58 protein-coding genes and 8 pseudogenes (1 of these 66 running past the window's edge) are annotated in these 54248 nt (G+C 72.1%); 26 read left to right on the top strand and 40 right to left on the bottom strand.

From position 1 onward, the window contains the following. Nucleotides 1-487 (bottom strand): annotated as a pseudogene (locus tag M878_RS54815) (proton-conducting transporter transmembrane domain-containing protein) (its annotated part extends 533 nt beyond the left edge of the window); the annotation flags it as partial. A gap of 244 nt (nt 488-731) precedes the next feature. On the opposite strand from M878_RS54815, the gene M878_RS54810 reads away from it, so the two are divergent. Further along, nucleotides 732-1421, top strand: coding sequence for an HhH-GDP family DNA glycosylase (locus tag M878_RS54810; protein ID WP_023544986.1), 690 nt, complete (start codon nt 732-734; stop codon nt 1419-1421). 282 nt (nt 1422-1703) lie between these two features. Here the strand turns inward: M878_RS54810 and M878_RS54805 are convergent, their stop codons facing one another. Both M878_RS54805 and M878_RS54800 read right to left on the bottom strand, forming a co-directional pair. Further along, nucleotides 1704-1931 carry a hypothetical protein gene (locus tag M878_RS54805; RefSeq protein WP_023544985.1) on the bottom strand — a complete coding sequence of 76 codons (228 nt, stop codon included), beginning with the start codon at nt 1929-1931 and terminating at the stop codon, nt 1704-1706. A 79-nt stretch (nt 1932-2010) separates the two neighbouring features. Continuing rightward, nucleotides 2011-2253, bottom strand: a complete 243-nt coding sequence (locus tag M878_RS54800) for a hypothetical protein (protein ID WP_245238030.1) — start codon at nt 2251-2253, stop codon at nt 2011-2013. A gap of 115 nt (nt 2254-2368) precedes the next feature. Between M878_RS54800 and M878_RS54795 the strand changes: the two genes are divergently transcribed. Continuing rightward, complete coding sequence (locus M878_RS54795; RefSeq protein ID WP_023544983.1) at nt 2369-2884, top strand: phosphatase domain-containing protein; 516 nt, start codon at nt 2369-2371, stop codon at nt 2882-2884. Between the two features lie 22 nt (nt 2885-2906). On the opposite strand, the gene M878_RS54790 is transcribed toward M878_RS54795, so the two are convergent. Then, nucleotides 2907-3122: a dodecin gene (locus M878_RS54790; protein ID WP_023544982.1), complete on the bottom strand. Its 216-nt coding sequence runs from the start codon at nt 3120-3122 to the stop codon at nt 2907-2909. A 180-nt stretch (nt 3123-3302) separates the two neighbouring features. Here M878_RS54790 and M878_RS54785 point away from each other — a divergent pair, with 180 nt between their 5' ends. After that, complete coding sequence (locus M878_RS54785; protein ID WP_031224109.1) at nt 3303-4556, top strand: extracellular solute-binding protein; 1254 nt, start codon at nt 3303-3305, stop codon at nt 4554-4556. A gap of 1 nt (nt 4557) precedes the next feature. Here the strand turns inward: M878_RS54785 and egtD are convergent, their stop codons facing one another. From egtD to egtA, 4 genes are read right to left on the bottom strand one after another with little or no spacing between them, the layout of a single operon-like run. Then, nucleotides 4558-5517 carry an L-histidine N(alpha)-methyltransferase gene (gene egtD / locus M878_RS54780; RefSeq protein WP_023544980.1) on the bottom strand — a complete coding sequence of 320 codons (960 nt, stop codon included), beginning with the start codon at nt 5515-5517 and terminating at the stop codon, nt 4558-4560. Further along, nucleotides 5514-6293: an ergothioneine biosynthesis protein EgtC gene (gene egtC, locus M878_RS54775; RefSeq protein ID WP_023544979.1), complete on the bottom strand. Its 780-nt coding sequence runs from the start codon at nt 6291-6293 to the stop codon at nt 5514-5516. Before egtC ends, egtD begins: the two co-directional genes overlap by 4 nt. Further along, a complete protein-coding gene (gene egtB, locus M878_RS54770; RefSeq protein WP_023544978.1) occupies nt 6293-7648 on the bottom strand; it encodes an ergothioneine biosynthesis protein EgtB in 1356 nt (451 codons plus the stop codon). The genes egtC and egtB overlap by 1 nt, the downstream gene beginning before the upstream one ends. Further along, on the bottom strand, nt 7645-9003 hold the full coding sequence (egtA, locus tag M878_RS54765; protein WP_023544977.1) for an ergothioneine biosynthesis glutamate--cysteine ligase EgtA: 1359 nt from the start codon (nt 9001-9003) through the stop codon (nt 7645-7647). The genes egtB and egtA overlap by 4 nt, the downstream gene beginning before the upstream one ends. A 278-nt stretch (nt 9004-9281) precedes the next feature. Between egtA and M878_RS54760 the strand changes: the two are divergent. Continuing rightward, nucleotides 9282-10153, top strand: a pseudogene (locus tag M878_RS54760) (TIGR02452 family protein). Here M878_RS54760 and M878_RS54755 read toward each other — a convergent pair. From M878_RS54755 to M878_RS54745, 3 genes are all read right to left on the bottom strand, one after another. Next, nucleotides 10138-10584 carry a type II toxin-antitoxin system PemK/MazF family toxin gene (locus tag M878_RS54755; protein ID WP_023544974.1) on the bottom strand — a complete coding sequence of 149 codons (447 nt, stop codon included), beginning with the start codon at nt 10582-10584 and terminating at the stop codon, nt 10138-10140. The pseudogene M878_RS54760 and the gene M878_RS54755 sit on opposite strands and share 16 nt — an antisense overlap. A 208-nt stretch (nt 10585-10792) precedes the next feature. Next, nucleotides 10793-12214 (bottom strand): amidase, encoded by a 1422-nt coding sequence (locus M878_RS54750; protein ID WP_023544973.1) that lies wholly within the window; start codon nt 12212-12214, stop codon nt 10793-10795. A gap of 371 nt (nt 12215-12585) precedes the next feature. Beyond that, the gene (locus M878_RS54745; protein WP_023544972.1) at nt 12586-13680 is read right to left on the bottom strand and encodes a Glu/Leu/Phe/Val dehydrogenase family protein; all 1095 of its coding nucleotides are present in this window, start codon (nt 13678-13680) and stop codon (nt 12586-12588) included. Between the two features lie 112 nt (nt 13681-13792). On the opposite strand from M878_RS54745, the gene M878_RS54740 reads away from it, so the two are divergent. Beyond that, nucleotides 13793-14251 (top strand): Lrp/AsnC family transcriptional regulator, encoded by a 459-nt coding sequence (locus tag M878_RS54740; RefSeq protein ID WP_023544971.1) that lies wholly within the window; start codon nt 13793-13795, stop codon nt 14249-14251. A 441-nt stretch (nt 14252-14692) separates the two neighbouring features. Here the strand turns inward: M878_RS54740 and M878_RS54735 are convergent, their stop codons facing one another. Further along, complete coding sequence (locus M878_RS54735; protein ID WP_023544970.1) at nt 14693-15256, bottom strand: NAD(P)H-dependent oxidoreductase; 564 nt, start codon at nt 15254-15256, stop codon at nt 14693-14695. A 99-nt stretch (nt 15257-15355) separates the two neighbouring features. On the opposite strand from M878_RS54735, the gene M878_RS54730 reads away from it, so the two are divergent. Together M878_RS54730 and M878_RS54725 are read left to right on the top strand one after the other, a co-directional pair. Continuing rightward, complete coding sequence (locus tag M878_RS54730; RefSeq protein ID WP_023544969.1) at nt 15356-16054, top strand: TetR/AcrR family transcriptional regulator; 699 nt, start codon at nt 15356-15358, stop codon at nt 16052-16054. Between the two features lie 269 nt (nt 16055-16323). Next, nucleotides 16324-17337 (top strand): LacI family DNA-binding transcriptional regulator, encoded by a 1014-nt coding sequence (locus M878_RS54725; RefSeq protein ID WP_031224099.1) that lies wholly within the window; start codon nt 16324-16326, stop codon nt 17335-17337. Between the two features lie 93 nt (nt 17338-17430). Here M878_RS54725 and trxA read toward each other — a convergent pair whose 3' ends face one another. After that, a complete protein-coding gene (trxA, locus tag M878_RS54720; RefSeq protein WP_023544967.1) occupies nt 17431-17814 on the bottom strand; it encodes a thioredoxin in 384 nt (127 codons plus the stop codon). Nucleotides 17815-17955: 141 nt separating this feature from the next. Between trxA and M878_RS54715 the strand changes: the two genes are divergently transcribed. After that, the gene (locus tag M878_RS54715; RefSeq protein ID WP_023544966.1) at nt 17956-19386 is read left to right on the top strand and encodes a dihydrolipoyl dehydrogenase family protein; all 1431 of its coding nucleotides are present in this window, start codon (nt 17956-17958) and stop codon (nt 19384-19386) included. Between the two features lie 17 nt (nt 19387-19403). Here M878_RS54715 and M878_RS54710 read toward each other — a convergent pair whose 3' ends face one another. Next, the gene (locus M878_RS54710; RefSeq protein WP_023544965.1) at nt 19404-20048 is read right to left on the bottom strand and encodes a peptide deformylase; all 645 of its coding nucleotides are present in this window, start codon (nt 20046-20048) and stop codon (nt 19404-19406) included. 173 nt (nt 20049-20221) lie between these two features. Here M878_RS54710 and M878_RS93665 point away from each other — a divergent pair. Next, nucleotides 20222-20410: pseudogene (locus M878_RS93665) on the top strand (PepSY domain-containing protein); the annotation flags it as partial. Nucleotides 20411-20568: 158 nt separating this feature from the next. Here M878_RS93665 and M878_RS54700 read toward each other — a convergent pair. Together M878_RS54700 and M878_RS000000101335 are read right to left on the bottom strand one after the other, a co-directional pair. Then, a complete protein-coding gene (locus M878_RS54700) occupies nt 20569-20940 on the bottom strand; it encodes a tetratricopeptide repeat protein (RefSeq protein WP_167345793.1) in 372 nt (123 codons plus the stop codon). Nucleotides 20941-21019: 79 nt separating this feature from the next. Then, nucleotides 21020-21187 (bottom strand): hypothetical protein, encoded by a 168-nt coding sequence (locus M878_RS000000101335; protein ID WP_342452710.1) that lies wholly within the window; start codon nt 21185-21187, stop codon nt 21020-21022. Nucleotides 21188-21225: 38 nt separating this feature from the next. Between M878_RS000000101335 and M878_RS54695 the strand changes: the two genes are divergently transcribed. Together M878_RS54695 and M878_RS54690 are read left to right on the top strand one after the other, a co-directional pair. Further along, entirely contained in the window at nt 21226-21813 is a 588-nt protein-coding gene (locus tag M878_RS54695) for an RNA polymerase sigma factor (RefSeq protein WP_023544961.1), read from the top strand. Continuing rightward, nucleotides 21810-22120 (top strand): annotated as a pseudogene (locus tag M878_RS54690) (hypothetical protein). The gene M878_RS54695 and the pseudogene M878_RS54690 overlap by 4 nt, the downstream one beginning before the upstream one ends. 116 nt (nt 22121-22236) lie before the next feature. On the opposite strand, the gene M878_RS54685 reads toward M878_RS54690, so the two are convergent. Further along, the gene (locus M878_RS54685; RefSeq protein ID WP_023544959.1) at nt 22237-22548 is read right to left on the bottom strand and encodes a Fe(II)-2OG oxygenase family protein; all 312 of its coding nucleotides are present in this window, start codon (nt 22546-22548) and stop codon (nt 22237-22239) included. Between the two features lie 81 nt (nt 22549-22629). Next, complete coding sequence (locus M878_RS54680) at nt 22630-23628, bottom strand: phenylalanine 4-monooxygenase (protein WP_078630575.1); 999 nt, start codon at nt 23626-23628, stop codon at nt 22630-22632. Nucleotides 23629-23736: 108 nt separating this feature from the next. Here M878_RS54680 and M878_RS54675 point away from each other — a divergent pair, with 108 nt between their 5' ends. From M878_RS54675 to M878_RS54665, 3 genes are all read left to right on the top strand, one after another. Then, nucleotides 23737-24195, top strand: coding sequence for a hypothetical protein (locus M878_RS54675; protein WP_023544957.1), 459 nt, complete (start codon nt 23737-23739; stop codon nt 24193-24195). A gap of 129 nt (nt 24196-24324) precedes the next feature. Beyond that, entirely contained in the window at nt 24325-25455 is a 1131-nt protein-coding gene (locus tag M878_RS54670; RefSeq protein WP_023544956.1) for a PLP-dependent cysteine synthase family protein, read from the top strand. Further along, the gene (locus M878_RS54665) at nt 25452-26732 is read left to right on the top strand and encodes an MDR family MFS transporter (protein WP_023544955.1); all 1281 of its coding nucleotides are present in this window, start codon (nt 25452-25454) and stop codon (nt 26730-26732) included. The genes M878_RS54670 and M878_RS54665 overlap by 4 nt, the downstream gene beginning before the upstream one ends. Before the next feature lie 123 nt (nt 26733-26855). Here the strand turns inward: M878_RS54665 and M878_RS96075 are convergent. From M878_RS96075 to M878_RS54620, 11 genes and pseudogenes are all read right to left on the bottom strand, one after another. Next, nucleotides 26856-26988: pseudogene (locus M878_RS96075) on the bottom strand (sugar ABC transporter permease); the annotation flags it as partial. Nucleotides 26989-27550: 562 nt separating this feature from the next. Beyond that, nucleotides 27551-27901: an ArsR/SmtB family transcription factor gene (locus M878_RS54660; protein WP_023544954.1), complete on the bottom strand. Its 351-nt coding sequence runs from the start codon at nt 27899-27901 to the stop codon at nt 27551-27553. Between the two features lie 333 nt (nt 27902-28234). Continuing rightward, nucleotides 28235-28585, bottom strand: coding sequence for a zinc ribbon domain-containing protein YjdM (locus M878_RS54655; RefSeq protein ID WP_031224094.1), 351 nt, complete (start codon nt 28583-28585; stop codon nt 28235-28237). 56 nt (nt 28586-28641) lie between these two features. After that, on the bottom strand, nt 28642-29040 hold the full coding sequence (locus tag M878_RS54650) for an STAS domain-containing protein (RefSeq protein ID WP_023544952.1): 399 nt from the start codon (nt 29038-29040) through the stop codon (nt 28642-28644). 57 nt (nt 29041-29097) lie between these two features. Then, nucleotides 29098-29523, bottom strand: coding sequence for an ATP-binding protein (locus M878_RS54645; protein WP_031224092.1), 426 nt, complete (start codon nt 29521-29523; stop codon nt 29098-29100). After that, entirely contained in the window at nt 29520-29933 is a 414-nt protein-coding gene (locus tag M878_RS54640; protein ID WP_023544950.1) for a pyridoxamine 5'-phosphate oxidase family protein, read from the bottom strand. The genes M878_RS54645 and M878_RS54640 overlap by 4 nt, the downstream gene beginning before the upstream one ends. Further along, nucleotides 29930-31657: a SulP family inorganic anion transporter gene (locus tag M878_RS54635; RefSeq protein WP_031224090.1), complete on the bottom strand. Its 1728-nt coding sequence runs from the start codon at nt 31655-31657 to the stop codon at nt 29930-29932. Before M878_RS54635 ends, M878_RS54640 begins: the two co-directional genes overlap by 4 nt. Nucleotides 31658-31662: 5 nt before the next feature. Next, the gene (locus tag M878_RS54630) at nt 31663-32004 is read right to left on the bottom strand and encodes an ArsR/SmtB family transcription factor (RefSeq protein WP_023544948.1); all 342 of its coding nucleotides are present in this window, start codon (nt 32002-32004) and stop codon (nt 31663-31665) included. Nucleotides 32005-32160: 156 nt separating this feature from the next. Next, nucleotides 32161-32379, bottom strand: coding sequence for a hypothetical protein (locus M878_RS47010; protein ID WP_031224088.1), 219 nt, complete (start codon nt 32377-32379; stop codon nt 32161-32163). A gap of 127 nt (nt 32380-32506) precedes the next feature. Next, nucleotides 32507-33472, bottom strand: a complete 966-nt coding sequence (locus M878_RS54625) for a pirin family protein (RefSeq protein WP_031224086.1) — start codon at nt 33470-33472, stop codon at nt 32507-32509. A 504-nt stretch (nt 33473-33976) separates the two neighbouring features. Further along, nucleotides 33977-34543 carry a GNAT family N-acetyltransferase gene (locus M878_RS54620; protein ID WP_031224084.1) on the bottom strand — a complete coding sequence of 189 codons (567 nt, stop codon included), beginning with the start codon at nt 34541-34543 and terminating at the stop codon, nt 33977-33979. Nucleotides 34544-34774: 231 nt separating this feature from the next. On the opposite strand from M878_RS54620, the gene M878_RS54615 reads away from it, so the two are divergent. Next, nucleotides 34775-35131, top strand: coding sequence for a cupin domain-containing protein (locus M878_RS54615; RefSeq protein WP_023544944.1), 357 nt, complete (start codon nt 34775-34777; stop codon nt 35129-35131). Nucleotides 35132-35219: 88 nt separating this feature from the next. On the opposite strand, the gene M878_RS54610 is transcribed toward M878_RS54615, so the two are convergent. The 3 genes from M878_RS54610 to M878_RS54600 form a co-directional block, all read right to left on the bottom strand. Beyond that, entirely contained in the window at nt 35220-36194 is a 975-nt protein-coding gene (locus M878_RS54610; RefSeq protein WP_023544943.1) for a pyridoxal-phosphate dependent enzyme, read from the bottom strand. A 93-nt stretch (nt 36195-36287) separates the two neighbouring features. After that, nucleotides 36288-37640: a vWA domain-containing protein gene (locus M878_RS54605; protein ID WP_023544942.1), complete on the bottom strand. Its 1353-nt coding sequence runs from the start codon at nt 37638-37640 to the stop codon at nt 36288-36290. Further along, complete coding sequence (locus M878_RS54600) at nt 37637-38494, bottom strand: AAA family ATPase (protein WP_023544941.1); 858 nt, start codon at nt 38492-38494, stop codon at nt 37637-37639. Before M878_RS54600 ends, M878_RS54605 begins: the two co-directional genes overlap by 4 nt. 155 nt (nt 38495-38649) lie before the next feature. Here M878_RS54600 and M878_RS54595 point away from each other — a divergent pair, with 155 nt between their 5' ends. The 3 genes from M878_RS54595 (at nt 38650) to M878_RS54590 (ending at nt 41575) form a co-directional block, all read left to right on the top strand. Further along, a complete protein-coding gene (locus M878_RS54595; RefSeq protein ID WP_023544940.1) occupies nt 38650-39222 on the top strand; it encodes a TetR/AcrR family transcriptional regulator in 573 nt (190 codons plus the stop codon). A gap of 70 nt (nt 39223-39292) precedes the next feature. Continuing rightward, nucleotides 39293-40186, top strand: coding sequence for a glycine betaine ABC transporter substrate-binding protein (locus M878_RS99455; protein ID WP_023544939.1), 894 nt, complete (start codon nt 39293-39295; stop codon nt 40184-40186). A 333-nt stretch (nt 40187-40519) separates the two neighbouring features. Further along, nucleotides 40520-41575, top strand: a complete 1056-nt coding sequence (locus tag M878_RS54590; RefSeq protein ID WP_031224081.1) for an alpha/beta hydrolase — start codon at nt 40520-40522, stop codon at nt 41573-41575. Nucleotides 41576-41577: 2 nt separating this feature from the next. Here M878_RS54590 and M878_RS99450 read toward each other — a convergent pair whose 3' ends face one another. The 6 genes and pseudogenes from M878_RS99450 to M878_RS93630 all read right to left on the bottom strand — a co-directional run. Further along, a complete protein-coding gene (locus M878_RS99450; RefSeq protein WP_023544937.1) occupies nt 41578-41937 on the bottom strand; it encodes a zinc-binding dehydrogenase in 360 nt (119 codons plus the stop codon). Next, nucleotides 41934-42347 (bottom strand): alcohol dehydrogenase catalytic domain-containing protein, encoded by a 414-nt coding sequence (locus M878_RS99445; RefSeq protein ID WP_023544936.1) that lies wholly within the window; start codon nt 42345-42347, stop codon nt 41934-41936. Before M878_RS99445 ends, M878_RS99450 begins: the two co-directional genes overlap by 4 nt. A gap of 315 nt (nt 42348-42662) precedes the next feature. After that, complete coding sequence (locus M878_RS54580) at nt 42663-43304, bottom strand: LutC/YkgG family protein (RefSeq protein WP_023544935.1); 642 nt, start codon at nt 43302-43304, stop codon at nt 42663-42665. An 8-nt stretch (nt 43305-43312) separates the two neighbouring features. Then, nucleotides 43313-44791: a LutB/LldF family L-lactate oxidation iron-sulfur protein gene (locus M878_RS54575; RefSeq protein WP_023544934.1), complete on the bottom strand. Its 1479-nt coding sequence runs from the start codon at nt 44789-44791 to the stop codon at nt 43313-43315. Then, nucleotides 44788-45543: a (Fe-S)-binding protein gene (locus M878_RS54570; RefSeq protein ID WP_023544933.1), complete on the bottom strand. Its 756-nt coding sequence runs from the start codon at nt 45541-45543 to the stop codon at nt 44788-44790. Before M878_RS54570 ends, M878_RS54575 begins: the two co-directional genes overlap by 4 nt. 103 nt (nt 45544-45646) lie before the next feature. Further along, nucleotides 45647-45951, bottom strand: a pseudogene (locus M878_RS93630) (FGGY-family carbohydrate kinase); the annotation flags it as partial. A 37-nt stretch (nt 45952-45988) separates the two neighbouring features. Here M878_RS93630 and M878_RS97290 point away from each other — a divergent pair. From M878_RS97290 to M878_RS54545, 6 genes and pseudogenes are all read left to right on the top strand, one after another. Beyond that, nucleotides 45989-46132 carry a hypothetical protein gene (locus tag M878_RS97290; RefSeq protein ID WP_023544931.1) on the top strand — a complete coding sequence of 48 codons (144 nt, stop codon included), beginning with the start codon at nt 45989-45991 and terminating at the stop codon, nt 46130-46132. Nucleotides 46133-46341: 209 nt separating this feature from the next. Further along, complete coding sequence (locus M878_RS54560) at nt 46342-47643, top strand: alpha/beta fold hydrolase (RefSeq protein ID WP_023544930.1); 1302 nt, start codon at nt 46342-46344, stop codon at nt 47641-47643. A 109-nt stretch (nt 47644-47752) separates the two neighbouring features. Further along, nucleotides 47753-48496, top strand: coding sequence for a PIG-L deacetylase family protein (locus M878_RS54555; protein WP_023544929.1), 744 nt, complete (start codon nt 47753-47755; stop codon nt 48494-48496). Nucleotides 48497-48573: 77 nt separating this feature from the next. Then, nucleotides 48574-48901, top strand: a pseudogene (locus M878_RS93625) (MerR family transcriptional regulator); the annotation flags it as partial. 10 nt (nt 48902-48911) lie between these two features. Beyond that, nucleotides 48912-49190, top strand: a pseudogene (locus M878_RS54550) (nucleotide disphospho-sugar-binding domain-containing protein); the annotation flags it as partial. Nucleotides 49191-49262: 72 nt separating this feature from the next. Then, on the top strand, nt 49263-50114 hold the full coding sequence (locus M878_RS54545; protein WP_023544927.1) for a pentapeptide repeat-containing protein: 852 nt from the start codon (nt 49263-49265) through the stop codon (nt 50112-50114). Here the strand turns inward: M878_RS54545 and M878_RS54540 are convergent. After that, a complete protein-coding gene (locus M878_RS54540; RefSeq protein WP_037730401.1) occupies nt 50076-51638 on the bottom strand; it encodes a cytochrome P450 in 1563 nt (520 codons plus the stop codon). The genes M878_RS54545 and M878_RS54540 overlap by 39 nt on opposite strands. Nucleotides 51639-51792: 154 nt before the next feature. Here M878_RS54540 and M878_RS54535 point away from each other — a divergent pair, with 154 nt between their 5' ends. Further along, nucleotides 51793-52398 carry a TetR/AcrR family transcriptional regulator gene (locus tag M878_RS54535; RefSeq protein ID WP_023544925.1) on the top strand — a complete coding sequence of 202 codons (606 nt, stop codon included), beginning with the start codon at nt 51793-51795 and terminating at the stop codon, nt 52396-52398. 81 nt (nt 52399-52479) lie between these two features. Beyond that, nucleotides 52480-53205 carry a DUF2470 domain-containing protein gene (locus tag M878_RS54530; RefSeq protein WP_023544924.1) on the top strand — a complete coding sequence of 242 codons (726 nt, stop codon included), beginning with the start codon at nt 52480-52482 and terminating at the stop codon, nt 53203-53205. Here M878_RS54530 and M878_RS54525 read toward each other — a convergent pair. Beyond that, a partial coding sequence (locus tag M878_RS54525) for a lactonase family protein (protein ID WP_023544923.1) occupies nt 53173-54248 on the bottom strand: 1076 nt, incomplete at its 5' end. The genes M878_RS54530 and M878_RS54525 overlap by 33 nt on opposite strands.

The raw sequence follows: 54248 nt of genomic DNA, 5'->3' as shown, positions 1-54248 counted from the left end.
GTTCGGTGACGGCCTTGCCCAGGGCGGTGCCGAACGGCGGCAGACCGGCGAGCGCCAGCCCGCCGAGGGCGAACAGCGCACCGGCGAGCGGCAGATCACGCCCTCGCCCGCGCAGCCCGTGTTCGTCGACGGAGCCGTGCCGGTCGAGAAGGACGCCCGTGGTGGCGAACAGAGCCGCCTTCACCCCGGCGTGCGCGGCGACGTAAAGGGCTACCCCGGCGGTTCCGGCAGGGCTGAGCAGCGCCACGCCGATGAGGAAGAGCCCGACGTGGCCGACGGTCGAGAAGGCCAGCATGCGTTTGAGGTGCCGCTGCTGCCAGCACATCACCGCGCCCACCAGTGCGGTCAGCACACCCGCGGCGACGAACACGGCCCGCAGGTGCGGCTGCGCGATGCCGTGCGGGCCGGAGAAGACCGTCCAGTACACGCGCACGGCGCCGTAGACGCCGAGCTCGACCATGACGCCGGACAGCAGCATGCACACCGGGGTCGGCGCGACGGTGGCCCGGCCGTCCGAGCATCACCGCGATGGAGCACGACCCGTCCCCATGCCGTCCTCCGCCCGCGGCTGGATCCACAACCGTGGGCTCCGGTGCGGCAGAGCCCGGCATCAATCGGACCGGGACGGGTACGCGGATGAGGCACCGGCGCGCGCAGTGATGTGCGCGCTGATTCCGGCGGAACCCACGAGTGGACGAAACCGATGAAACTGTTGAATCGGTGACCGGACGATGATCACGAAGACCACGAAGTCCGACAGGAAATCCAGCGGGAGAACGGCCGGCGCGACGGACAAGGCTGTCGTCCGCGCCCTGCTCGACCGACAGCAGCGCACCTATCCGGCGCAGGCCGGCATCCGGCTGCGCAACACTCCCGCGCCGCTGTACCAGACGCTCGTGCTCGCGGTACTGCTCAGCGCCCGGATCAGGGCTGACATCGCGGTGGCGGCGGCCAGGGCGCTGTTCGAGGCCGGAATGCGCGACCCGCGTGCGATGGCCGAGGCCTCCTGGCAGAAACGCGTCGACGCACTCGGAAAGGGCGGCTACCGCCGCTACGACGAGCGCACCTCCACCATGCTCGGCAAGGGAGCCGAGCTGCTGCTCGAACGATACGACGGTGATCTGCGCCGCCTGCGCGAGGAACCCGATCCGAAGAGGGCTCTGTTGGACATCCCCGGGATCGGGCCCACGGGGGCCGACATCTTCCTCCGCGATGTCCAAGGAGTGTGGCCGGAGTTCGCGCCGTACATCGACCGCAAGGCCCTGGACGGCGCCCGGCGCCTCGGACTTCCCGCCTCGCCCGAGAAACTCGGCGGCCTCGTCCCCGGCCGTGACATGACCCGCCTGGCCGACGGTCTGGTCCACGCGGCCCTCGACCGGCCGATGGCCGACGAGGTGCTCGCCGCCGCCGAGGCGCCATGACGGACCCGCCGGCCAGGAAACCCACGATCCACGGGACCGCTGTGATGTGCCTTCGCATGCTCATTCTCGACCACCCACGAATCCGTCTGTTCCTCTGGCGTCCCGTCCTGGCACTCGCGAGTGCGTCGGGAGGCGGTTCGGAAGAAACGGAACGCGCTGAGGGTGAGACAGAGGGAGAAGCACAGGAACCGCCGGACTAGCGGAGGAGGATGCCGCCGTCGTGTTCCGACCCGGCCACTCGGCGCTCGTGTGGCCCCTGTGCTGTACTCGGACGCTCGCGCGTCACGGTGTCCACGACGTCCCCCGCCACTCCTCCGGCCCACCCCCGTGCCACTCGATCACCGGCGACTCGGCGACATCCAGCTCGTCCACCCCCTCCAGCCCGGCCCGCTGCAAGAACGCCGCCAGATCGTGCAGGCCGAACGCCGTGCCGAGGGTCTCGCCGTCGACCTGGACACGGCGGCCACCGCGCTCGGACGGCGGGAACACGATCACGCGATGCTCGGCCATGACCCACCCCTCACCTGAACGAGCACGGGTACGGGCATGACACCAGCCTCACCCGGGTTGCTGGCGGGCGCACGTCCGGTTACTCCACGGCAGGGTCCTCCTGCGTGTGCCGCACCGCGGCCTTGACCGCCTGCCCGACCTCGTCCGGGCCGGCCTCGGTCGCTGCGGCGTACGCAGTGATCGCCGCCTGGACGGCCTCCATGGCCGCGCGCCAGCGGCGCCACTGCTCGTCATACTCGTCGCCGGTCAGACCCGCGAGCTTCGCCCGCTCCTCTTCGGCGGAACGCTCCAGCCTGATCAATTCGTCGGGGATGTCTGCCACGACCGGATCATAAGAGGACATCTCAGTCGGCGCACGAGCTGAGTAGCCGAGTACATGAACTCACGGGCACCACCAGCGAGCTACCGCCGATCAGGACACCGTCTAAGGTGACCGCGTGACCGACAGCGACAAGCGGCCGCTCGCCGTGTTCGATCTCGACAACACCCTGGCCGACACCGGCCATCGGCAGCACTTCCTGGAGGCCCGGCCGAGGAACTGGGCCGGTTTCTTCGCCGCCGCGCCCGCGGACCCGCCCCTCGCCGAGGGGGTCGCGTTGGCCGTGGAGAGCGCTCGGGAGTACGAGGTCGTCTATCTCACCGGCCGCCCCGAGCGGTGTCGGCGCGACACCCTGGACTGGCTCGCGGCCCACGGGCTGCCGGAGGGGCGGGTGTACATGCGGGGCGACGCAGGGCGGGCGGGTGGAGGAAGAGGGGACCGCAGGCCCGCTCGGTTCACCAAGCTGGAGATCCTGCGCCGGCTCGCCCAGGACCGCGAGATACGTTTCCTCGTGGACGACGACGAGCTGGTCTGCGACGACGCCGAGCGCGCCGGGTTCACCGTCGTACGGGCCCGCTGGGCCGCGCAGTCCGAGGCGCTTCAGGAGGCTCAGGAGCGGGAGGGCCGTACCTGAGGGGCGAACGCATCGGCCCGCATCAGGTCTCGTCCTCGATGCGGAAGCCCACCTTGAGTCCCACTTGGTAGTGCTCGATCCGCCCGTTCTCGATCTGGCCGCGCACTTCTGTCACCTCGAACCAGTCCAGGTTGCGCAGGGTCTGGTCGGCGCGCGCGATGCCGTTGCGAATGGCCTGGTCGATGCCTTCGTGCGAGGTGCCGACGATCTCGGTAACCCGGTAGGTGTGATTCGACATGAGGTGCTCCTCTCGTGTCACGCCACCCTCCACCGTGCCCCATCCCGGCCCTGCCCGCCCCTTGACCTCCGCATTGGTCCATACCAAAATCCAGCACACCCGTACGAGCCTCCCGCTCGTCCCCCCACGTCGGGCCCCCGCCCCTGTCCGCACCCTTTGCCAGACAGAACAGGACCCTTCGTGAGACGTCGTCTGCTCGCCCTCGTGTGTGTCACCGGTTCCCTCGTGAGCGCCTGCGGAATGCTCCCGGGCGAGCATGAGCGCAAGACGGTCACCGTATGGCTGATGAAGGACAGCGCTTCCAAGGACTTTCTCCAGCGCTTCACCGACGACTTCGAGCACACGCACGAGGATCTGCGCCTCGACATCCGCATCCAGGACTGGACCGGCATCGTCGGCAAGGTCCGCAGGGCGCTCACGGACGACTCCGGCGACGGACCCGACGTCATCGAGGTCGGCAACACCCAGGTGCCGCTGTACGCCGACGGCGGCCGGCTCGCCGACCTCACGCTGGAGTCGATGCGCGACTGGGGCAAGGACCAGTGGCTGCCCGGCCTCGCCGAGCCCGGCAAGGACGGCAACGCGCAGTACGGCATTCCCTGGTACGCGGCCAACCGCGTCGTCATCTACCGCAAGGACCTGTTCGAGGCCGCCGGCATCGCCCGTCCGCCGAAGACCCGCGAGGAGTGGCTCGCCGACACGGAAAGGCTCAACTCCGGCGGGAATCAAGGTATTTACCTAGCCGGACAGGACTGGTACACCCTCTCCGGGTTCATCTGGGACGAGGGCGGCGACCTCGCCCGGCAGAAGGACTACAAGTGGGAGGGCGCCCTCGACAGCCCGGCCGCGCTGCGCGGCATGGACTTCTACCGGCGGCTGCGGGCGCTGGGCCGGGGCCCGGCGGGCACCGACGAGGAACACCCGCCCCAGGCCGGGGTGTTCGCCGGCGGCAAGGTGGCGCAGATCGTCGCCGTACCGGGGCTCGCCCAGGCGATCGTGCGGCAGAACCCGGACCTGAAGGGCGAGCTGGGCTTCTTCCCGGTGCCCGGGAAGACCGCCGCACGGCCGGGCACCGTGTTCACCGGCGGCTCCGACCTCGTCATCCCGGACCACACCAAGGACCAGTTCGCCGCGACCGCCGTCGTCGGGGCGCTCACCGGCGCCAAGTGGGCCACCGAACTCGCCCGCACCATGAACTACGTGCCCAACAAGACCACGCTGGCGAGCGCCGTCGCGGGCGAGGAGGGGGTCGCCGCCATGGCCGCGGGCGCGGCGCACGGCCGGGCGACCCCCAGCACTCCTCAGTGGGCCGACGTCGAGGCCGACAACCCGATCAAGGAGTACATGACCCGGGTGCTGAACGGAGCGGACCCGGCTACGGAGGCCCGCCGGGCCTCCGCCGAGATCACCGAGAAGCTCACGCCGGACGTCTGACTCAGCGCACCACGCTCAGCGACAGTGCGAAGCGGCCCTCTGCGTCCGTCCACCAATGAGTCAACTCCAGCCCGGCGACGGCCAGTTCGGCGGACACGCCGTCGTTGCGGAACTTGGCCGACACCTCGGTGCGCAGTTCCTCGCCCGCCGCGAAGTCCACGGCGAGGTCCAGCGCGGGCACCTTGACGGTCTGCGCGACACGCGAGCGCAGCCGCATCTCGATCCACTCCTGCTCGGGGTCCCACAGCGCCACATGGTCGAAGGCGTCCGGGTCGAAGTCGGCGCCGAGTTCGCGGTCGACGACGGCCAGCACGTTCTTGTTGAACGCGGCCGTCACCCCGGCCGCGTCGTCGTACGCCCGGACCAGCACCCGCTCGTCCTTGACCAGGTCCGTGCCGAGGAGCAGTCCGTCGCCCGGCGCGAGCAGCGAGCGCACGGAGAACAGGAACTTCGCGCGCTCGTCGGGCAGCAGGTTGCCGATCGTGCCGCCGAGGAACGCCAGCAGCCGGGGTCCGGGGGTGGCGGGCAGGGTGAGCGGGGCGGTGAAGTCGGCGATGAGCGCATGGACTTCGAGGTCCGGGTGGTCCTCGACGAGGGCCTGCCCGGCCTGGGTGAGGGCGCTCTCGCTGACGTCCACCGGGACGTACGCCGAGGGCGCGAGCGCCTCGAGGAGATAGCGGGTCTTCTCCGAGGAGCCCGAGCCGAGTTCGATCAGCGTACGGGCGCCGCTCGCCGCGGCGATCTCGCCGGACCTGGTGGCCAGGATCTCCCGCTCGGCGCGGGTGGGGTAGTACTCGGGCAGTTCGGTGATCTGCTCGAACAGTTCGCTGCCGCGCGCGTCGTAGAACCACTTGGGCGGCAGCCACTTGGGCTGGACGGTGAGACCGCGCAGGACGTCGGCGCGCAGCGCGGCGTCCGTCGCGTCCTCGGGGAGGGTGCGGGTGACAAGAAGGGGGCTCACGTACAGGGCTCCTTGGATGGTGCGGACGCCGGTTCCTCCAGTGGGGCGAGCAGCACGCCGGCGCGGCTCGCGGTGAGCAGGGTGCGGTCGGGGACCTCCTGCCAGTGCGGATCGTCGTCGTACGGCTCGGAGGCCACGACCGTGCTCCGGCCGGGCTCCGTGCGGTACCAGAGGCTGTCGCCCCAGGCGGTGGCGGCGATCGTCGTGCCGTCGGTCAGCAGCAGGTTGAGCCGGGAGGCCGGGGCTGCCCCGGCCAGCTGAAGAACCGTTTCGCCGAGGGCTTGGTCCAGCTCGTCGCCGGAGCGCAGCCGGTGCAGGACCAGCGCCCAGACGAACGCCGAGTCGGTACGGGCCTCCAGCGACAGCAGCTCGACCGGGGGCAGCTCGGACACCAGCGGGGCCGCCGAGTCGGGCCAGCCCGCGACGGCGCCGTTGTGGCTGAACAGCCACCGCCCCGACGCGAAGGGCGCCGCGGCGGCCTCGCCGTCAGGGGTCGCGGCCGTCGCGTCCCGTACGGCGGCGAGCACCGCGCCGGAGCGCACCACCCGCGCCAGGTCGGTGAAGGACAGGTCGGCCCAGATCGGCCCGGCCCGCCGGTAGCGCGCCGGGACGGGGTCGCCGGGGGCGTACCAACCCACCCCGAAACCATCGGCGTTGACGGTCCCGGAGCGCTGTCGCTGCGGCTCCCACGACTGGCGCACCAGACTGTGCGGGGGCTCGACGAGAAGCCGGCCGAGCGGCTCCTCGGGCCCCAGATAGGCGAGATGACGGCACATCAGACGGCCTCCGAACGTGCGGTGCGGAACCCGGAGAAGATCTGCCGCCGGATCGGATAGTCCCAGTTGCGGAACGTGCCACGGCAGGCCACCGGGTCCACGGCGAACGAACCGCCGCGCAGCACCTTGTGCTCGGAGCCGAAGAACACCTCCGAGTACTCCTTGTACGGGAAGGGCCGGAACCCCGGATACGGCAGGAAGTCGCTCGCCGTCCACTCCCACACATCACCGATCAACTGCCGTACGCCGAGCGGGGATTCACCGGCGGGATAGCTGCCGGCGGGGGCGGGCCGAAGGTGCCGCTGGCCCAGGTTGGCGTGTTCCGGCGCCGGGTCCGCGTCGCCCCATGGGTAGCGCATCGAGCGGCCGGTGGCCGGGTCGTGCCGGGCGGCCTTCTCCCACTCCGTCTCGGTGGGCAGCCGGCGCCCGGCCCAGCGGGCGTAGGCGTCGGCCTCGTACCAGCACACATGCAGCACCGGCTCGTCGGGCGGCACCGCCTCGGTCACCCCGAAGCGGCGCCGCAGCCAGCGGTCGCCGTCCCGGCGCCAGAACTGCGGCGCCGTGATCGAGTGCCGCTTGATGTGCGTCCAGCCCTCCGGCGTCCACCAGCGCTCGGTGCCGTAGCCGCCGTCCGCGATGAACGCCTGGTACGCCGCGTTCGTCACCGGAGTCGTGTCGATCCAGAACGGCGCCACCTCCCGGATGTGCGCCGGGCGTTCGTTGTCCAGCGCCCACGGTTCGGCCGACGTGCCCATCGTGAACGGGCCGCCGGGGACCAGGACTTCGGCCGGGCCGGTGAACAGCGGGGCCGGCTCCGGGTCCGGGGCGGTCAGGGCCTGCGGGCCCTTTCTCAGCTGATGGGTGATCAGCATGGTTTCATCGTGCTGCTGTTCGTGCTGCGCGATCATCCCGAAGGCGAACCCGGCCTCGGTCAGCCGGGTGCCGTGGAACTCCGCGCCCGCGAGCAGGTCCATGACCCGGCCGCGCACCTCGGCCGCGTAGTGCCGGGCCTCGGCGGGCGGCAGCAGCGGCAGCGAGGGCCGCTCGGCCCGCGGATGCTCGAAGGCGTCGTAGAGGCCGTCGATCTCGGGCCGCATGGCGTCCCGGCCGCCGACCGCCCGGAGCAGCCACAGCTCCTCCTGGTTGCCGATGTGCGCGAGGTCCCACACCAGCGGGGACATCAGCGGCGAGTGCTGGGCGGTGAGGTCGGGATCCTCGACGCAGCTGGTCAGCAGCGTGGTGCGGGCACGGGCGGTGGTCAGCGAGGCGAGCGCGCGCTCGCGCAGCGCCTCGGTGGCCGCACCTTCCGGCTCTGTCGTCCGGGTCGTCGCGGTGTCGGTCTCGGGGGCGGTCATGTACGGATGTCCTTCCTCCCGCGGGCGGTGGGGGTGCCCCCGGCGCGGCCGGGCCGGGACGGCGGTGGTTCGCTGCCGTCCAGCCGGTCCAGGCGGTCCAGCAGGTCGTCGGCCGGGCAGCGGCCCCGGGCGACATAGCGGTCCCGGTACGCGGCCACCGCCTCGGTCACCTCGTCGGTGGCGCCGAGCCGGGGCAGGGCCTCCAGCGCCGCCGCGAAGCACACATCGGCGACCTCGCGCAGCTCCGGGTCGGCGAGCCCGGACCGGGCCGCGTCGGTCCACAGGGGGTTGTGCGGGGCGGGCAGGTTCAGGGCCCGCTCCGCGAGCGGTTTCACGCTCCGGTAGGCAGTCTCGGCGGCCTGCGGATCGTCGAACAGCGCCGCCGTCACCGCGAGCGGCACGACCCAGCCGTCATCGCCGGGCTGCGCGTCGATCATGCGCAGTTCCAGATGGCCCCGCGGCCGGACCGGCGGGAACAGGGTGGTGAGGTGATACTCCAGATCCGCTCGGGTGGGCGGCCGGGGCGACCGGGAACGGGTCCACTCCCGGAAGGTGAGCCCCTGCGGCACGTCCCACGGCCCGCTGTCCCGTCGTACACACATCACCGGCGAGTCCAGCACATGCCGGGCCCAGACGGCCCGTGGTTCACCGTCCAGCGGGGGAGCGCCCGCGCGGCCGGCGCCGATCTCCATCCACATCAGCTGCCGGGTGGACTTCCAGCCCGTGGGCTCGTGGCCCAGCAGCGGGGAGTTGGCGAACGCGGCCACCAGGACCGCCCCCAGCTGGTGGGCCAGCCACCAGCGGCGCGCGTGTCCGAGCGGACCGGGTTCCTCGTGGCCCGCGTCCACGCACACCTGCACGGAGGCGGAGGCGCACATCATGTGGCGGCCCGCCGGACCGGCGCGGTCCAGGCACGTCTCCATCGCGTCGTAGCGCGGCTCGCGCAGGAACCTGCGGGGTCTGTGCCAGGGGTCTTGTCCGATGCCGACCAGACCGAGACCCTCTGTGGCGAGGACGGTGCGGACGGTGTCCAGGTCGGCGGAGAGCGTGCCTACGCACTCCATCAGGGAGGCGGCGGGCGGCGAGCTCAACTCCAGCTGGCCGCCCGGTTCGACGCTGAGCGGCGACCGCAGGGGCACGGCCCGCAGTGCCGCGTAGACCGTTTCGAGTCGTTCGGGTGTCACGGGGAGCTGCGGCGTCCGCAACTCATGGATGAGCCACTCCAGTTCGACACCGAGCGCGCGGGGCGGTCCGGTCTTGAAGCAGATGCCCCGGACCAGGGCCTCCACCTCGGCTTCGGTGACAGCGGTGCGGTGGTCCGTACAGTCGCCACCGTCACTCTGTGAATCGGACATGTCGGGATCCTCCTGAGACTCCACCATGCCATCGGCCCGGTGTGATCGTTGGGCCGGGCAGGCATTGCGTTCCACCCAAGACCCTCGAGCCGATTCGCACAAGGGTGCCCCATGGGACGTTCCGGTTCGGTCACCTCCGTTTCCGTGCGTGTTTCCGGACCGTTCCGGGAGCGGGAAACTCCGTTGCACCGCATCACCAGCATCACCCAGGATGCGTGCATGAGCACGACGGGGGAGACCGCGCCGGCCGCGGACACGGAGCCCACGGGGGTGGCGCCGTGAGCGCGCGCCTGCGCGGGATCGCCGCGGAGACGGAAAAGATCGTCGCCGCGGGCCGCTATCGCACAGCGGACGGCCAGGAGGTGTCCCTCGCGGCCCGGATCGAGGCCGCCCGGGCCGGAACGCGGATCTTCGGCCCCGAGCCGGTGCCGGTGCCCACGGACGCGGACGTGGAGCCGTTCTTCGAGGTCACCGACGAGAGCAGCCTGGAGGCCGCCCGTCGGCTGGCCGCCGCTCCGGTCGCGGTCCTGAACTTCGCCTCGGCCCGGAATCCGGGCGGAGGCTATCTCAACGGCGCGCAGGCCCAGGAGGAGGCTCTGTGCCGCGCCTCCGCGCTGCACACCTGCCTGCTGACGGCCCACTCCTTCTACGACCACCACCGCGCCCACCGCGACCCGCTCTACACGGACCGGGTGATCCACTCACCGGCCGTCCCGGTCTTCCGTGACGACCGAGGCCGGCTGCTGGCCGAGCCGTACCTCGCGGGCTTCCTGACCGCGGCCGCCCCCAACGCGGGCGTCGTACGGCGTACGGAACCGGACCGCGCCGCCGAGCTGCCCGGCGCCCTCGCGGCACGGGCCGAACGGGTACTGGAGACGGCCGCCGCCCACGTCTACCGCCGGCTGGTGCTCGGCGCCTGGGCTGCGGAGTCTTCCAGAACGACCCGGCGCAGGTCGCGGACGCGTTCCGGGCGCTGCTCGGCCCCGGCGGCCGGTTCGCCCGCACCTTCGAGCACGTGGTGTTCGGGGTGCTGGACCGGACACCGGGCGCGGTCGTGCGGGAGGCGTTCGCCCGGGCGTTTCCTCAAGGCCCGGCCCGGTGTGTCAAGGCCCGGCCTGGTGCGTCGTACGCCCGTCAGGTCCAGCCGTAGCGCTCGTGCAGCCGCTGGCGGACCAGGTTGAACCGCATCCGGTCCAGCGCGCACGCCTCACGGCGCATGCCCTTCTCGTGCAGCCGCAGCACGCGGTCCACGTCCACCCACGAGTCCCGGTCCGACCGGTCCCACGGCCCGCTGCCGATCGCCACATAGTCCCGGTTGCCGTTATGCCGCTTGCTGGTCAGCTGCACAGCGAGCAGGGTTCCGGCCGCCTCCCGGGCGACGACCAGTACCGGGCGGTCCTTGCCCCGGCCGTCGTTCTCCTCGAACGGCACCCAGGTCCACACGATCTCGCCGGGGTCGGGGTCGCCGTCGTGGGCAGGGGAGTACTCGGTGCGCACCCGGCCGACCTCGCGCGGGTCGGCCTCGGTGGTCGCGTGGGGGCCGTACCGGCCGGGGACGTTCTCATCGGTAAACGTGGTCACGCAGGCACCCTAGTGGGTGGCTTCCCGGGAGCAAGGGACGCCTGACGGTCGAAGGCCGGTGTACCGGCTCCATGTGAGCCTGACGCAGGGCGCGTTGGTCCGGCCGGCCCGGTGACGGCCAAGACGCACGACAGCCCTGTCTGCCACTTACGTAAAGTCGACGACGGGGCCCGCAAGGGCAGTTTGGCAGTACGGGCGAAACGGGCCGTCAGGCGGCCCGCGTTGCCGAGGCGGGCTCCGGCGGCCACCGTTCCTGCCAGCGCAGCTCCGCCTCCAACTGGGCGGCGACGGACACCAGCAGCGGTTCGCTGTCGGCGGGGCCGAGCAGCTGCGCACCCACGGGCAGACCGTCACGGACGAACCCGGCGGGCACGTTCACCCCCGGCCAGCCCAGCACGTTCCACGGCCAGGCGTACGGACAGGCGGCGATCATCGCGCGGTCCGTGGCCAGCCCGCGCAGCCGGTACAGGGCGCCGATCGGGGGCGGGGGAGCGGCCGTCGTAGGCGCGAGGATCACGTCGTAACGCCCGAAGAACCCGCCGATGCGCCGGTGCAGCACCGCCTCGGCGCGCCGGGCCGCCCGCAGCGGGGCCCCGCCGAGCAGCCGGCCGAGCCGGGCCGCGTCCCGGGTGCGCGGATCGAGCAGCGCCGGATCGGGGGCCTCGCGGACCCGCTCGGCGATCCCGGCGGTGGCGCGCGGCACGAAGGTCAGCCCGATCTGCCCGTACGGCGGATCGGCCTCCTCCACCTCGTGCCCCAACGCGGCCAGCCTGTCGGCGAGTTGGACGACCCGAGTGCGGATCTCCGGGTGCAGCCGGGCCGGTACGGCGGTGAACGGAGGCTTCAGGGAGAGGGCGATGCGCAGCCGGCCCGGGTCGCGGCCGACCGAGTCCGCCACCGTCAGCGCGGCCGGCCGGTGCGGGTCCCGGACGTGGTTGCCGCTCGCCGCATCCAGCAGCAGGGCCGCGTCGGCGACCGTCCGGGCGAGGGTGCCGTTGACCGTGATGCCCTGGAAGGACTCGCCGTGCGGCCAGGTCGAGATGCGGCCGCGCTGCGGCTTGATGCCGATCAGACCGGTCCACGACGCCGGTATGCGCACCGAGCCGGCGCCGTCGGAGCCGAGCGCGGCGGGGATCAGCCCGGCGGCGACGGCGGCGGCCGAGCCCCCGGACGAACCCCCGGGCGTGTGCCCGGTGTGCCAGGGATTGCGGGTGTCCCCGAACGCCGGGCCCTCGGTGAACGGCCACTGCCCCAGCTCGCATGTGTTGGTCTTGCCGACGATCACGGCACCGGCCGCGCGCAGCCGTCGTACCGCCTCCCCGTCCTCGGTGACCGGCGGGAACGTGCCCGGACAGCCGAACGCGGTCGGCTCCCCGGCCACGTCCATGTCGTCCTTCACCGCCACCGGCACCCCGAGCAGCGGGCGCCGCGCACCGGATGCCAACTCCCGGTCGGCGGCGTCCGCTTCGGCGAGCGCAGCCTCGGCCCGCACGATCCGGAAGGCGTTCAACGTCCCCTGGGTGGCCTCGATCCGGGCCAGCGCCCGCTCCACCAGAGCACGGGAGGTCACCTCCCCGGCGGCGAGCGCACGCCGGGTCTCCACGAGCCCGGCGGTAGGGTCGGTCGGCATGGGCGAGCACCTCCGGGCGGCTCCGGGAACGATGTCTACCGAACGGTAACGTCAGCGGGGGCACGGACGTAGGGGTTTCGCCCGGATGTCTCCGGTCGTCGGTGGCGCGTACCGGAGGGAAACGGTCGGTGCCCGTGCGGGGGAGGGCCAGATCCCGGTGAGTGAGGACCAGTTGTCCTCCGGGGGCTGGGCACCGGGCCACATCGGCCGGCAGCGCTGTCACGTCCGTCGTGCTCGGCAGGTGGGTCAGCGTGTCGCCCGTGGACACCAGGTGTAGTGCTCGGCGAGGAGCTGCGCGTAGGGGTCGATGACGGTGGTCATGGGTTCCACGGGCGCCCAGGGCCTGTCGTCAGACTCCCTTCCCCCCTGCCTCAAGGGCGTGGGAGGTGCCCCCAGCCGCGCGACGCCAGGGACGCACTCTCGCCGCACGCACCTGACGCCGCTGCGCGCAGGCGTCGCCGGGCCGTCTCGGCGGCGGCCCGCGCGGGTGTCAGACCCTCGCGTGCCGCGGCGTCGAGCAGTTCGCCGACGGTCTGTGCGATGGCGAGGACCCGTGCTCGGGCTTCGCCGGGTCCGGCGTGGTGGAGTTCGGTGCTGATGGCGTTCACGACTCCGCCCGCGCCGGCGACGTAGTCGGGCACCCAGACGATGCCGTGACGGTGCATCAGGTCGGCCACGTCCGGCGTGGCGAGCTGGTTGTTCGCCGGTCCCGCGACGGCCTTGCAGCGCAGGCGCGGCACCACCTCCCGGGTCAGCAGCGATCCGAGCGCCGCTGGTACGACGACGTCGACGTCCTCGGTGAGGATCTCCTCCGGGCCGCGCCAGACCGCGCCGAGCGCCTCGGCCGTGGCCCGCCTGCCGGGCTCGATGTCGGTGACCGTCAGCTCGGCTCCCTCGGCCGCCAGCAGCCGTGCGAGGTGCTCGCCGACCCGGCCCAGGCCGATCACGGCGAGGCGGCGGCCGTCCAGGGCGGGCGTGCCATGGAGGTGCCGGCTCACGGCGCGCAGCGCGGCGATGGTGCCCAGCGCGGTGTGCGGGGACGAGTCGCCGCTCCCGCCCGACTCCTCGGGCCGGCAGAACACATGCGGGGTGGTCTCGCCGATGACCGCCATGTCGGCCGGCCCGGTTCCGACGTCCGGCCCGGTCGCGTAGGTCCCGTCCAGCGAGGCGATGACGTCGGCGACGTCCTGGAGCACCGCCCGCCGTCGGTCCGGGCCGAGACGCGTCCCTTCCGGCAGTGCGACGACGGTCTTCCCGCCGCCGCTGGGCAGCCCGGCGACGGCCATCTTCAGGGTCATGCCCGCCGACAGGCGCAGCGCGTCGGTGAGCCCGTCCCGCCAGTCCGGGTAGTGCCAGATCCGGAGTCCGCCGGCCGCGGGCCCGAGCACGGTCGAGTGAACGGCCAGGATCACCGGCAGACCGGACCGGCGACCGACTCGGATGACAACCTCTTCGTGATCGAGCACCGGCTCGACCTCCTTCCGTCCGTACGGGGCACGACGAAAACCATCACCCAAACGAACAGTCTGTGGATCGTGTGCCGAACGAATGGCTGGAAGACGGGTACCGTTCGCGTCCATGGACGAACTTGATTCGGAGATCGTGCGGCTTCTCCAGTCGGATGCGCGGCAGTCGAACCGCGAACTGGCCCGCAAACTCGGTGTGGCGCCCTCGACCTGTCTGGAACGGGTCCGGGCCCTCACCCGGCGGGGAGTGATCCGCGGCTACCACGCGGACATCGATCCCGCCGCCCTCAACCGTGGTGTCCAGGCCCTGGTCTCGGTCCAGGTGCGCCCGCTCAACCGCACCGTGATCGACACGTTCAAGGGCTTCGCCAGCTCGCTGCCGGAGGTCCTCCATGTCTTCGTGCTCTCCGGCGGCGACGATTTTGTCCTCCATGTCGCCGTACAGGATCTCGACCGACTGCACGCCTTCCTCGTCGACCGGCTCAGCAAGCGCGCCGAGATCACCGGATTCCGCACCTCGATGATCTTCCAGCAGGTCAGCAACACCACGCCGCTGTCTCTGCCTTCCTGAACCACTCAGAAGGGAGCCGTCCGGGGCGCCGGTCGCGGCCGGACCGTGTTCCCAGGTGCCGTATCAGACCCGGTCCGGTCGGCAGCGCGACCAGAGCGCACACCCCGGACCGGCCTCCGTACGCGTGGGCGGCGAGCCAGGAACCGAGGCTGCCGCCCAGGTAGGCGCAGGTCATGTACACGGTGTTGAGGCGGCTGCGGACGTCCGCGGCGAGGGCGTAGCCCCGCACCCGAGAACGACAGCCCGTTCGAGGGCCGGCACTATCGGCTCGCGGAGGCCCTGTGCGCGCCCGCACTCGTGAGCACCCCGCACGTTCGCGGCCCCGGCGGTGGAGCGGCTGGCGGGCCTCGACCGAGCCACCCGCCAGAGGGAACGCGGCTGCGTCCCGCGCACGCGACAAGGGGCCGTACGGATCCGGCCCCTTCACGCGGTGTGTACGGCTCAGGCGGCCGTGACCTCGCCGATGGTGCCGTGCAGCCGGGCGACGACCTCGGTCAGCTGGGCGGCGACCTCGGCGTCGTCGACCGGGTGGGTCTCGGCGAAGCGGGTCACCGAACCCGGGATGGACAGCTTGATGTCCTCGATCACCTTGCCGCCGGCGATGCCCACGGCCTTGCGGGTCTCGTCCTGCGCCCACACGCCGCCGTACTGGCCGAAGGCGGTGCCGATCACGGCGGCGGGCTTGCCACCGAAGGCGCCGGCGCCGTACGGACGGGACAGCCAGTCGATGGCGTTCTTCAGGACGGCCGGGATGGTGCCGTTGTACTCCGGGGAGAAGAGCAGGAACGCGTCGGCGGCCTGCGCGGCCTCACGCAGCTTCGCGGCGGCGGCCGGCACGCTGCCCTCGACGTCGATGTCCTCGTTGTAGAAGGGAACGTCGGCCAGGCCCTCGTACAGCACGACCTCGGCACCCTCGGGAGCGAGCTTGACGGCCGCCTCGGCGAGCTGGCGGTTGTGCGAACCGGCGCGGAGGCTGCCGACGAGCGCGAGGATGCGAACAGACATGGGAACTCCAAAGGGCTGAAACATCGCTGTTACGATCCGGACCGAGGTCCGTTTAACTTTCTAGCATCCTAAACGGACCGCGGTCCAGTTCTGTTCCCGATGCTTTACGCTGTCTTCATGTCCCGCGCCCTGCCTCCCTTCCCGCCGCCGCAAGAGCCCTTCGACGAGCCCCAGTTGCTCGACGTGGGCACGGCGCGCGAGGAGCCGTGCCTACGTGCCGACGCGGCGCGCAACCGGGCCCGGCTGCTGGAGGCCGCCGCCCGGCTGATCGCGGAACACGGGGTCGCCGGGGTCACCATGGAGGCGGTGGCGGCGGCGGCCAAGGTGGGCAAGGGAACGGTCTTCCGCCGCTTCGGCGACCGTACCGGACTCCTGATGGCCCTGCTCGACCACTCGGACCGCAAGCTGCAGGCCGACTTCCTGGGCGGCCCCCCGCCACTGGGACCCGGAGCGCCACCCCTGGACCGCCTGCGGGCGTTCGGCGTGGCGGTGCTGTACCGCTATGCCGAACAGCTCGACCTCCTGCTGGCCGCCCAGACGGAACCCACCCGCAGGCTCTCCCACCCTGCGGTCAACGCGCTGCGGACGCATGTGTCGATGCTGCTGCGGCAGATCGTGCCCGGCGCCGACTGCGAACTGCTCTCGCAGACATTGCTCGCCTCCCTCGACCCGGCGGTGATCCACCACCAGACCAGGCGGTGCGGGATGCCCATGGAGCGGCTGGAGGCGGGCTGGATCGACCTGGTCGCCCGGATGACCGGAACCGAGCCGCCCCGACCGCCTGAGCCGTCCCGGTGATCGCCGGCCGGCCGCCGCGGTCCCGCTGAGCGCTGGTCGCCAGTCGGCCGCCGTGGTCCCGCTATGCGCTGAGCGGTGGCCGAGCCGCGTCACTGAGCGCCGGTCAGCCGTCCCGGCCGCCCCACTGAGCCGGCGGTCCGCCGCGGGCCTGGGTCGCCTCCTGGTCCTCCTGCCCGTACGCCGGACGCCGAAGCTGCCGGTACCCCGGATTTCGTGCAAAGGTGAACCACGTCGCCCCGCCGCCGCCCGGCCCCCGCCCCTCTGCCAAGATGCGGTCTGTCATGGTGCAGATACCGAACACGCCCACGAGTGCCGATGTGGCCCGCCTGGCCGGCGTCTCGCGCGCGACCGTGTCCTATGTCCTCAACAACACCAGCGCCGTACGGATCAGCGAGCCGACGCGGCGGCGCGTGCACGAGGCCGCGCGGGAACTGGGGTACGTTCCGCACGCCGCCGCCCGCAGCCTGCGCGCCGGACACAGCCGCATGGTCCTCATGCCCGCCCCGGCGATCCCGGTGGGCCCGCTCTACAGCGGATTCCTCAACGAGCTCCAGTGGGCGCTCGGCCGGCTCGACTACACCGTCGTGCAGTACGGCACCGTGGGCCTCCAGGGCGACGAAGCCGCCCGCGCCTGGGCGGAGTTGCGGCCGGTCGCCGTCCTGGTGCCCGGCGCGGAACTCGGGCCGCGGGGCGTCGGCGTCCTCAAGCGCTCCGGCGCCCGGGCCGTGGTCACCCTCGGCCCCGAACGCGTCGAGGGCGCACACGCCCTGCTGATGGACCACGACGCCGTCGGCCAGTGCGCGGGCGCCCACCTGTACGCCCGGGGCCGGCGCCGGATCGGTGTCGTGGTGCCCGAGGAGTCCGGCCTGGAGGCCTACTCGCGGCCCCGGCTCGCCGGTGTGCGCCAGGCGCTGCACGGCACGGACGCCACGGTGACCGGGCTGCCGCTCGCGTACACCGAGGAATCCGCCGCCCAACTCGCCGCCCGCTGGCGGGAGTCGGGGCTGGACGCGGTGTTCGCCTACAACGACGAGTACGCCATGCTGCTGATGCGCGCCCTGCAGGACGCAGGGGTGCGCGTCCCCGAGGACGTGGCCCTGATCGGCGCCGACGACCTGATGCTGGGCCGACTGCTGCGGCCGCGCCTCAGCACGGTGCACATCGAGCTGCCCTCGGGCCGCGACCTGGCGGAACTGGTCGACCGAGCCGTCCGCGACCCGGGCGGCGAGCCGGAGGTGCACAAGGTGCTGGGCGCGTCGGTGGTGCAACGCGAGTCCAGCTGACGGCCGTACGCATGTGAGGCCGTACGCACGTGAAGCCATACGCACGTGAGGCCGTACGCACGTGACGACGCGCCGCCGGACCCGCCACAGGGCTTACTCGGCGGTGCCCTTCTGGGCCTCCTGGGCCGCGATGCTCTTGCGGACCTCGTCCATGTCCAGCTTCCGGGCCTGCCCGATGATGTCGGCCAGCGCGGCCTCGGGCAGGGCGCCCGGCTGGGCGTAGACGGCGACCTTGTCGCGGACGATCATCAGCGTCGGGATCGACTGGATGCCGAAGGCCGCGGCCAGCTCCGGCTGGGCCTCGGTGTCCACCTTGCCGAAGACCAGGTCCGGGTTGTCCGTGGCGGCCTTCTCGTACACCGGCGCGAACTGGCGGCACGGCCCGCACCAAGCAGCCCAGAAGTCGATGAGAACGAAGTCGTTCGCGCTGACCGTCTCGTCGAAGTTTTCCTTGGTCAGCTCCACGGTGCTGCTCATGGCGTGAGTCCCTCTTCCTGGTGTGGGGTGTGCCGACGGCGGAAACACGGCCGCCGGGCCGCCTATTCCACACGTGCACGTCTGTCGTTCGGCGCGCGTACCCATGTGGCCGTCGCGCACACCACCCACCAGACTGACCCCATGACGGAAACGGAATCCATCGCGTACGACGTCGTGGTGCTCGGGGCCGGACCCGTGGGGGAGAACATCGCGGACCGCACCCGTGCGGCCGGCCTCACCACCGCGATCGTGGAGAGCGAACTGGTCGGCGGCGAGTGCTCCTACTGGGCGTGCATGCCCAGCAAGGCGCTGCTCCGGCCGGTGATCGCCCAGGCGGACGCCCGCCGGCTGCCCGGCCTCGCCCAGGCGGTCCAGGGTCCGCTCGACACCCCCGCCGTCCTCGCCCGCCGGGACGGGTACACCTCCCACTGGAAGGACGACGGCCAAGTCGCCTGGGTGCACGGCATCGGCGCCGACCTGTACCGCGGCCACGGGCGGCTCGCCGGCCCCCGCACGGTCACCGTGACCGCCCCCGACGGCACGGTCACGACCCTCACCGCCCGGCACGCCGTCGCCGTCGCCACCGGCACCCGCGCCCAGCTGCCCGACCTGCCCGGCCTCGCCGAGGTGAAGCCCTGGACCAGCCGCGAGGCCACCAGCGGCAAGGCGGCCCCGGGCCGGCTGATCGTCGTAGGCGGCGGTGTCGTCGCCACCGAGATGGCCACCGCCTGGCAGGCCCTCGGCTCCCGGGTCACCCTGCTGGTCCGCGGCAAGGGCCTGCTCAACCGGATGGAACCGTTCGCCGGCGAGCTGGTCGCCGAGGCGCTCACCGAGGCAGGCGCCGACGTCCGCACCGGCACCTCCGTGGAGTCCGTCACCCGCGAGAACGGCACCGTCGTGGTGGCCACCAGGGCAGGCGACCGTCTGGAGGCCGACGAGATCCTCTTCGCCACCGGCCGGGTGCCGCACACCGACGACATCGGCCTCGACACCGTCGGCCTGGCACCCGCCTCCTGGCTGGAGGTCGACGACACCCTCCGCGTCACCGGCACCGACTGGCTGTACGCGGTCGGCGACGTCAACCACCGCGCCCTCCTCACCCACCAGGGCAAGTACCAGGCCCGCATCGCCGGCGCCGCCATCGCCGCCCGCGCGGCCGGCGACCCCGTGCCGGACGAGGCCTGGGGCGCGCACCGGGCCACCGCCGACCACCACGCCGTACCCCAGGTCGTCTTCACCGACCCCGAGGCCGCCGCGGTCGGCCTCTCCCTCGCCGAGGCCGAACAGGCCGGCCACCGCGTCCGCGCCGTCGACGTCGAGTTCTCCTCCGTCGCGGGCGCCGGTCTGTACGGCGACGGCTACAAGGGCCGGGCCCGCATGGTGGTCGACCTGCAGGACGAGATCCTGCGCGGCGTCACCTTCGTCGGCCCGGGCGTCGGCGAGCTCATCCACTCCGCCACCATCGCCGTCGCCGGCCGCGTCCCGGTCAGCCGCCTGTGGCACGCGGTCCCGTCGTACCCGACGCTGAGCGAGGTGTGGCTGCGGCTGCTGGAGGCCTACCGCGACAACTGACTGCTTATAAAAGGGAGTTACGGAAGTTCGAAGCCGAGGGCGTCGGCCGCCGCCTCCGGGGTCGGCCGGTTCCACAGCGCGGCGACCGCCTCGTTCGTGGACAGGGAGCGCAGTTCGGCGTGGTCCAGGTAGAGCGTGCCGTCCAGGTGGTCCGTCTCGTGCTGGACGATCCGGGCGGGCCACCCGGTGAACAGCTCGTCCAGCGCCCGGCCGTGCTCGTCCGTGCCGCGCAGCCGCACCTCGGCGTGCCGGGCCACCACGGCCTGCCAGCCCGGCACGCTCAGGCAGCCCTCGAAGAACGCGGCGCGAGCAGCGCCCACCGGCTCGTACACCGGGTTGACCAGGACACGGAACGGCTGCGGAACCCGGCCCCGGGCCACCGCGACCTCCTCGGGCACCGGCGCCGGATCCTCGATGACCGCGATCCGCAGCGGTACGCCGACCTGCGGTGCGGCGAGGCCCACGCCGGGCGCGGCGTGCATGGTCTCGCGCAGGGCGTCGATGAAGCGGGCGAGCAGAGCGGGGCCGAGCTGACCGTCGTACGGCTCGGTGCCACGCCGCAGCACCGGCTGCCCGGCGGCGACGATGGGCAGGGGGCCGCCGGCGGCGAGGAGTTCCTCGACCCGCTCGGCGAGCGATGCGTGATCACGGGGAGGTGCCATCGCGTCAGGATGCCATGCCACCCCGTCCGTCCCTGTGGCACAGCTCACCAACACCCCCGGGAACTCAGCCCTTTCGCGGCCCGGCCACCGGACCGGCGGCGCTTGCGCACCGAGTCCCCCGGAGCCTCCCCATGACCACCGCCTCCTCGACCGCCCCGGCCGAGGCGTCCCGCCCCGCCGCCCGCGAGGCCCATCCCGAGGGTGCCGTCGCAGCCGTACGCCCCGCATCCGAGGCCGGCACCATCACCCGCGTGCTGCTCTCCGGCGTCAAGGGCACCGGCCCCGAACACCCCCTTACCGTGTTCGTCGACCCCTGCACCGGCCGGGTGCGCGGCGCGCTCGAACAGTACGGCTCGACCGGCGAGAGCCGGGGCTTCAGCCGCACCCGGCGACTGGGGAAGAACCCCTGGGTGGTCACCCGGACGGTACGGCCGACGGGGTGAGACACGGACGGCCGTGCCCCGGTGTGAGACATGCCGAGGCCCGGCCCCTGCCGGGAACCGGGCCCTCGCCCTGCGGCTCACTCCTGCGGGAAGTCACCCGCGAGCGCCGAAGCGATCCGCAGATGCCGCTCCGCCTCCTCGTGCCGGGCCTGCCGCTGGAGCGTACGGCCCAGCATCAGCCGGGCGTAGTGCTCCACCGGGTCACGCTCCACGATGACGCGCAACTCGGCTTCCGCACGGCTCAGTTGGGCCGAGTGGTAGTAGGCGCGGGCCAGCAGCAGCCGGGGTCCGGTCTGCTCCGGCACCTCTTCGACGAGCCCGGTCAGCACCCGTGCCGCGCCCGCGTAGTCCTTGGCGTCGAAGAACTGCCGCGCACGCTCCCAGCGCTCATCCGGTGTGCCGTGGTCGTAGTACACCGTCTCCGGCTGGGTCTCCACTTGAGTCTCCACTCGTGACCTCCTTCGACGGCCACAACGGAACGCTTTTATTCAATATTCCACTAACTCTGGGGGGTGGCTTCCAGAGCGGTCATGACTGCTCCGTCTCGTGATCGGTGGTACCGAACGGGTCGTCGGGGTCCCGGGTGTGCTCGAGCAGACCGGCCGCCTCCAGGCCGCGGGCCGGCTTGGAGACGTGGAGCGCCTCCATGTACCTGTGCCGGCCGCGGGGTCGGCGGATGTCAGGAGGAGACACCATGGTTGTCGGCATCGTAGTGATCGGTGTGCTGCTCCCCGATGAACCGACGATTCCCCTGGCCGGACGAACGGCTGATCAAGGCCGCCCAGGACGGCGACGTCACGTCGCTCACCACCGTCGTCATGGAATCGCAGCCGCATGTGCGCAGATTCGCGCTGTCGCTGTGCGCCTCACCGCAGGACGCGGAGGACGCGGCGCAGGAGGCGCTGATCATCCTCTACCGGAAGATCGGTACCCTGCGGACTACCGGTGCGCTCGCCTCGTGGATGTTCCGGATCGTGCGCAACGAATGCCTCCGGCAGGTACGGCTGCTCGTCTCGCGCAGCGACAACACGGCGGCCCAACCGGAGGCGTGCGCGAGGCAGTCCGCCGAGGACGCGGTGCTGCGCGGGATGGAGGTGGAGCGGATCGCGGCCGCGGTCAGCGCCCTTCCCGGTGACCAGCGGCAGGTCCTGATCATGCGGGATGTCCAGGGCCTGCCCGGCACTGCCGTCGCCCGCTCGCTCGGCCTGAGCAACGCCGCGATGAAGTCGCGGCTGCACAGAGCCCGCGTGGCATTGCGTCGGTCATCGGGGCCGTCCGATCGAGCGGCCGACCCATCAGCCGGAGGGGAACCGCAACCGTGAACACAGCGAGCACCGTGCCCACCGAGAACACAGGCCCCGCGGCGCCCGAGTCGAACTTCGCGAGCAAGTCCGTGGCGCGCCATCTGGTGCGCGGCGTCATCGGTTTCGGGCTGATCACCGGCTCGATCGCGTTGGTACCGTTCGCCGGCCCGGCCACCCTGCTGGCGGCCCCCTGGGCCTCATCGCCTTCCGCGGCTGTCCCACCTGCTGGCTGATCGGCCTGGCCCAGACGGTCTCCCGCGGCCGTCTGGAGCGCCGTTGCGTGGACAGGCTCTGCGCCCTGACCAGGGCGGACCCGTCGCAGTAGGTCACGGTTACGTGCGGGCCGCCCCTGGCAGGAGAGGGCGGGGCGACCCGCACGGCTGGAGCCCGGCCGCGAACGTCTGCGCCCCCGCATGCGGCAACCGCGCCCGTGCGCCGCCCTCAGGAGTCCGGTGCGGCGATGCTGATGCGGTGCACGGTGCGGACCTGACCGCGTTCGACGGCCGTCGAGGCGTGGTAGGTGGTGTTGGCGCCCGCGCCGAAGCCGGTCACGCGGTCGGGATACTCCGGGACTCCGTACACATGGCGTCGCCCGGTGACGGGGCCGCGCTTCACCAGGGGGTGCTCGACCAGGGGATGCTCCGCTTCGACGCGGGCGCGCAGTTCCGCCGCCGAGAGCCCGATGTGGTCCCGGGTGATGCGGATACGCTGCGTGCAGGTGTGCAGGGCCGTGATGGAGTTCCTCCCGCTCACCGGCGGATGACAGTGCGTTCGCGGCGCTGTTGCGGCCCGGGCCGGATGCGCGCCGAGACGCTGGTCGAGCCGTTCTCCGCGCTACAAGAGGCCCTTTTCCGACAGGCCACGCCCCGCACCGCCGGGGTCGGCGTCGGGCTCCTTCGAGAGGTTGGGGCGTGCCAGGGAGCCGCGTTCGCTCAGTGCGGGCAGACGCAGCCGGGCGCGGGTGTCGTCGTCGAAGTCGTCGAGGAAGCCATGGAGGAAGTCCGCCAGGCGGGGCAGCGGGTCGATGGCGTACAGGACCGGTTGGTAGCCGGCGACCTGGACGGGCCGGCGCAGCACTTCGGCGATGTCGAGCGGCCGGATGCGGGCGCGCCGGACGTGGCCGAGTTCGCCGTACGACGACAGCAGTGCGGCCCCGTACGCCTTTGGACGGTCTTCCTCCCAGGCCACACCGAACTCAAGGGTGAACCAGTACAGGCGGCTGATCAGATCCAGGGCGTCGCGCGATTCCACGCGGGCGGCGGCGCGGCCGACAGCGCGGTACAGGTCGGCGAACCAGGGGTCGCACAGGTGGGTGCCGTGACTGAACACATCGTGCAGGACGTCCGGTTCGGGTGTGTACAAGGGCATCGCAGGGTGGCGGACGTACTGCACCGCGTGAAAGTAGCCGTCGGCCATGGCCCCAAGGAACCGCTTGTTCTGTACGATCCCGCCGGCCAGCGTGAACCGGAAGCCGGTCAGCTCCTGGAGGCGGTCGGAGACCTCCTCATGCTGCGGAATCCGGTCCCCCGGGATCGCGGCCCGTTCCTGGGCCCGCAGGACGGCCCGGCAGGCGTGCTCCCGGTGCGCCTCGACCAGCGCCGCGTGGGCGGTGCGCCAGGTGGCGTGCTCGGCCTCGGTGTACTCCACGGTCGGTGACGGGGTGCCGACGCGGTGTCCCTCGGCGCCGGCCACCAGGTCGTCCCGGCGGCGCAGATAGGCGCCATCGGAGAAGGCGGGGTGCCGCTGGGCCGGGCCCAGATGCCTGCCGTGCGGGTCCAGTGGCGTGCGGCTCAGCCAGTCCATCACCAAGGTCTCCTCCGTGCGCTCGACCATCCGGATCATCGCCGCGCTCGACGCCCGCGACTTGCCGAGAAACCGAAAAATTAACTCAAAAGTGAATCAAAGCATTCATTCAGTGATGAGCTGCCTACCATCTGTCGCATGCCGCAGGAATCGGTGGCCGGACGCGCTGGGAGGCGTACGCCGGTCCTCGCCATCCTCGTGGGCCTGACGCTGATGCTCGTGGCCCACGTCGTCTCCTGCGCGCTTCACCACCTCGACGGCGCCCCGCACATCGCGGCGCGGACCGTGTCGATGACGAGCGAGGCCCAGGGCGCCGGCGCCCTGGCGGTCGTATCCGGCTCCGCGGGCCGTCCCGCGGGGCATGACGTGGACGGCCACCACGATCACGACTCCACGTGCTGCGACCCGGCCGACCGGCCCGCAGATCTTCGCGCGTCCACGGCAGCTCTGGTCCTCGCCCTGCTGGTGCTCGTCCTCGCCCGTCGTGGCCTGCTGAGCCCGTCGGTGCCCGACACGCTGGGGCGGGCCGGACCGGAGCGTTCGCCTGCCTGCGCCGGAGTGCACCTCCTGCGTTGCGTCTGCGTCAGCCGTACCTGAGGGCCACGCCCGGTTCGCGCGCCTCCGGATGTCCTTCGAGGCGAGCCGGCACGCCGGGCCCCGCGCACGTTCCGTACGGCACCCGCACGGCGGCCCATGACAGCCACCGGGCCGCAGAAAGACGACTTCATGAGCACAGCTCTGCGCAGCATCTCCTCGCGCGACATCAGCTCCTTCCTCGCAGCACACGAACTCCCGGAACCGGCCGGAGCCCCGCGCCGGTCAGCGGCCGGCCTGGTCGGCAACACGCCTGTCCTGTGGGTGGGGGAGCCCTTCCATCCGCCCGGGCGCGGTTTCTGGGCCAAGCTGGAGGGCGCCAACCCGGGCGGCCTCAAGGACCGCCCGGGTCTGCACATGGTCGCCGCCGCCCGCAAGCGCGGCGAACTCGCACCAGGCGCACCCGTCATCGAGTCCACCAGCGGCACCCTCGGCCTCGGTCTCGCCCTGGCCGGCATCACGTACGGCCATCCGGTCACCCTCGTCACCGACCCCGGCATGGAGCCGCTGATGGTGCACCAGCTGTGCGCACTCGGCGCCCGCGTGGACGTGGTCACCGAGCCGGCCCCGGTGGGAGGCTGGCAGGAGGCGCGCCGCCAGCGGGTACGCGAACTGCTCGCCCGTACTCCGTCGGCCTGGTGCCCCGACCAGTACAACAACCCCGACAACGTCGCCGCCTACGCCCCACTCGCCCTGGAACTCACCGTCCAGCTCGGCCGGATCGACGTCCTGGTCGCCGCCGTCGGCACCGGCGGGCACTCGGCGGGCGTCGCGCGCACCCTGCGCGCCTTCAACCCCGAGCTGAGACTCGTCGGCGTCGACTCGGTGCACTCCACCGTCTTCGGCCAGCCGGCCGGCCCCCGCCTCATGCGCGGCCTGGGCAGTAGCATCCACCCGGGGAACGTCGACCACGCCGCCTTCGACGAGGTTCACTGGGTGGCTCCCGGCGAGGCCGTGCGGACCTGCCGGGAGCTGGCCCGGGGCCACTGCGCCAGCGGTGGATGGAGCGTGGGAGCCGTCGCCCTCGTGGCCAACTGGCTCGCCCGTACACAACCGGAGCGGACCCGTACCGTGGCGATCTTCCCGGACGGCGTGCACCGCTACTGGAACACCGTCTACAGCGACGACTACTGCCGCACGCACGACCTGCTGGGCGGCGCGCCGGCCGCCGACCCGGACGAGATCACACGGCCCGATGAGCGGGTGGTCGAGCGATGGACCCGCTGCACCGACGTCACCGTGCCCGAGGTGATGGCGCGATGAACTCCCTTTCCGCACAGTTCCGTTCGTTCAACGGATGCGTCCGGCTGCTGATGGTCCAGCAGTTCACCATCAACACCGCCTTCTACATGCTCATGCCCTATCTCGCCGTGCACCTGGCGAACGACCTGCGCATGGCCGCATGGGCGGTCGGCCTGGTGCTGGGCGTGCGCAACTTCACCCAGCAGGGCATGTTCCTGGTCGGCGGAACGCTCGCCGACCGGCTCGGCTGCAAACCCGTGATCGTGGCGGGCTGTGTGCTGCGCACCGTCGGCTTCGGCCTCCTCGGATGCGTCGACAGCCTGCCCGCTCTCGTGGCGGCGTCCGCGGCGACCGGGTTCGCGGGGGCGATGTTCAACCCGGCCGTTCGAGCGTGTCTCGCCCACGAGGCAGGGGAGCGACGGGTGGTGGCCTTCGCCGCCTTCAACGTCTTCTACCAAGCGGGCATGTTCGTCGGCCCGCTCGTCGGACTCGCGCTGCTGGCCGCCGACTTCCGTCTGGTCTGCTCCGTGGCGGCCGTGCTGTTCCTCGCTCTGACGCTCCTCCAGCTGCGACTGCTGCCCGCCCGCAGGGGCACGCCCTCGGCCGAGCAGAGCGGTGTCCTGGCCGACTGGCGGACCATTGTCCGCAACCGTCCCTTCGTCCTGTTCTCCCTCGCGATGATCGGCTCGTACGTGCTGTCCTTCCAGGTCTATCTGGCGCTGCCGCTCGAGGCTCACCGCGTGGCGCCGGGCAGCGGTGACGCGGTGACCACGGCCCTGTTCGCGGTCTCCGCCGCGGTGGCCGTGGTAGGGCAGCTGGGAATCACCGCATGGGCGCGGGCCCGCTGGTCCCCGCAGCGCGCGATCGTCTACGGCATCTCGCTGATGGGCGCGGCTTTCCTGCCCCTGGTGACGGCCGACTCGACGGTCGACGGGAGGTCCGGCCTCCTCGACTGGATCGTGACGCTCGGCCCGCTGCTCGTCTCGGTGGCCCTGCTCGGGCTGGGCACGGCCGCGGTGTACCCCTTCGAGATGGACACCGTCGTCCGCCTCGCCGGCGGCCGGCTCGTCGCCACGCACTACGGGCTCTACAACTCCGTCTCCGGCCTCGGCATCACCCTGGGCAACCTCACCACGGGCGCCGTCTGGGACGCCACCGACCGGCTGGGCCACCCGGAACTGACCTGGTGGATACTCGCCGTGACAGGCGCGCTCTGCGCCGGATGCGTCGCACTGCTCGCACGCTCCGGCCGCCTGCATGCCCGGCCTGAGCCGGAACCGATGACGGTGGCCTCATGAGCCCCACTGGCCCTCGAAGGTCGGGTGCAGGGGAACAGGTCGGGCGGGCTCTTGTGCGACCAGGTCGCCAGGGTCGGGGAAGAATCGCCGGGCCCGCCCTTGGCCTGCAGCACCCCCGAGAGGCCGGAAGTGCCGGTTGAAGAAGACCGCGAGGGCGAGACCGATGACGTACTGGAAGGTGAGGGACACGAAGGTGAAGACCATCGTGTGGCGCAGCGCAGCGCAGCGCCGGGCCGAACGCCGGGTCGCTCAGGACCCTTTGGGCGGCCATGTGGTCCTGGGCCGTGTCGGCCGGCGGTCACTCAGGCGGCCCGGAAAGCAGCCGCGGCCCGCGAGCACCAGGGACGACCTGAGGAAGGCGTCCGGATCGGCGGGACCGTCCTCTGCTGCCGGTGAGTGCTGGGAACGACCGAACTGGCTGGGCAATTTCAGGACACGCAGGCCGGGCGAAGGGCGGACTGCCCGCGGTGCAGGGGAAGGGCCGCTCCTTTGGTCCTGCCGCCTCCACCACGACGTTGAAGTAGTCCCGCCATCCGTCTGGTGACGCATCGACGACTGCGACTGACCCTTGCGGTGAGGCGCGGCGGCACGACTCCGGCACACGTCTGTTCCCCCAGACGGGTCGTGGGCCGGCAGTGTCGCGGTGTCCAGTCGGTGACCGTCTCTCAAGCGGGGCACCGCCGGCACACCGCCCCGCTCCGGATGCCCGTCTCCTCACGGTCACGCGGTATTGCGGCGCACGGTGCACGGCACCGCGAGGCGGGCGGAGGAGGCCGTCGCGGAGCGTCGGAAGACAGCCGCCGATCATGGGGCCGTCGCTACGACGGCGGTTTCCCCTCCGACTGGGCCGCTCTCAGGTCGGCGAGCAGTTCTGCCTGCCCCGCCAGCACGCCGGACAGGATCGAGCGGGCCACCCGCATCAGTTCCGCCACCTCCGGGCTGGCCAGCGAGTAGTACACGTTCGACCCTTCCTTGCGGGTGCGCACCAGGTTCGCCCGCCGCAGCACGGCCAGCTGCTGGGACAGGTGCGCGGGCTCGATCCCCACCTCGGGCAGCATCTCCGCGACCGCGTGCTCGCGCTCGCTCAACAACTCCAGGACGCGGATGCGGGCCGGATGGCCGAGTGTCTTGAAGAACTCGGCCTTCAGCTGGTACAGCGGCGTACTCACCGCGCCGTCCTCTCCTCAGCACGGCACGACCTGACCGGCCGGACCACTCGGCATCGCATCCACCCACTCGTCACGAACATGCGACCCATCCTCGCTCGTGGCACCGGCAGAACCGAACCCGCCCCGAGGAGTCAGGCCGCCCACATTCAGTGGTGAGGTGCCGCCCCGCCGCCGTCGGCCCGGACGGGGGCTGCCCGCGCTGTGGCGAGGTCCGTATGGTCAGGCTGTCCTCAGACGGGCGCACGCATCAGCCGGCTCAGGGCACCGACCGGCGAACACGGGACGCCGGCTGCAGCTCACCGGTGGCGCCACGGGCCCGGCAAGGGAGCCGGTTCAGACCTTCTTGACCACGCTCGACTTCAGCTGCATGGCACCGAAGCCGTCGATCTTGCAGTCGATGTCGTGACCGTCCACGCCGTCGACGAGGCGGATGCCCCGCACCTTGGTGCCCGCCTTGATGCCGGCCGGGCTGCCCTTGACCTTGAGCGTCTTGACCACCGTCACGGTGTCGCCGTCGGCGAGCACATTGCCGACCGCATCCCTGATCACCTTGTCCCCGCCGGCGTCAGTAGCCGCGGCGGACGGCGCCCACTCGTGGCCGCACTCCGGACAGACGAGCAGCGCGCCCATCTCGTACGTGTACACGCTGGAACATTCGGGGCAGGGGGGAAGAACTTCACTCATGGGAACAGTGTCTTTCACTCGGTGAGCTGATACGTACTCAAAGGGGGGAGCGTGCGTCAGGCGGCGGGCCAGCCGTCGGTGCGCCACTCCTGCTGACCCTCTGCGGGAGCCGACGGTCCTCGGCCGTGGGCCGCGAGGGCGGTGGCCAGGTCGCAGTGGACGGGGATGTCCGGGCAGTCGCCGGCCGGGACCAGCGAGCCGTCAGCGGGGATGGCGGCCAGCTCCAGGCTCCGGCCGGACTCGGCGAGGCGGCGGGCGGCCTCGGTGATGGCCAACTGGCCTTCGGCGGACCAGCTGCGCAGCTCGGTCAGGTCGAGGACGACTGGACCGGTGCCGCGGGCGACGACCCAGCCGATCGCGCCGCTGAACCGGCGTACCGCCTCCGGGCCGAGGTATCCGGCGACGGAGAGGACGCCGAGATCCTGCTCGATGGTGTAACGCCAGTCGATGGTCATGGGGGTGGAACTTCCTCGTGCGGTGGCGTGGTGGTGAGGGGCTGAGGTCTGGCCCGGTCAGAGGGGCAAGGTGATCCAGATGCTCTTGCCCTTGCCGTCGGCGTCCGCGCGGGCGACCGCGGTGCCGCGCAGGCCGAGGACGAGCTCCATCACGGTGCCCAGGCCGCCGCTACCCCTCTCCGTGATCGCGCCGTAGAGGGGCGGCTGGTAGGGGTGGCGGTCGTGGACGGCGAAGACGAAGCAGTCCGGGCCGGCCGCGTAGAACACCGTGATCTTGGGGGAGAGCGCGGCGGCGTGCCGGACACTGTTGGTGACCAGCTCGCTCAGGATCAGCAAGGCCGGATCCACGGTGGGGTGCCGCAGCCCGATGCCCCACTCCCGCAGGGTCTGTTCAGCGGTCTGACGGGCCACACGGACCGCGGCCGGCACGGACGGCAGGGTGAGCACGTGGCGGTGCGGCAGTGCCTCCAATTGTGTGGTCATCGCCTCTCCGTCCCCCGGACGAGGCGGAAACCGGTGACCGTTTGCGGGTGGATGCGGACGACGGTGTCGTGCGGGCCGTGCGTCCAGCCGGGCAGCGTCCGCCGGTAGTGGGCGGCCTCGTCCGGGTCGTTGATCACTTCGGCCGGTCCGGTCGCGGTCACCGTCCAGCCGGTGCCCGTGGCTTGCTGAATGTCGTCGGCGTGGTAGCTCGCGCTCAGCGGAACGACAGCCGGCTGGACCGGGGTGCGCACGATCAGCCGGCCGTACTCCCACACATGCCGAGCGGGCCGTACGACGGCGACGTCGCGCTGCACGAACACCAGCCGCCCCAGCTCCGCCCCTTCCAGCAGCCACAGTGCCTCCGCGCCGGAGACCTCGGCCATGCGCGGGGTGCTGGAGGAGGTGCTCATAGGACTGGTTCCTCGCTGGTGTCCGGGCTTTTCGGGCTCGTCTTACGGGCGGGGACGGCAGACAGGAATCCGGCCGTCTCCAGGTGATCGCGGGCGGCGCGGATCGCCTCGGGCGTGGAGGCGTACTCACGGCCCTCGTGCCGCAGCAGCTCCAGCGCGCCGACGGAGTCCAGGACCTGCCGCTGACCGGGACGTATCCCCGAGGCCAGCACGACGATCCCCCGCCGCGTGAGCTTCTCCACCGCGTCCTTCAGGACGAGGGCACCGGTGGCGTCCATCGTCGAGACGCGCGACATGCGCAGGATCACGACCCGTACGTCCGCGACCTCGGCCAGCTCCATCAGGAAGCGGTGCGCGGCGGCGAAGAACAGTGGCCCGTCGATGCGGTACGCGACGATGTGCTCAGCGAGCAGCGCGTGCTCCTCGGCCGTGTGGTCGGCACGGTCCAGCGGCACCTGGTCCAGGCGGGCCTGCTTGGCCACCGCACGCAGCGCGAGGGCGCCGGCGACGACCAGACCGATGATCACGGCGTAGACGAGATCGAGGGCGAGGGTCGCGACCGCGGTCAGGGCGAGTATCACGGCATCGGACCGCGTGGCCCTGGCCATCGCCTTCAGCGAGCCCACTTCGACCATGCGGATCGCGGTGGCCAGGAGCACGCCGGCCAGCGCGGCGAGCGGGATCTTCGACACCAGGGGCGCCGCCGCGAAGACGATCACCGCGAGAACGGCGGCATGGGTGAGGGCGGCCAGCCGGGAGCCCGCGCCGGTGCGGACGTTGACGGCGGTGCGGGCGATGGCTCCGGTGGCCGGGACGCCGCCGAACAGCGGGGCGGCGATGTTGGCCAGGCCCTGGCCGAGCAGTTCCCGGTCCGGGTCGTGTCGCTGTCCCACCGTCATCGCGTCGGCGGCGGCCGCGGACATCAGCGACTCCAGCGCGGCCAGCGCGGCCACCGCCACGGCGGGGGTGAGCAGCGAGCCGAGCGAGCCGGGTTCGAGGAAGGAGAGGGAGGGCGCCGGCAGTCCCGCCGGCAGATCGCCGATCGGCTTCACCTTCAGGTGGGCGACCTGTGCCACGACGGTGGCGGCGATCACGGCGACGATGGAGAACGGCACGGTCGGCCGCCATCGCGCTCCGGCCAGCATGAGTACGACCACGCAGGCCGCCAGAGTGACGGCGGTCCAGTTCGGCGCCTTCACGAACTCCTCGACCGCGTGCCAGGTGACGACGAGCACCTTGTCGCCCGCGGGCTTGGACACGCCGAGCGCGTTCGGCACCTGTTGGAGCCCGATCACTCCGGCGATGCCGAGCGTGAAGCCCTCGATCACGGGCGCCGGCACGTACTGCATATAACGCCCGGCCCTGAGCAGGGCGAGGACGACGAGCATCACACCGGCCATCAGCCCCACCGTGAACACGGCGGTCGGACCGTACTGGGCGACGATCGGCACCAGGACGACGGTCATGGCACCGGTCGGCCCCGACACCTGGAGATTCGACCCGCCGAACACGGCGGCCAGCGCGCCGGCGACCACGGCGGTCGCCAGGCCCGCCTCAGCACCCAGCCCCGACGACACCCCGAAACCGAGGGCGAGCGGCAGCGCCACGATCGCCACCGTCAGGCCGGCGAGGAGGTCCCGGCGCGGATCACGCCGGATCTGCGCCAGATCGGGGCGCGAGGGCAGCAGCGAGGTGATCCGGGCCCGGACCATCCGGGCAGACATCATGCTCATCGGGCGGCGACCCCGGCGTCGCGCAGCTCGGCCAGCAGCTCGTTGCGCCCGGAGAGCATCTCGGTCAGGATCCGCCGGGCGGCCTTCATCAGGTCCGCGACATCACCGCCGGCCAGCTCGTAGACGACGGTCGAGCCCTCACGGGTGGAATCGACGATCCCCGAGCGGCGCAGCACCGCGAGCTGCTGGGACAGGCTCGACGGCTCCACCTCGATGGCGGCCAGCAGCTCCCGCACCGGCATCGGCCCGTCCTGCAACAGCTCCAGCACCCGGATCCGCACGGGATGGCCCAGCATCCGGAAGAACTCCGCCTTCGCCTGGTACAGCGGAACCGACACGACCCCTCAGCTTCCTTCGCGCAGCCCCGCTCGGGACGAGACACACAGAAGCTGTGCCCGCGGCTACCTGCAAGCACAGCGAACACAGCATCTAACCAATTGCGAAATTTAGCAATTCCTCTGCCCGGATTGCCCTCGCATGCCCGAATAGGAGAGCTATGTGCTGTTGGGCCAGTCGTACGGTCCGCCGCCGCGCCACTCGATCAGCTCGGGGTCGTCGATCGTGGTGTCGGTGTTCGGCAGGCCCGCCCGGTGGAGGAATTCGAGCACGTCGAAGAGGGTGTAGGCGGTGCCCATGGACTCGCCGCGGATTGTCACCCGCCGTCCGCCGTCCTGCGCGGGCGGGAGCACAATCACCGGAGGGTGCCCGTCCATGACACCAGCATGCCCCGGAAACAGGCCGACAGGCAGCTCCACGCCAGCGGAATGCATAGGGCGTACCCGCCTCGCCCGGCGGTACGCGCTTCCGTTGGAAAATACGTGCTTCTTGGAAAATAAGAGCTCAGCGCACCCTGCTCCGTGGTTTCAGCGGCACTGTCGGCAGCTCCGGAGCAGGCAGCGGATCCCCGTCGTACCCCTTCACCTCCCCGAATCGGGACCCGTTCATCCAGTCTTCCCGGGCCTGGCTGATGTCGTCCTGCGTACGCCCGACGAAGTTCCACCACATGATCAGCTCCTCCGCGAACGGCTCGCCGCCGAGCAGCATGATCCCGGCGTCCGACTCGGCTCGCAGCGGGAGTTCCGAGCGGCCGCAGCCGAGGTAGAGCATCGAGCCGGGGAGTACCGGTACGCCGTCCACGTGGACCTCGCCCGACATGGCCAGTACGCCGTACTCGAAGTCGGGCTCCAGCGGCAGCCGTACGTCGGCGCCCCGGGTGAGGGCGAGGTCGGCGCCGACGATCGGGGTGTATGTCGTACCGGGCGACGTGGATCCGTCGAGGTCGCCGAGGATGACCGAGGCGGTGAGGCCCGGCGCGGTGACCGTGGGCAGGTCCGCGTGGTATTCGAACTTCGGCTCGGTGTGGCGGTGTTCGTCCGGCAGTGCGACCCACAGCTGGGCGCCGTGCAGGAAGCGCGCGTGCGGGCGCGGGCTCTCCTCGGAGTGGCTGATCGCGCGACCCGAGGTCATCAGGCCCAGCTGCCTGGGCCGGATCGTCTGCAGGCTGCCCGTCGAGTCCCGGTGCAGCACCTCGCCCTCGTGCAGCCAGCTGACCGTCTGCAGCCCGATGTGCGGGTGCGGCGGTACCTGCATGCCGGGCTCGTCGGCGATGTCGTCGGGCCCGTAGTGGTCGACGAAGGCCCACGCGCCGATCATGCGGCGGCCGAGGTTGGGCAGCAGTCGGCGCACCTCGGTCGACTCGCCCAGCTTCACATGACGGGGGCTCAGCAGTTCGCGGACGGGCTCGGCGACGACGAATCCGCGGCCGCCGCAGACGCTGGGCACGGGTGCGCGGTCAAGGTTGCTCATGCCGCCCAACTTAGCGGTGCGGAAGCCGGACCGGTGAGCACGGAAACCCGCATTTTCCTTGGGTAAGTCAATCAACTGACTTATATGCGGGGGCTGTGCCGACCGTGTCCCCGGCGGAGGCCCGACCATGTCTCAAACACGTCACCCAGGTCGCGTCGGAGGCGGAAGCGTGCAGCGGCCTGGGCAGTGCGGGCACGGCACCGAGCCCGCGACCAGCATCAGAAGGCTGGTCGACAGCATCAGCCGCTTGCCGTACATGTCACCGAGCCGGCCCGTCACCGGCGTGGTGACGGCCGCTGCGCGGATCCCTGACGCGGGATCCCCTATGGTTACCGCGGGCATACCGGCCGGTGAATTCCCCGAGTACTCGGACGCGTGGCCCTGCTGGAGTCCGGCGCGCACCTGGTAGTCGTAGGCGGACGGAAGCCGGTCACGCGGTGGCGACCCGCGCCCACCTTTCCCCATCCCCTTATGCGCCTGCAGGCTGTGCTCTCCCCGTCCCCGTCATGCGCCCGCAGCCTGCGCTCTCCCCGTCCACTCCCACGCCAGTACCGCCCAGATCTCCTCGTCGTGTCGCTCGCCCCGGTGCGGGTAACTCTCCCGCAGGACCGCCTCCTTGTGCATGCCGAGCCGTCGGGCGACCGCGATGCTGGGTGCGTTCCCTGCCGACACCCACCACTCGACCCGGTGGATGCCCCGCTCCCGGATCGCCCAGTCGATCAGCAGGCGCGCGGCCCGGGTCACCAACCCCCGGCCCACGGCGTCCGGTTCCAGCCAGCAGCCCGCCTCCGCCGTGCCCTGCGGGACGTCCATCCGGCGCAGGATCACCGCCCCGACCAGCGTGCCGTCGAGCCGTATCCCCCGGATGAGCCCCGCGTCGGCCGCCTCCTTCTCGGCGTACGCCGTCAGGAACGTCCGGGCGGCCGCCAGGTCGCTGACCGCGTCGGGCAGCCCGTTGAACCGCCCGATGAACTCCCGGCCGCGATCCACATGGGCGAGGAACTCCTCGGCCTGCCAGGGCTGGAGGGGGCACAGTTCGGCGCCGTCGGCGCCGAGAGAGGTTGCGTACATGGTCACCTCGGGTGAGTCGGACGGGAGATGGGACATCTGGTACGTCTGGTACGTCAGCCTACGGTCCGCCTCTGACATCGTTGTCCCCGGTCGAATGGCGGTGCGCGGACGCGCGGCCGACGATGGAGGCGTGGGGTACGGCCGCCGTCGCAGCGCCGGTGCCGTCCGAGGCCGCCGGGGGACGGTGGCCGGCCCCGGTCGCGGTCAGCGGCCGGAAGGGAGGACACCGTCATGCTGGAAGTGAAGACGGTCGAGAAGCCGGACGAACGGCGCGACTTCCCACGAGGCCACCTCGAAGCCCTGCATCTGACCGGGCTGGACTTCGCCGTGGCCACCTTCGAACCCGGTTGGCGCTGGTCGGAGTCCGTCGGCCCGATCGCGGGCACCAAGAGCTGCATGGTCCACCACAACGGGTACGTGGTGCAGGGACGGATGCATCTGATCATGGATGACGGCGGCGAGGCCGAGGTCGGCCCCGGCGACGTCTTCGTGTGCCCGCCCGGTCACGACGCCTGGGTGGTGGGAGACGAGCAGGTCGTGGTCCATGACTTCGCCGGGGGCATGGCGAAGGAGTACGCGAAGGGCTGAACGCCGGGTTCCCCGCAACACCGGGTCGCACGGCGTGCGGCCCGGTGGCTTGTCCAGGGGCGGCACCACCCCGTCGTCGCCCCCTCCGTCACCCTTCGAACGCAGCCGCCCCCTCCTCCGCGAACGCGACCGCGTCCGGGTGCCCGAACAGGCCGGGCAGGCCGCCGGTGTGGACGAACACCGTCTTCTCGCCCGGCCGGACGTCACCGTCGCGGACGGCCGCCCGGAGTCCGGCCAGGGCCCGGCCGGTGTAGATCGGATCGAGTACGAGGCCCTCGGTGCGGGCGGCGAGCCGGAGTGCCTGGGCCACCGGGCCGGTCAGCGCCGCGTACCCGGCGCCCACCTGGTCCCGGCGCACCCGCAGCCCTTCGGCCGTGACCTGCTCCGTGGTCAGCGGTGCCGCGAACTCCGCCACGGCGGCAGCCGGATCGGCCAGGGCGCCCACGTCGACGCCGAGCACCGCCCCGGCGCCCAGGGCGGCGACCAGCCCGGCCATGGTGCCGCCCGAGCCGAGCGCGACCACCACCGTCCGCAGCTGAGGCAGCTGCTCGTCCAGTTCCTCGCCGCAGCGCACATAGCCCCGGGCCCCCAGCACTCCCGACCCGCCGAACGGGATCAGCGCGGGCCGGGCACCGCGGGCCCGCAACCGTGCGCACACCTCGGCCGCCGCCGCGTCCAGCCCCGCTTGGTCCACCTCGCCCGCCCAGGCGAGCCTCGCCCCGAACAGCCCGTCCAGCGCGAGGTTCCCGGACCGGGAGGCGCCCGGCGAGCCGCGCAGCACGAGGACGGCGTCCAGCCCGAGCCGGGCGGCCGCGGCGGCGGTCAGCCGGGCGTGGTTGCTCTGCGGGGCGCCCGTGGTCACGAGGGTGTCCGCGCCCTCGGCGAGGGCCGCGCCCGCCGTCCACTCCAGCTTGCGGATCTTGTTGCCGCCGCCGCCCAGACCGGTCAGGTCGTCCCGCTTGATCCACAGGTCCTCGGGCCCGAGCCCGAGCGCGGCGGCCAGCCGGGGCGCCGGTTCGACGGGGGTGGGGAAGGTGCCGAGCGGTACGGAGGAGTGGCTCATGGCGTACGTCCTTCAGTGCGGATCAGTTGCGGATCAGGCAGGTGCTGATCAGATGCTGATCAGGGGTGGATCGCGGTCGTCCGGACCAGTCGATCACACCGGCAGCAGGCGGGTGATCAGCGCGCTGAGCTGACGGGCCGTACGGCACTCGTGCATCTCGACCAGATCGGCGTAGGCGGGTGCGGCCGAGTCGCCGGTGCCCCACTGGGGACGCGACTCCGGGTTCAGCCAGTACACCCGGCGGGCCCGCCGGGCGACCTCGCGTACGGCGGCCAGGTTCGGGTCGCTCATGTTCGTCCGGGCGTCCCCGAGGACGAACACCGTGGTGCGCGCGCCGACCGCATCGCCGTACCGCTCGGCGAACTCGCCAAGGGCGACACCGTAGTCGCTGCTGCCGTGCCAGCCGGTGAGCGTGGCCTCCGCGCGGATACGGGCGCTGAGCCCGTCGGGGTCGGCGCGCCCGTGGTCGAGCAGGCCGGTGACCTCGTCGAGCCGGTTGACGAAGGCGAACACGCGGATCTTGCTGAACTGGTCGTGCAGCGCCTGCACCAGCAGCATCGTGAAGTCCGAGAAGCCGGACACCGAGCCGGACACATCGCAGAGCAGCACCAGTTCGGGGCGGGCCGGGCGGCGCCGGCGCAGCACCGGCCGCATTGGAACCCCGCCCGTGGACAGCGAGGAGCGCAGCGTGCGCCGCAGATCGACCGAGCCGCGCGCGGCCCGGCGCCGGCGCGCCGCCAGCCGGGTGGCCAGCTTCCTCGCGAGCGGCTGAACGGCCCGGCGTAGCTCGGCCAGTTGGTCCCGGCCCGCGAACAGGAAGTCCACCCGGTCGGCGGTCGGCAGGACACCGCGCCGGGCGATCTCGTCCCGCCCGCGCCGCTCGGCGACCCGGCGCCGCGCCTCCGCGCCGACCAGCCGCCGGAACTCCTCGATGCGGCGCCGGATCTCGTCGTCCAGCAACCGGTCCGCGAAGCCCGTACCGCTGCCGTCCCGGCCCCGGACATCCGCCCGCACCCGGGCCAACAGGGTCTGCGGGCGCAGTCGTTCGAGTGTCTGGTACGCCGACCAGCCGTCCGAGCCCGGTGAACTGCTGTAGCCGCCGAGGCCGTCGACGGCTTCGGCGGCCAACTGGTCCATCAGGGCCTGGTCATTAAGGGCCAGTGCCTGGGCCAGCCGGTCGCGCAGTTCGTCGCGATCCGGGCCGGCGCCTTGCAGGCCGCCGACCGCCCGCGGGAAGTACAGGTCGAAGACCGGGTCGAACACGGCCCGCTGCCCTTGGCCGTGCAGCAGCGTCGCGACCAGCCCCTCGCGCAGCAGCTCCCGGTCCGCGAGCCCCAGGGCCTCCACCGCGCGGGCCGCGTCCACGCTCTCGCCGGTGCCGATCCGCACGCCGTGCGCGCGCAGCGCCCCGACCAGCCCGGTGATCCGCTCGGCGACACCGGTCACAGCGCGTCCAGGTCGAGCTTCGCCGCCGCCTTCTGGATGTCGTCCTGGTGTTTGAGGATCACCCCGAGGCTGTCCCGTACGACCGTCTCGTCCAGGGTGTCGGCGCCCAGCGCCAGCAGGGTGCGCGCCCAGTCGATGGTCTCGGCGACGGACGGCACCTTGCGCAGGTCCATCGCGCGCAGCGCCCCGACCACCCGGACGACCGACTCGGTCAGCGCGGCGCCGAGGCCCGGCACCTTCAGCCGTACGATGCGCCGCTCCAGCTCCTCCTCGGGGAAGCCGATGTGGAGGAACAGGCAGCGCCGGCGCAGCGCCTCGGACAGCTCCCGGCCGGCGTTGGAGGTGAGGACGACGAACGGGCGGCGGGTCGCGGTGACCGTGCCCAGTTCCGGGACCGTGATCTGGAAGTCGCTGAGCACTTCCAGCAGCAGCCCCTCCATCTCGACGTCGGCCTTGTCGGTCTCGTCGATCAGCAGCACGGTCGGCTCCGCACCGCGGATGGCGGTCAGCAGCGGGCGGGGGAGCAGGAACTCCTCGCTGAAGATGTCGGTGCGGGTCTCGTCCCAGCTCTCGTCGCGCCCGGCGCTGATCCGCAGCAGCTGCTTGGCGTGGTTCCACTCGTACAGGGCCCGGGACTCGTCCACGCCCTCGTAGCACTGCAGTCGCACCAGCCGGGCCCCGGCCACCTGGGCGACGGCCTTGGCCAGCTCGGTCTTGCCGACCCCGGCGGGGCCCTCCACCAGCAGCGGCTTGCCCAGCCGGTCGGCGAGGAAGACGGTCGTGGCGACGGCGGGCGAGGCGAGGTAGCCGGTCTCGGCGAGGCGGGCGGAGACGTCGTCGACGGACGTGAACAACGGGGCCTCCGGCGGGTCGGGAGCGGTGTCCGGTCTCTCCTATCTAAGCGCTTGTTCAGCGACCCTGTCACGTGGATCCGGCGGAAGCGGCCGGGACGCCGAGCGATATACACCGATCGGTTTCCTTTCGTCCGTGCTCCGGTTAACCTCGCTGCATGGCCTCCACAGACAAGGTGTCCCCGCGCGACCGGCTGCTCGACGCGGCGGCCCGGCTCTCCTACCGCGACGGCGTCTGCGTCGGCATCGAGGCGCTGTGCCGGGAGGCGGGCGTCTCCAAGCGGTCGATGTACCAGTTCTTCGAGAGCAAGGACGCGATGCTGGCCGCGAGCCTGGAGCGGCGCATCCCCCGGTACGACGCCCAGCTCGCGCACCCCGACCCGGAGGCCGCGACCCCGCGCGAGCGCATCCTGTACGTCTTCGAGCGCCTGGAGCAGGCCTCCGTGGCCGCCGACTACCACGGATGCCCGTACCTGGCCGTCCTGGTGGAGCTGAAGGACCCGCGGCATCCGGCGAGCGTGGTCGCCCGCGCGGTCAAGGACCGGCTGGCCGAGAGGTTCCGCGCCGACGCCGAGCGCGGTGGCGCCCGCGACCCCGAGCTGCTCGCCCGCCAGCTCGTGCTGGTCTTCGACGGCGCGAGCGCCCGGGCCGGTGCGAAGGTCGAGCACCTCGGCGACGGACTGGCGACGGCGACGGTGACGGCGCTGCTGGACGCGGCGGGGATGCGGTAGCACCCCCACCGGCCCTCATACGGGCCGGCACAACGCGCCGACCCGCTCGCCCAGCCGGTCCGATGAAACCGTGACCGCGCCCCCGGACGACTGCCAGCGCGCAACATGGGGGAGGATCTGCGGCGCCTACCTGACCACCCGCCGGCAGATCGTCCTCGACGCGGTCGTCCAGCACCTCCAGCTGACCACGCTGTCGGTCCTCGTCGGCCTGGCCATCGCGCTGCCGCTCGCCGTGCTGGCCCGCCGCTGGGGCTGGGCGGCCGGCCCGGTCCTCGCCGTGACGACGATCCTCTGCACCATCCCGTCCCTGGCGATGTTCTCCCTGTTCCTGCCGCTGTACGGCCTCTCGGCCACGCCCCGCGGGCTCACCGTCCTGCCGCCCGGCCGCGCCGTCGACCAGAACGCCTTCGCCGTCACCGCCTCCTACGCCCGCGCACACCACCTCAAGACCCTCAGCGACCTCGGCGCCGCGAAGCTGAGGGTACGGCTCGCGGCGGGCGACGAGTGCGTCCAACGGCCTTACTGCGAACCGGGGTTGAAGCGGGTGTACGCCATCGACGTCACCGGCGTCGACCCCAAGGGGGTCGGCACCACCCAGGCCAAGCGGGCCGTGCAGAACGGGCAGGACCAGATGGTGCTGACCACGACCACGGATGCCACGCTGGACCCGGCGATTCGGTCGCCGAGCCGGACGGCCTCCTCGATGTCGTGCGTGACCAGCAGCACGGTCTTGCGCACCGCGGCCCGCATCCGCAGGAACTCGTCCTGCAGCTGCTCGCGCACCAACGGGTCGACCGTGCCTGGGGGCACCTCCCGCGCCCGTTCAGGGCAGTGCGGGAGGCTCGTCCATCAGCAACACCGGCGGATCCGCCGCGAGCGCCCGCGCCACCCCGACCCTCCCCCGGTGTCTGAACGGCCTGGGGGCACCCCCAGCCGCTGCCTGCCGGACAGCTGCTCCGGGTAGCGCGGCCCGTACGTGATCGGGTCGAGCCCCACCAGATCCGGCAGTTCGGCGGCCCGCGCCCGTGCCTTCGCCCGCTTCCAGCCGAGCCGACGACGGCGGTGCCCTCACCCTCGACGAAGATCCGGCCGGAAGTGGGCTCGATCAGCCGGTTGACCATCATCATGGCGGAGCACGCTCGGCGACGAGGTGGAACCAAGTGGAACCAACTGGAGCGAGGGGGAACGTGGGGGAACGAGGGGCCATGGCCGGAACCGGCTTGGATCAACACGCCTGACTGTGATTCCGTGGGAACCAGACATCATCACTCATCACGGACTTGCCGGAGGTTGACCCTTGAGCTTGACGGGAACGACGTTTTTCGTCCTGCTGATCGTGGCCACGGCAGTGTGCGTGATCGGGACGATGGTGCTGTGGTCGTTGGTCAGGGGACCCCGGCCGGTACGCTGGCTGCTGCGGTTCGTGATGATCGGCCTGTGCCAGCTCACCGCCATCTCGGTGGTCGCGACCTGGATCAACAACGACTACGGTCTCTACGCCTCCTGGGACGACCTCCTCGGCCGCAACAACGCCGCCGTGGCGATGCCCGGGCCCCCGGCGGACCGCGCCAAGTTCAACCACACCGAGACAGGGCTGCTGGACACGTACTTCCGCGGCCGGCATTCGGCCCTGTCCGGTCAGGTCGTCGTCTGGACGCCGCCGCAGTACAACGAGGCGCGCTACCGCCACACCCGCTTCCCGGTGGTGCTGCTCCTGCACGGCGTCCCCGGAGGCCCCGCCTCCTGGCTGGAGCACGGCAACATGCCCGGGGACTTCGAGCGGCTCATGAACGCGCGCGTCAGCCATCCCTTCATCCTGGCCATGCCCACGGTCGACCCGGGCGGCATCGACACCGACTGCACCGACGCACGCAACCGGAAGGTGGCCACCTGGATGGCCGTCGACGTACCGGAGCTGATCAGCAAGAAGTTCCGCACCCTGAGCGGAGCCAAGGGCTGGGGCGTGATGGGTTTCTCCACCGGAGGCTTCTGCGCGGCCCGGCTCCCGCTGGCCTATCCGAAGGTCTTCGCGGCCGGCGCCGCACTGGATCCCGATCCGCTCACCGGCGATCAGGGCGTGATCGGCGACCCGGAGGTCCGCAAGCGCACCAGCCCCACGTACATGGTGCGGCACACCACCGCACCGGTCGGCCTGTTCCTGGCCACGTCCGCCCAGGACCGGCTCAGCCCGCCGCACTACATCGAGCAGTTCGCCCAGGCCGCGGCCGGCACCCCGGTCCGGACCCAGACCTTGGTGCTGCCCACGGGCGGCCACAACTACAACACATGGACACGCCTGTACCCGGCCGCCTTCAGCTTCCTCAGCCGCGAGACATCCGCCCCGACGGGGTGAGGTCACCGGGCGCGCCGCATCCGTTCGGGATCGCGGGTGATCTCCAGCATGGTGAATGTCCGCATGTTCAGCGCCGGCATGTCCAGTTCGAACCAGGGATACGGCGTGGGCTGCCCGCTCTGCGCGCCCCTCAGGAACAGCGTCCCGTCGGCCGCCACCGCCCGGGCCGGCTCCCGTACGCCCGGCCCGGCCACGGCGTCGAAGACGAACTCGGCCCCGCGCCCACCGGTCAGCTCCCGCACCCGCCCGGCCACGTCCTCCTCGGCGGAGACGATCACCTCCGCCGCGCCCGCGGCCGACAGCCGCTCCCGCTTGGCCGTCCGCAGGGCGGCCGGCCCGGCGCTGCTGGACGCCGCGTTCACGACCGCGACGTCTCCGGCCGCATGCCGCCGATCTTCACCATCGCCCCGTACGCGGTGAGATGCGGCATCCACACGGCGGCGCCGGTCACCGCGTCCACCCCGTCCGGCCTGGGTACGAGCGCGGACACCGGCACGAGCGCCCGCTCGGCGTACACGCCGTAGTCGTTGTGGGAGAAGTTCGGTACGACGCTCACCGCCTGGCCCGCCGCGAATCCGCTCACCCCCGGCCCGACGGCCTCCACCACTCCGGAGGCCTCGTTGCGGGGCCGGGCCGGCAGGTGCTTGACCGGCTCGACGCAGCTGTCCCGGCGGAACAGGGCCCCGGCCCGGTTGATCCCGATCACCTCGATCCGCAGCAGCACCTCCCCGGGACCCGGCTCGCCCGGATCCAGCTGCTCCAGCCGCAGCACCTCGGGCCCGCCGGTCTCGCGGAACCGTCCCCGAATTCGGCCTCCAGCAGGTGCTGGAGGCCCTCGTCGACTCGGTGCGCCGGAGCACCGTCGGGCAGCTCGACGCGAGCGCCGGGTACGTCCCCTGCGGGGGACTCGGCATGGCGGTCAGCAAGTCGACGGCCACGCACCACTTCAAGGTGCCGCGCGAGGCCGGGCTGATCCGGCAGTGCTACGTCGGCACCTCGCGGATGTACGCGCTGCGCCGCGCCGAGACGGACCAGGCCTTTCCCGGCCTGCTCGACACAGTGACACAGCGGCGCACGGCACGGTCCGTCAGCCGAGCAGGATCACTTCCAGCTTCCGCGGGCCGTGCACGCCCTCCACCCGGTCCAGTTCGATGTCGCTGGTGGCCGACGGGCCCGAGATCCAGGTCAACGGGCGGGCCGGGTCGAGGCGTTCGAGGGCCTGGGGGACCGAGGAGACCACCTGGTCCGGGACGCGGACGACACAGATGTGATGGTCGGGGATGAGTGAGATACGGCGCCGGCCCTGGTCGGGGGAGCCGTCCAGCACGATCGTGCCGGTCTCGGCGATCGCCACGGCACACCCGGTCACCACGCTGTCCACCTGGTCCAGCCGTTGCGGCGTGCTCACCGCCCGGTCGTGGATCCGCACCGGGTCCGCGGCGGACATCCACTCCGGCGGCAGCCCGGGCGGCACCAGCACCTCCCGCGAGCCGTGCGCGGCCAGCAGCCGCATGACGAGATACGGCATCTCCTCGGCGTCACTGCGGTGCACGATCGCCCGGTAGTCCGCCAGGTTCTCGGCCAGCAGCTCCACCGTCTGCTCGGTCGTGCGGTGACCGTGTTCACGCAGATAGTCCCGGCCGACGGCCTCCTCGTACGGCCTCTCGTCCGGTGTCACGTCGGCGAGCGCCCGCCCCACCCGGCCCAGGACCCTGTCCCTGCTGCTCATTTGGCTGCTCACTTGGCGTCGCCCTTTCCACCGCGGGTGCGCTGCCACCAGTCCCGGAAGGGTTCCGCCGGTAGGGGCGGCAGGTCCCTGGTGCCGCTCCACGCCTTGCCCGGGCCGGGCAGGGTACGGGGGTGGAGGCGGCGGGTGCGGGAGGCGAGGCGCTGGCCGGTGCGCAGGGCGCCGGGGTGGGTGAAGGCCCAGCGTGCCGCGCGCATGGCCGCCCGCTCGGCCGCGTGGCCCTTGGCCGGCTTCAGCATCACCTTGTTGCCCTGCCGCACCGCGGGACCGCCCTCCACGACCCGCTCGCGCAGATGCACCAGCACCTCGGGGATGTCGATGGCGACCGGGCACACCTCGTAGCAGGCGCCGCACAGACTCGACGCGTACGGCAGTGAGGCGTCGATCTCGCCTGCCGTGCCCCGGAGTTGGGGGCTGAGGATCGCGCCGATCGGGCCCGGGTAGACCGAGCCGTAGGCGTGCCCGCCGGCCCGCTCGTAGACGGGACAGACGTTGAGGCAGGCCGAGCAGCGGATGCAGCGCAGGGCCTGGCGGCCGACCTGGTCGGCGAGGGTGTCGGTGCGGCCGTTGTCGAGCAGCACCAGATGGAAGGTCCGCGGCCCGTCGTCGTCCGTCGTCCCGGTCCACGTGCTCGTGTACGGGTTCATGCGTTCGGCGGTGGAGGAGCGGGGGAGCGTTTGGAGGAAGACCTCCAGGTCCCGCCAGGCCGGCACCACCTTCTCGATGCCCACGACCGAGATCAGTGTCTCCGGCAGGGTCAGGCACATCCGGCCGTTGCCCTCGGACTCCACCACCACCAGCGTGCCGGTCTCGGCGACCATGAAGTTGGCGCCGGAGATGCCGACCTTGGCCCGCAGGAACTTCTCCCGCAGGTGCAGCCGCGCGGCCTCGGCGAGTTCAGCGGGCGTGTCGGTGAGGCCCTCGGGAGCGGGACGGCCCCACTCGCCCATCTCCGCCCGGAAGATGTCCCGGATCTCACCCCTGTTGCGATGGATCGCCGGCACCAGGATGTGCGAGGGCCGGTCCTTGCCCAACTGCACGATCAGCTCGGCGAGGTCGGTCTCGTAGGCGCGGATGCCCGCTTCGAGAAGGGCTTCGTTGAGCCCGATCTCCTGCGTGGCCATCGACTTGACCTTGACGACCTCCGACTCGCCGGTTTCCTTGACGAGTTGAGTGACGATGCGGTTGGCGTCGTCCGCGTCGGCGGCCCAGTGGACCGTACCGCCCGCCGCCGTGACCGACTCCTCCAACTGCAGCAGATAGCGGTCGAGATGGCGCAGCGTGTGGTCCTTGATCCGGCGGCCCGCCTCGCGCAGCGCCGACCAGTCGTCCAACTCGGCCACCGCGCGGGCTCGTTTGGCGCGGATGGTGTGCGTGGCGTGCCGCAGATTGCCGCGCAGGGTGGGATTGCGTACGGCATCGCGAGCGGCCTTGGGAAAGGCCGGCATGCCGACGAACGTTCCGCTCATGCCGCCGGTTCCTCCTCGGTGCTCGCCAGGATCTCCGCGATGTGCACCGGCCGCATGGCGGTGCGCAGCCGGCTCATCGTGCCGCCGAGGTGCATCAGACACGAGTTGTCGGCCGCGCACAGCACCTGAGCGCCCGTCGACTCGGCACTGCGCACTTTGTCCGCGCCCATCGCCGCCGACACCTCCGCGTTCTTCACCGCGAACGTTCCCCCGAACCCACAGCACTCCTCGGCACCCGGCAGCTCGACCAGCTCCAGACCCTTGACCGCCTGGAGCAGGCGGCGCGGACGGTCGCCCAGGCCCAGGGAGCGCAGGCCGTGACAGGTCGGATGGTAGGTGACCTTGTGCGGGTAAGAGGCGCCGACGTCCGTCACCCCGAGCACGTCGACCAGGAACTCCGTCAGCTCGTACGTCTTCGGGACCACCGGCGCCAGCGTCCGGGCCAGCGAGTCCCCGCGCCCCTCGGCACGCGCCCGGTCACCCATCCGTGGATACAGCTCCCGCACCATCGCCCCGCAGGACGCGGACGGGGTCACGATCGCCTCATAGCCGCCGAAGACATCGGAGAAGTGCCGTGCCAGTGGCTCGGCTCCGTGCCGGTACCCGGTGTTGTAGTGCGCCTGCCCGCAGCAACTCTGGCCCAGCGGGAAGTCGACGTCGACACCCAGTCTGGTCAGCAGTTTCACCACGGCACGGCCGGTGTCCGGATAGAGCGTGTCGTTGACACAGGTCAGGAACAGGGCGACACGCATCGCGGCTCCTCGGAATCGGTCATCGGACGAGTGCAGGGTAGTCGGCGGACACCGGTGAGGGGAGACCGCCGCTACCGCCTGGCGATCCGCGCCTCGGCCGCCCGCCGACCAGCCCGTGGGTACGGGCCTGGAGCAGGGCGTTGCCGAGGGCCGCGGCCTCCGTCGCACCTGCCACCACGGGCAGCCCGCACGCGTCGGCGGTGAGTTGGCACAGCAGCGCGTTACGGGTGCCGCCCCCGACGACGTACACCACGTCCACCGGACGGACGGTCGGCCAGCCGCTGCGCGTCCTCGACGGCCCGCCGGTGGGCCAGGGCCAGCGAGTCCAGGACGCACCGGGTGATCTCCGCCCGTGTCACCGGCACCGGCTGCCCCGACCGCCCGGCACGCCTCGGCGATCCGCTCCGGAGGTCATGAAACCGCTCACGGAGGTGTTCTACCTGTCATGACCGCCGCTGGAAGCGGGTTCGCTCTCCCCCCCGGGGCCACCCTCCTCGGCCGTACCCTCCTCGATCCCCGGGCCCTGTACTTCGTGTCGTACGACGGGCTCGTCAACAACAACTCGTTCCAGAAGAACGGCCTGTCGTGACCCTCGAGCACCGCCGGGTGGTGCTCCAGCCGGAGCTGGTGGTGCGCCGGTCCAGCCTCGCCGCACGCTGAGCCGGGCCCTGACCGGATGTCACGCCGATCCGGGCGCTGACCGGAAGTTCAGTAACAAACCATGATCCCGGGGCTCGGCGCGCGCCCGGTCATGTGCTGAACTGGGATCCGCCCGTCCCCTACGTCCCAGGAGACCCGTTGAGCCTCAGCTACCGCCAGCCCGGCGTCATCCTCACCGACCGCCGCTTCACCGTGCCCCTCGACCACGCCGCCCCGGACGGCGAGACGATCGAGCTGTACGCCCGCGAGGCGGTCGCGAGCGACAAGGCCGGGCAGGAGCTGCCGTGGCTGCTGTACCTCCAGGGCGGGCCCGGCTTCGGGGCGAATCGTTTCGTCGGACGTCAGGCCTGGCTCGACCGGGCGCTGAGGGACTACCGCGTCCTGCTCCTCGACCAGCGCGGCACCGGCAGCTCCACGCCCGCCACCCGGCAGACGCTCCCCCTGCGCGGCGGTCCCGCCGAGCAGGCCGACTACCTCACCCGCTTCCGTGCCGACTCCATCGTCCGGGACTGCGAGGCCATCCGCGCCGAGGTCACCGGCGGCGCGCCATGGACCGTGCTCGGCCAGAGCTTCGGCGGCTTCTGCGCGGTGTCGTACCTCTCGCTCGCCCCCGAGGGCCTGGACACCGCCGTCATCACCGGCGGCCTGCCCTCCCTGCACGCCCACGCCGACGACGTCTACCGCTCGGCCTACCCGCGCATCGAACGCAAGGTCACCGCGCACTACGCCCGCTATCCGCAGGACGTCGAGCGGGCCCGCCGTATCGCCGACCACCTCCTCACCCATGACGTGGTCCTGCCGAACGGTTACCGGTTCACCGTCGAGGCGTTCCAGTCCCTGGGCCTGATGCTCGGCACGAGCGACGGCAGCCACCGGCTGCACCACCTCCTGGAGGACGCCCTCGTGCGCACACCGGGCGGCCTTGACCTGTCCGACGCCTTCCAGGAGCAGGCCCAGTCCCTGCTGTCGTACGCCGGTCACCCCCTCTACGCGCTCGTCCACGAGGCGATCTACGGCCAGGACGCCCGCCCCACCGCCTGGGCCGCCGAACGGGTCCGCGCCGAGTACCCGCAGTTCGACGCGGCGAAGGCCCTCACGGGCGACGGCCCGGTGATCTTCACCGGCGAGACGATCCACCCCTGGATGTTCGAGGCGGACCCTGCCCTGCGCCCGCTGCGCGAGACCGCCGACCTGCTCGCCGCCCGCACCGACTGGCAGTCCCTCTACGACCCCGCCCGCCTCGCCGCCAACGAGGTCCCGGTGGTGGCGGCCGTCTACCACGACGACATGTACGTCGACACCGCACACTCGCTGGAGACCGCCCGCGCGATCCGCGGCCTGCGCACCTGGGTCACCGACGAGTTCGAGCACGATGGCCTGCGCGCGGGCGCGCCGCGGGTACTGGACCGGCTGCTGGCGATGGCACGCGACGAGGTGTGAGGCCGGGGGCGCGCAGCGCTCCCGGAGGGGCGCGGGGCTGTGCTGATGTGCGGCTCCGCCGATCGTCGCCTCATTCGGCACTCCCCGCGGAGCGAATAGTCTGCGGCGCATGACTGATCCACAGATCACTCAGCTCCAGCCCCTGCCCGAGGACTGGCAGCGCGCCCTCGCCGTGGTGGCCCACCCCGACGATCTCGAATACGGCTGCTCCGCGGCCATCGCGGCCTGGACCGACGCCGGCCGCGAGGTCGCCTATGTGCTGGCGACCCGTGGCGAGGCCGGCATCGACAGCCTCGACCCCGCCACCTGCGGCCCGCTGCGCGAGCGTGAGCAGCGGGCCGGCGCGGCCGTCGTCGGCGTCACCACCGTGGAGTTCCTGGGGCACCGGGACGGGGTGATCGAGTACGGCACCGCGCTGCGCCGGGACATCGCCGCCGCGATCCGCCGCCACCGGCCCGAACTCGTCCTCACCCTCAACCACCGCGACACCTGGGGCGACGCCTCCTGGAACACCCCGGACCACGTCGCCGTCGGCCGTGCCACCCTGGACGCCGCCGCGGACGCCGGCAACCGGTGGATCTTCCCGGAACTCACCGATCAGGGCCTCGAACCCTTCGGCGGCGTCCGCTGGGTGGCCGTCGCCGGCTCCAGCCGGCCCACCCACGCCGTCGACGCGCGACCCGGCCTGGAGCGGGCGGTGCGCTCGCTGCTCGAACACCGCAGCTACCTTGAGGCGCTGACCGACCAGGACCCCGAGACCTACGCCCGCGCGTTCCTGACCACGCGGACCACCGCCACCGCCGAACGCTTCGGCGGCATACCGGCGGTGGCCTTCGAGGTCTTCACCCGCTGACCCGGCAGGCGGCCGCGCCGAGTTGGCGCTCCCCTTACGTCAGGCTTGAGGCTGGCAACGGACGAAAGGGCAGGTACATGGGCTACTCGGTGGGGCAGGTGGCGGCGTTCGCGGGGGTGACCGTGCGGACGCTGCACCACCACGACAAGGCAGGGCTGCTCTCGCCCGGCGTTCGCAGCCGCGCCGGCTACCGTTCCTACGGCGACGCCGACCTGCCCCGCCTCCAGCAGATCCTCTTCTACCGGAACCGGGCTTCCCGCTGGACGAGATCGCCGCCATCCTTCGCGACCGCAGGCCAACGCCCTCGACCATCTGCGGTCGCGGCAGCGGCGGTTGCGCGAGGAGATGGACCGGCTGGAGCGCCTCGCCACGGTCGCCGAACAGGCCATCGAGGTGCAGCGCACCCGGTGACGCCGCCGGAGCGGGCACCACGGTCGCCGCGCTGCACGCCGGGGTGCCGGGCGTTCCCGTGCCGGTCACCGCGGACCAGCCGTTCTGGGCGGCCCGGCCGGCCGCGATCGGCGCCGCCACCGACCCCCTTCCGTTCACCGGCCTGCCGGCCGGCAGGCTCGCCGAGGCGCTCGACCGGGTGGTACGGCAGCAGTCGTACAGCCGGGCCGCCGCGGCGCGGATGGCGGGGGAGGACGGCGCGGGCCGGGTGCTCGAGGCCGTCGAACAGGTCGCGCTGCGCTGACCTGTCGCTAACCGCGCTGACCTGCGCGATCCTGCCGTATGCGGGATGAGCCGACCCAGTAGGCTGTCTCATATGCCAGATCAGACAGAGGACACTGCGGAGCTGCGCGGCGACTGTGCGAGCTGCTTCGGGCTGTGCTGTGTCGCCCTGCCCTTCGCCGCGTCCGCCGACTTCGCGCTGAACAAGCCCGCCGGGAAGCCGTGCCCGAACCTCCGGGGCGACCACCGCTGCGGCATCCACGCCGACCTGCGCGAGAAGGGGTTCAGCGGCTGCACGGTCTACGACTGCTTCGGCGCCGGACAGAAGGTCTCGCAGCTCACCTTCGGCGGGCAGGACTGGCGTACGGCGTCGAAGGAGCACGCGCGCCGGTTGCTCGACGTGTTTCCTGTCGTACGGCAGCTGCACGAGCTGCTGTGGTACCTGACCGAGGCGCTCGGCCTGGCCGCCGCCGGCCCCGTCCATCCCGACCTGCGGCGGGCGCTGGCGGAGACCGAGCAGCTGACCCGGCAGAGCCCCGAGGAGCTGGCCGCGCTGGACGTGGCCGCGCACCGGCAGCAGGTCAATGTGCTGCTGCTGCGCACCAGCGAACTGGCCCGGGCCGGTGCCGGCAGCGGCGGCGGAAAGGGCGGCAAGAAGGGCAAGGACCGCCGGGGCGCGGATCTCATCGGCGCCCGGCTCCGGGGCGCCGATCTTCGCGGGGCGAGTCTGCGCGGCGCGTATCTCATCGCCGCCGACCTCACCGGCGCGGATCTGCGCGACGCGGACATGATCGGCGCGGACCTGCGGGACGCCGACCTGACCGACGCGGACCTCACCGGTGCCTTTTTCCTCACCCAGCCGCAGCTGAACGCCGCGCGGGGCAGCGCCGGGACCCGGTTGCCGGGGTCAGTCAGCCGGCCGGTGCACTGGACAGCGGGCCGCTGACGTTTCGAAGTGCCTTGATGTGCCGTCGTTCGTCTGCGGGACCGTCGTGGCTTGTCGCTCCCCCAAGTTCCCCCCAATGGGGCGCTGTTCCAACCCCAGTCGCAATCCCTCCGGCATCACGGTCAGCCTCTCCGTGACCGTCAGCCTGTATCCGGGGTCGGACTTCAGGTCGTAGCGGCGCAGCAGCAGGCCGAGGACCAGCGTCGCCTCGTGCAGGGCGAACTGGCGGCCGATGCAGGCCCGTGCGCCGGTGCCGAACGGCTTGAAGGTGTGCGCGGGCCGGGAGCGTACGGCCTGCGCGTCGAAGCGGTCCGGGTCGAACCGCTCGGCGTCCTCGCCCCACACCTCGGGGTCGCGGTGCAGCATCGGTGTCAGCACCAGCGCCCAGCCGCCCCGGAGCATCGGATGGTCGCCGGCGAGGACCGTGTCGTGCCGGGCCTCGCGGGCGAAGGCCGGGGCGGTCGGCCACAGGCGCAGCGACTCGTCCAGCACCCGGCGGACATAGCGCAGCTTGGCGACCTGGTCGTAGCCCGGCTGTGCGGTGTCGCCCCAGACGCGGTCCACCTCGGCGCGGGCCCGGGCGGCGATCTCGGGGTGCCGGGCGAGGTAGTACAGGGCGAAGGAGAGCGCGCCCGAGGTGGTCTCGTGGCCCGCGACCAGGAACGTGATCACCTGCTTGCGGACGTTCTGCGCCGACAGCTTCTCGCCCGTCTCCGGATGCGCCGTCTCCAGCATCCGGTCCAGCAGGTCGCCGTCCCCGCGGCCCGACCGGCGCCGGTCCGCGACCAGGTCGTCGACCGTGCGGTTGAGATAGGCCAGGTCGGCCGCGTTGCGCCGGGCGGCGGCGCGCAGCACCAGCGGGGCCAGCGGCCCGGGCACGCTGTTCAGGCGCTGGGCATAGGTGAGCGTGCCGACCATCGCGGTGACGAAGGGGTGCGGCCGCTCCCGTTCGAAGGAGCCGAAGTCGTGCCCGAACCCGGTCCGCGCGATCGTCTCCAGCGTCAGCTTGGTCATGTCCCCGGGCACGTCCACCGTGCGCCCGGCCGCTGCCTCACGGTCCCAGCGATCGGTCAGCCGCCCGGCGACCGCCAGCATCATCGCGTGGTAGCCCGCCATGGCCTCCCGGCTGAAGCCGGGCGCCAGGACGTCGTGCGCCAGCTGCCAGTTGGGCTCGTGGTTGTAGGCGGTGAACAGGCCGTCCCCGGCGACCGGACGCAGATTGGCCACGCCCAGCCCGACGTGCTTGGCGAACCGGGACTCGTCAGCCAGGTCCGCGGCCGGCCGCGCGCCCCACACGAACACGAACTCCTTGCCGAAGGCCCGCCGCCGGAAGATCGGCCCCAGGTCGCGAGCGAGGCGCATCGAGTCCTGCACGGGCGTGCGCCGGTCGGCGCCGAGCACATCGCCGAGCAGCGGCAGCCGGCGCGGCGGATGCGGGATGCGGTGCAGCTCGGGCCAGCCCTGCTCGGCGCTCCGGAAACCCTTCGGCAGGCCTGTGTCCGAGGTCTCCGTGGTCCCCGCCATCGTCTCCGTGGTCTCCGCCATGACGCTGATCTCCCTTGATCCAGCGGACCGTTGAATCTGTGACACGCGGCTGTGACACGCGTGTTGTACGTGGATTCAATAACCGGTTTCAGTCTGGTCCGCTTGTTGAACCCACGTCAAGTAAAGTGAGGCCATGCCCGCGAACCAGGGGGAGCGAGCCCGGCGCCGGCTCAGCACCGAGGAACGCCGTGAGCAGCTGCTGTCGGTCGGGGCGAAGCTGTTCTCGGAGAGCCCGTACGACGACGTGTGGATCGAGCAGGTCGCCGAGATCGCCGGGGTCTCCCGTGGGCTGCTGTACCACTACTTCCCGACCAAGCGGGACTTCTTCGCGGCCGTCGTCGAGCGCGAGAGCGAGCGGATGCTGCGCATGACGGCGGCCGTGCCCGGCGTGCCCGTGCGCGAGCAGCTCGCCGCCGGCCTCGACACCTACCTCGGTTACGTCCAGGCCCACGCCCACGGCTTCCGCGCCTTCCACCGCGCCGACGCGGCCGGCGACCAGGCCGTACGCCGGGTCTACCAGCGGGCCCTGGCCGCCCAGGAGCAGCAGATCCTCGCCGCGCTGGCCGCCGACCCCGAGTTCGGGCCCGCCTTCGAGGGTGCCCCGCAGGTCCGGCTGGCCGTGCGCGGCTGGCTCGCCTTCACCACGGCCGTCTGCCTGGAGTGGCTGCGCGACGGCGAGTTGACCCGCGAGCAGGTGCGCGACCTGTGTGCGCGGGCGCTGTTGGGTGTCATCGCCTGATTCCTGCCGCCGGTGCGGAGTGGTTGGCGTGTGCCCTGATCTCCGATAAGTTAGGCAAGGCTTACCTAAGGAGGTCTCGGGATGGGTGACACACAGGACTGGACGGCCGCACCCGGCGCGGCGGAACGGGCACGGTCGGTGCTGGCCGCCGCCTGGTCGTGTGCGGTGACCGCGGACGGTGCCCGCGAGGAGTACGTCGGTGCGCACACCGTGACCGGCGAGGGCGCCGTACGGCTGGCGGTGCCCGACGACAGCGCCCTGTTCACGGCGGCCGTCTGCGCCCCGCGCCAAGAGCCCTCCGCCGTGCTGGAGTTCGCCGACGTGGCCCCCGTACCGGTACGCGGCCGGATCCGGGCCCGGCTCTACCTGGCCGGCTGGTTCGCCCCGGACGGCGGCACCCTGCTGTTCCAGCCCACGCGGGTGGTGCTGCGGCAGTCCTCCGGAGCCGTGGTCATCGACCTCGACGACTTCGCCGCCGCACGGCCCGACCCGCTCGCCGGTGCCGAGGCCCGGCTCCTCACCCACCTCGCCGACGCCCACCCGGACGCCGTCGAGCGGCTGACCCGCCTGGTGCGCCCGGAGAGCCTGCACGCCGCGACCCGCGTGCTGCCCCTCGCCGTCGACCGGCACGGACTGACCCTGCGCATCGAGCGCACCCGCGCCCACGGCGACGTACGGCTGCCCTTCCACACGCCCGCCGACGACGTCGCCCAGCTCACCGAGCGCATGCACGCCCTGCTGGCCCAGGCCAGCGCCGCCGCTTGTCCTCGCGCCCTACAGCGGCAGCGCGCAGACGGCGACGGGTGAGGCGAACGGCTCACCGGCTGGCCGGAGTTCACCGCTCGACCGGTCCACCTGGAAGACCGTGACCGTGCCCGAGTGCTGGTTCGCCGCGAACAGCAGCCTGCCGTCCGGCGAGAGAGCGATCTGCCGCGGGAAGTCCCCGCCGACCGGCACTGTGCCGAGCAGCCGCAGCCGGGCGCCGTCGGCCTCGATGGCGTACCGCGCGAGCGTGTTGTCGCCCCGGTTGGCCAGGAAGGCGTATCCGCCGTCCGCCGTCACCGCGAACTGCGCCGGGTAGTTGGTGCCGCCGCCCGAGCCCGTGGACTGCGGCTCGCCGATCGTCAGCCGGCCGGAGGCCGGGTCGTAGCCGCAGACGGCGACCGTGTCGTCCACCTCGTTGGCCAGATAGGCGTGGCGGCCGCCCGGATGGAACGTCAGATGGCGCGGTCCCGCCCCGGGCCGGGTGTGCGCCTGCGCAACCTCCGTCAGCGTGCCGTCCGCCTGGTCGAGGCGGTAGCTGTAGACGGTGTCGGTGCCGAGGTCGACCGCGAGGACATGGCCGCCGTCCGGGGCGGTGATGAACTGGTGCGCGTGCGGCCCGTCCTGACCCGGACCCGGTGCCGGCGTGGTGTGCGTGACCAGGTCGGTGCGCTCGCCGAGGGCGCCGGAGGCGTCGATCGGATGCACGGCGACACTGCCCGAGCCGTAGTTCGCGCTCAGCAGCCAGCGTCCGCAGGGGTGCACCGACAGATGGCAGGGGCCCGCGCCGCCCGTGTCACGGGTGCCGAGGATGTGCCGGTCGGCGAGGCGTACGGCCGTCACCCCGCCATCCTGGCGCTCGTCCACCGCGTACAGCGTGCGGCCGTCCGGATGGACGGCGAGATATGACGGGTCGGGGACTCCGGTGAGCGTGCCGGAGCCGGTGATCCGGCCGGTCCCCTGGGCGTAGGAGGCCAGCCCGATACCGGTGCCGCCGCCGTCGACCGAGGTGTAGGTGCCGATGTAGAGCGGCCGGGGGCCGGACTCGCCCCGGGGCGGTGCGGCGGCCCGCGACGCGTCGGCCGCAC

This window comes from Streptomyces roseochromogenus subsp. oscitans DS 12.976 (assembly GCF_000497445.1).
GTDB lineage: Bacteria > Actinomycetota > Actinomycetes > Streptomycetales > Streptomycetaceae > Streptomyces > Streptomyces oscitans.
The sequence above is the reverse complement of the archived record's forward strand: the minus strand, read 5'-3'. Positions and strand labels throughout refer to the sequence as shown.

Coding starts and splice junctions, on each gene's coding strand:
- M878_RS54810 (WP_023544986.1), top strand. CDS start 732: ATGATCACGAAGACCACGAAGTCCGACAGGAAATCCAGCGGGAGAACG.
- M878_RS54805 (WP_023544985.1), bottom strand. CDS start 1,931: ATGGCCGAGCATCGCGTGATCGTGTTCCCGCCGTCCGAGCGCGGTGGC.
- M878_RS54790 (WP_023544982.1), bottom strand. CDS start 3,122: ATGTCGAATCACACCTACCGGGTTACCGAGATCGTCGGCACCTCGCAC.
- egtC (WP_023544979.1), bottom strand. CDS start 6,293: ATGTGCCGTCATCTCGCCTATCTGGGGCCCGAGGAGCCGCTCGGCCGG.
- egtB (WP_023544978.1), bottom strand. CDS start 7,648: ATGACCGCCCCCGAGACCGACACCGCGACGACCCGGACGACAGAGCCG.
- egtA (WP_023544977.1), bottom strand. CDS start 9,003: ATGTCCGATTCACAGAGTGACGGTGGCGACTGTACGGACCACCGCACC.
- M878_RS54750 (WP_023544973.1), bottom strand. CDS start 12,214: ATGCCGACCGACCCTACCGCCGGGCTCGTGGAGACCCGGCGTGCGCTC.
- M878_RS54740 (WP_023544971.1), top strand. CDS start 13,793: ATGGACGAACTTGATTCGGAGATCGTGCGGCTTCTCCAGTCGGATGCG.
- M878_RS54735 (WP_023544970.1), bottom strand. CDS start 15,256: ATGTCTGTTCGCATCCTCGCGCTCGTCGGCAGCCTCCGCGCCGGTTCG.
- M878_RS54730 (WP_023544969.1), top strand. CDS start 15,356: ATGCTTTACGCTGTCTTCATGTCCCGCGCCCTGCCTCCCTTCCCGCCG.
- M878_RS54725 (WP_031224099.1), top strand. CDS start 16,324: ATGCGGTCTGTCATGGTGCAGATACCGAACACGCCCACGAGTGCCGAT.
- trxA (WP_023544967.1), bottom strand. CDS start 17,814: ATGAGCAGCACCGTGGAGCTGACCAAGGAAAACTTCGACGAGACGGTC.
- M878_RS54715 (WP_023544966.1), top strand. CDS start 17,956: ATGACGGAAACGGAATCCATCGCGTACGACGTCGTGGTGCTCGGGGCC.
- M878_RS54710 (WP_023544965.1), bottom strand. CDS start 20,048: ATGGCACCTCCCCGTGATCACGCATCGCTCGCCGAGCGGGTCGAGGAA.
- M878_RS000000101335 (WP_342452710.1), bottom strand. CDS start 21,187: ATGGTGTCTCCTCCTGACATCCGCCGACCCCGCGGCCGGCACAGGTAC.
- M878_RS54695 (WP_023544961.1), top strand. CDS start 21,226: ATGAACCGACGATTCCCCTGGCCGGACGAACGGCTGATCAAGGCCGCC.
- M878_RS54680 (WP_078630575.1), bottom strand. CDS start 23,628: ATGGTCGAGCGCACGGAGGAGACCTTGGTGATGGACTGGCTGAGCCGC.
- M878_RS54675 (WP_023544957.1), top strand. CDS start 23,737: ATGCCGCAGGAATCGGTGGCCGGACGCGCTGGGAGGCGTACGCCGGTC.
- M878_RS54670 (WP_023544956.1), top strand. CDS start 24,325: ATGAGCACAGCTCTGCGCAGCATCTCCTCGCGCGACATCAGCTCCTTC.
- M878_RS54665 (WP_023544955.1), top strand. CDS start 25,452: ATGAACTCCCTTTCCGCACAGTTCCGTTCGTTCAACGGATGCGTCCGG.
- M878_RS54655 (WP_031224094.1), bottom strand. CDS start 28,585: ATGAGTGAAGTTCTTCCCCCCTGCCCCGAATGTTCCAGCGTGTACACG.
- M878_RS54650 (WP_023544952.1), bottom strand. CDS start 29,040: ATGACCATCGACTGGCGTTACACCATCGAGCAGGATCTCGGCGTCCTC.
- M878_RS54645 (WP_031224092.1), bottom strand. CDS start 29,523: ATGACCACACAATTGGAGGCACTGCCGCACCGCCACGTGCTCACCCTG.
- M878_RS54640 (WP_023544950.1), bottom strand. CDS start 29,933: ATGAGCACCTCCTCCAGCACCCCGCGCATGGCCGAGGTCTCCGGCGCG.
- M878_RS54635 (WP_031224090.1), bottom strand. CDS start 31,657: ATGTCTGCCCGGATGGTCCGGGCCCGGATCACCTCGCTGCTGCCCTCG.
- M878_RS47010 (WP_031224088.1), bottom strand. CDS start 32,379: ATGGACGGGCACCCTCCGGTGATTGTGCTCCCGCCCGCGCAGGACGGC.
- M878_RS54625 (WP_031224086.1), bottom strand. CDS start 33,472: ATGAGCAACCTTGACCGCGCACCCGTGCCCAGCGTCTGCGGCGGCCGC.
- M878_RS54620 (WP_031224084.1), bottom strand. CDS start 34,543: ATGTACGCAACCTCTCTCGGCGCCGACGGCGCCGAACTGTGCCCCCTC.
- M878_RS54615 (WP_023544944.1), top strand. CDS start 34,775: ATGCTGGAAGTGAAGACGGTCGAGAAGCCGGACGAACGGCGCGACTTC.
- M878_RS54610 (WP_023544943.1), bottom strand. CDS start 36,194: ATGAGCCACTCCTCCGTACCGCTCGGCACCTTCCCCACCCCCGTCGAA.
- M878_RS54595 (WP_023544940.1), top strand. CDS start 38,650: ATGGCCTCCACAGACAAGGTGTCCCCGCGCGACCGGCTGCTCGACGCG.
- M878_RS54580 (WP_023544935.1), bottom strand. CDS start 43,304: ATGAGCAGCAGGGACAGGGTCCTGGGCCGGGTGGGGCGGGCGCTCGCC.
- M878_RS54575 (WP_023544934.1), bottom strand. CDS start 44,791: ATGAGCGGAACGTTCGTCGGCATGCCGGCCTTTCCCAAGGCCGCTCGC.
- M878_RS54570 (WP_023544933.1), bottom strand. CDS start 45,543: ATGCGTGTCGCCCTGTTCCTGACCTGTGTCAACGACACGCTCTATCCG.
- M878_RS97290 (WP_023544931.1), top strand. CDS start 45,989: ATGACCGCCGCTGGAAGCGGGTTCGCTCTCCCCCCCGGGGCCACCCTC.
- M878_RS54555 (WP_023544929.1), top strand. CDS start 47,753: ATGACTGATCCACAGATCACTCAGCTCCAGCCCCTGCCCGAGGACTGG.
- M878_RS54545 (WP_023544927.1), top strand. CDS start 49,263: ATGCCAGATCAGACAGAGGACACTGCGGAGCTGCGCGGCGACTGTGCG.
- M878_RS54540 (WP_037730401.1), bottom strand. CDS start 51,638: ATGGCGGGGACCACGGAGACCTCGGACACAGGCCTGCCGAAGGGTTTC.
- M878_RS54535 (WP_023544925.1), top strand. CDS start 51,793: ATGCCCGCGAACCAGGGGGAGCGAGCCCGGCGCCGGCTCAGCACCGAG.
- M878_RS54530 (WP_023544924.1), top strand. CDS start 52,480: ATGGGTGACACACAGGACTGGACGGCCGCACCCGGCGCGGCGGAACGG.